The 57,671-nt window shown below is 35.6% G+C and carries 51 protein-coding genes and 5 tRNA genes (2 of these 56 cut by a window edge); 14 read left to right on the forward strand and 42 right to left on the reverse strand.

Annotated elements, in window-relative coordinates; all coding sequences use genetic code 11:
- The 8 genes in view from AB1278_RS18155 to AB1278_RS18190 are tightly spaced (at most 54 nt apart) and all read right to left on the reverse strand, a layout consistent with a single transcriptional unit that may run on beyond the window.
- Positions 1–942 carry the 5' portion of an O-antigen ligase family protein gene (locus AB1278_RS18155; RefSeq protein WP_429816207.1) on the reverse strand. 261 nt of this gene lie to the left of the window's left edge, so 942 of the gene's 1,203 nt are visible here — the first part of the coding sequence; its start codon is at positions 940–942; the stop codon falls past the left edge of the window.
- Positions 939–1,925, reverse strand: a complete 987-nt coding sequence (locus AB1278_RS18160) for a glycosyltransferase (protein WP_202839748.1) — start codon at positions 1,923–1,925, stop codon at positions 939–941. Before AB1278_RS18160 ends, AB1278_RS18155 begins: the two co-directional genes overlap by 4 nt.
- On the reverse strand, positions 1,918–2,982 hold the full coding sequence (locus AB1278_RS18165; RefSeq protein ID WP_202839749.1) for a polysaccharide pyruvyl transferase family protein: 1,065 nt from the start codon (positions 2,980–2,982) through the stop codon (positions 1,918–1,920). The genes AB1278_RS18160 and AB1278_RS18165 overlap by 8 nt, the downstream gene beginning before the upstream one ends.
- Positions 2,983–2,984: 2 nt before the next feature.
- Positions 2,985–4,505: a lipopolysaccharide biosynthesis protein gene (locus AB1278_RS18170; protein WP_262896819.1), complete on the reverse strand. Its 1,521-nt coding sequence runs from the start codon at positions 4,503–4,505 to the stop codon at positions 2,985–2,987.
- A gap of 11 nt (positions 4,506–4,516) precedes the next feature.
- Complete coding sequence (locus AB1278_RS18175; protein WP_227943880.1) at positions 4,517–5,683, reverse strand: nucleotide sugar dehydrogenase; 1,167 nt, start codon at positions 5,681–5,683, stop codon at positions 4,517–4,519.
- An 11-nt stretch (positions 5,684–5,694) separates the two neighbouring features.
- Positions 5,695–6,990 (reverse strand): nucleotide sugar dehydrogenase, encoded by a 1,296-nt coding sequence (locus AB1278_RS18180; protein ID WP_202839755.1) that lies wholly within the window; start codon positions 6,988–6,990, stop codon positions 5,695–5,697.
- Between the two features lie 54 nt (positions 6,991–7,044).
- Positions 7,045–9,387: a GumC family protein gene (locus AB1278_RS18185; RefSeq protein ID WP_202839757.1), complete on the reverse strand. Its 2,343-nt coding sequence runs from the start codon at positions 9,385–9,387 to the stop codon at positions 7,045–7,047.
- A 2-nt stretch (positions 9,388–9,389) separates the two neighbouring features.
- Complete coding sequence (locus tag AB1278_RS18190) at positions 9,390–10,181, reverse strand: polysaccharide biosynthesis/export family protein (RefSeq protein WP_202839758.1); 792 nt, start codon at positions 10,179–10,181, stop codon at positions 9,390–9,392.
- Positions 10,182–11,369: 1,188 nt separating this feature from the next.
- Here AB1278_RS18190 and AB1278_RS18195 point away from each other — a divergent pair.
- Positions 11,370–12,836, forward strand: coding sequence for a hypothetical protein (locus AB1278_RS18195; protein WP_202839760.1), 1,467 nt, complete (start codon positions 11,370–11,372; stop codon positions 12,834–12,836).
- 392 nt (positions 12,837–13,228) lie between these two features.
- On the opposite strand, the gene AB1278_RS18200 is transcribed toward AB1278_RS18195, so the two are convergent.
- The 22 genes from AB1278_RS18200 to AB1278_RS18305 form a co-directional block, all read right to left on the reverse strand.
- A tRNA-Asp gene (locus tag AB1278_RS18200) sits at positions 13,229–13,302 on the reverse strand.
- A 32-nt stretch (positions 13,303–13,334) separates the two neighbouring features.
- Positions 13,335–13,408, reverse strand: a tRNA-Asp gene (locus AB1278_RS18205).
- A gap of 32 nt (positions 13,409–13,440) precedes the next feature.
- Positions 13,441–13,514: transfer RNA gene (locus tag AB1278_RS18210), tRNA-Asp, on the reverse strand.
- 32 nt (positions 13,515–13,546) lie between these two features.
- Positions 13,547–13,620, reverse strand: a tRNA-Asp gene (locus tag AB1278_RS18215).
- 126 nt (positions 13,621–13,746) lie between these two features.
- Positions 13,747–14,064 carry a thioredoxin gene (trxA, locus tag AB1278_RS18220; RefSeq protein ID WP_027374941.1) on the reverse strand — a complete coding sequence of 106 codons (318 nt, stop codon included), beginning with the start codon at positions 14,062–14,064 and terminating at the stop codon, positions 13,747–13,749.
- Between the two features lie 81 nt (positions 14,065–14,145).
- Positions 14,146–15,321, reverse strand: coding sequence for a cysteine desulfurase family protein (locus AB1278_RS18225; protein WP_429816213.1), 1,176 nt, complete (start codon positions 15,319–15,321; stop codon positions 14,146–14,148).
- A 2-nt stretch (positions 15,322–15,323) separates the two neighbouring features.
- Complete coding sequence (locus tag AB1278_RS18230; RefSeq protein ID WP_202839763.1) at positions 15,324–15,791, reverse strand: hypothetical protein; 468 nt, start codon at positions 15,789–15,791, stop codon at positions 15,324–15,326.
- A 24-nt stretch (positions 15,792–15,815) separates the two neighbouring features.
- Entirely contained in the window at positions 15,816–16,403 is a 588-nt protein-coding gene (locus AB1278_RS18235) for an HAD family hydrolase (RefSeq protein ID WP_202839765.1), read from the reverse strand.
- Between the two features lie 3 nt (positions 16,404–16,406).
- Complete coding sequence (locus AB1278_RS18240; RefSeq protein WP_411414358.1) at positions 16,407–17,132, reverse strand: SDR family NAD(P)-dependent oxidoreductase; 726 nt, start codon at positions 17,130–17,132, stop codon at positions 16,407–16,409.
- Positions 17,132–18,451 (reverse strand): FAD-binding oxidoreductase, encoded by a 1,320-nt coding sequence (locus tag AB1278_RS18245; RefSeq protein ID WP_110010773.1) that lies wholly within the window; start codon positions 18,449–18,451, stop codon positions 17,132–17,134. The genes AB1278_RS18240 and AB1278_RS18245 overlap by 1 nt, the downstream gene beginning before the upstream one ends.
- Positions 18,448–19,335: a decaprenyl-phosphate phosphoribosyltransferase gene (locus AB1278_RS18250; protein WP_411414357.1), complete on the reverse strand. Its 888-nt coding sequence runs from the start codon at positions 19,333–19,335 to the stop codon at positions 18,448–18,450. The genes AB1278_RS18245 and AB1278_RS18250 overlap by 4 nt, the downstream gene beginning before the upstream one ends.
- A gap of 107 nt (positions 19,336–19,442) precedes the next feature.
- Positions 19,443–20,132, reverse strand: coding sequence for an OmpA family protein (locus AB1278_RS18255; RefSeq protein WP_110010775.1), 690 nt, complete (start codon positions 20,130–20,132; stop codon positions 19,443–19,445).
- Between the two features lie 26 nt (positions 20,133–20,158).
- Entirely contained in the window at positions 20,159–20,650 is a 492-nt protein-coding gene (locus AB1278_RS18260; RefSeq protein WP_076596761.1) for a lipocalin family protein, read from the reverse strand.
- Positions 20,651–20,774: 124 nt separating this feature from the next.
- A complete protein-coding gene (locus AB1278_RS18265; protein ID WP_411414356.1) occupies positions 20,775–22,457 on the reverse strand; it encodes a S8 family serine peptidase in 1,683 nt (560 codons plus the stop codon).
- A 77-nt stretch (positions 22,458–22,534) separates the two neighbouring features.
- Positions 22,535–23,158, reverse strand: a complete 624-nt coding sequence (locus tag AB1278_RS18270; RefSeq protein ID WP_411414355.1) for a WbqC family protein — start codon at positions 23,156–23,158, stop codon at positions 22,535–22,537.
- 61 nt (positions 23,159–23,219) lie between these two features.
- A complete protein-coding gene (gene lepB, locus AB1278_RS18275; RefSeq protein WP_202839777.1) occupies positions 23,220–24,866 on the reverse strand; it encodes a signal peptidase I in 1,647 nt (548 codons plus the stop codon).
- A gap of 135 nt (positions 24,867–25,001) precedes the next feature.
- The gene (dapB, locus tag AB1278_RS18280; RefSeq protein ID WP_114821411.1) at positions 25,002–25,703 is read right to left on the reverse strand and encodes a 4-hydroxy-tetrahydrodipicolinate reductase; all 702 of its coding nucleotides are present in this window, start codon (positions 25,701–25,703) and stop codon (positions 25,002–25,004) included.
- 62 nt (positions 25,704–25,765) lie between these two features.
- The gene (locus tag AB1278_RS18285; RefSeq protein ID WP_202839779.1) at positions 25,766–26,404 is read right to left on the reverse strand and encodes a DUF5683 domain-containing protein; all 639 of its coding nucleotides are present in this window, start codon (positions 26,402–26,404) and stop codon (positions 25,766–25,768) included.
- Complete coding sequence (locus tag AB1278_RS18290) at positions 26,405–27,295, reverse strand: ParB/RepB/Spo0J family partition protein (protein ID WP_202839781.1); 891 nt, start codon at positions 27,293–27,295, stop codon at positions 26,405–26,407. It lies immediately after the preceding gene.
- A 69-nt stretch (positions 27,296–27,364) separates the two neighbouring features.
- Positions 27,365–28,138, reverse strand: a complete 774-nt coding sequence (locus AB1278_RS18295; protein WP_002981269.1) for a ParA family protein — start codon at positions 28,136–28,138, stop codon at positions 27,365–27,367.
- A gap of 164 nt (positions 28,139–28,302) precedes the next feature.
- Positions 28,303–29,154, reverse strand: a complete 852-nt coding sequence (locus tag AB1278_RS18300) for an energy transducer TonB (protein ID WP_343643843.1) — start codon at positions 29,152–29,154, stop codon at positions 28,303–28,305.
- 299 nt (positions 29,155–29,453) lie between these two features.
- Positions 29,454–30,740 carry an adenylosuccinate synthase gene (locus tag AB1278_RS18305; protein WP_429816221.1) on the reverse strand — a complete coding sequence of 429 codons (1,287 nt, stop codon included), beginning with the start codon at positions 30,738–30,740 and terminating at the stop codon, positions 29,454–29,456.
- Between the two features lie 776 nt (positions 30,741–31,516).
- On the opposite strand from AB1278_RS18305, the gene AB1278_RS18310 reads away from it, so the two are divergent.
- The 3 genes from AB1278_RS18310 to AB1278_RS18320 all read left to right on the forward strand — a co-directional run bounded on the left by AB1278_RS18310 (position 31,517) and on the right by AB1278_RS18320 (position 34,512).
- A complete protein-coding gene (locus AB1278_RS18310) occupies positions 31,517–32,137 on the forward strand; it encodes a hypothetical protein (RefSeq protein ID WP_202839785.1) in 621 nt (206 codons plus the stop codon).
- A 103-nt stretch (positions 32,138–32,240) separates the two neighbouring features.
- Positions 32,241–33,170: an alpha/beta fold hydrolase gene (locus AB1278_RS18315; protein WP_343643842.1), complete on the forward strand. Its 930-nt coding sequence runs from the start codon at positions 32,241–32,243 to the stop codon at positions 33,168–33,170.
- A 277-nt stretch (positions 33,171–33,447) separates the two neighbouring features.
- The gene (locus AB1278_RS18320; RefSeq protein ID WP_227944447.1) at positions 33,448–34,512 is read left to right on the forward strand and encodes an IS110 family transposase; all 1,065 of its coding nucleotides are present in this window, start codon (positions 33,448–33,450) and stop codon (positions 34,510–34,512) included.
- Positions 34,513–34,650: 138 nt separating this feature from the next.
- Here the strand turns inward: AB1278_RS18320 and AB1278_RS18325 are convergent, their stop codons facing one another.
- Positions 34,651–36,240 (reverse strand): ABC-F family ATP-binding cassette domain-containing protein, encoded by a 1,590-nt coding sequence (locus tag AB1278_RS18325; protein ID WP_343643841.1) that lies wholly within the window; start codon positions 36,238–36,240, stop codon positions 34,651–34,653.
- Positions 36,241–36,633: 393 nt separating this feature from the next.
- On the opposite strand from AB1278_RS18325, the gene AB1278_RS18330 reads away from it, so the two are divergent.
- The 6 genes from AB1278_RS18330 (at position 36,634) to AB1278_RS18355 (ending at position 41,982) form a co-directional block, all read left to right on the forward strand.
- Positions 36,634–37,188, forward strand: coding sequence for a phosphoribosyltransferase (locus AB1278_RS18330; protein ID WP_047374145.1), 555 nt, complete (start codon positions 36,634–36,636; stop codon positions 37,186–37,188).
- A gap of 151 nt (positions 37,189–37,339) precedes the next feature.
- Entirely contained in the window at positions 37,340–37,918 is a 579-nt protein-coding gene (locus AB1278_RS18335) for an adenylate kinase (RefSeq protein ID WP_202839791.1), read from the forward strand.
- Positions 37,919–37,979: 61 nt separating this feature from the next.
- Complete coding sequence (obgE, locus tag AB1278_RS18340; protein WP_110010788.1) at positions 37,980–38,963, forward strand: GTPase ObgE; 984 nt, start codon at positions 37,980–37,982, stop codon at positions 38,961–38,963.
- Positions 38,964–39,282: 319 nt separating this feature from the next.
- A complete protein-coding gene (locus tag AB1278_RS18345; RefSeq protein WP_110010789.1) occupies positions 39,283–39,774 on the forward strand; it encodes a DUF6438 domain-containing protein in 492 nt (163 codons plus the stop codon).
- 95 nt (positions 39,775–39,869) lie between these two features.
- Positions 39,870–40,499, forward strand: coding sequence for a porin family protein (locus tag AB1278_RS18350; RefSeq protein ID WP_202839797.1), 630 nt, complete (start codon positions 39,870–39,872; stop codon positions 40,497–40,499).
- A 178-nt stretch (positions 40,500–40,677) separates the two neighbouring features.
- Complete coding sequence (locus AB1278_RS18355) at positions 40,678–41,982, forward strand: DEAD/DEAH box helicase (RefSeq protein ID WP_110010791.1); 1,305 nt, start codon at positions 40,678–40,680, stop codon at positions 41,980–41,982.
- Positions 41,983–42,202: 220 nt separating this feature from the next.
- Here AB1278_RS18355 and AB1278_RS18360 read toward each other — a convergent pair whose 3' ends face one another.
- From AB1278_RS18360 to AB1278_RS18390, 7 genes are all read right to left on the reverse strand, one after another.
- A complete protein-coding gene (locus AB1278_RS18360; protein WP_411414346.1) occupies positions 42,203–42,964 on the reverse strand; it encodes a TatD family hydrolase in 762 nt (253 codons plus the stop codon).
- Between the two features lie 5 nt (positions 42,965–42,969).
- A complete protein-coding gene (locus AB1278_RS18365) occupies positions 42,970–43,491 on the reverse strand; it encodes a DUF4269 domain-containing protein (protein WP_411414345.1) in 522 nt (173 codons plus the stop codon).
- On the reverse strand, positions 43,492–44,442 hold the full coding sequence (locus tag AB1278_RS18370; RefSeq protein ID WP_343643837.1) for a GSCFA domain-containing protein: 951 nt from the start codon (positions 44,440–44,442) through the stop codon (positions 43,492–43,494). It abuts the gene before it with no gap.
- 76 nt (positions 44,443–44,518) lie between these two features.
- On the reverse strand, positions 44,519–45,490 hold the full coding sequence (locus AB1278_RS18375) for a polyprenyl synthetase family protein (protein ID WP_110010795.1): 972 nt from the start codon (positions 45,488–45,490) through the stop codon (positions 44,519–44,521).
- 102 nt (positions 45,491–45,592) lie between these two features.
- On the reverse strand, positions 45,593–46,735 hold the full coding sequence (locus tag AB1278_RS18380; protein WP_429816227.1) for an inorganic phosphate transporter: 1,143 nt from the start codon (positions 46,733–46,735) through the stop codon (positions 45,593–45,595).
- Positions 46,736–46,748: 13 nt separating this feature from the next.
- Positions 46,749–47,387, reverse strand: coding sequence for a DUF47 domain-containing protein (locus AB1278_RS18385; RefSeq protein WP_027374906.1), 639 nt, complete (start codon positions 47,385–47,387; stop codon positions 46,749–46,751).
- Between the two features lie 150 nt (positions 47,388–47,537).
- Positions 47,538–49,235 (reverse strand): DEAD/DEAH box helicase, encoded by a 1,698-nt coding sequence (locus AB1278_RS18390; RefSeq protein WP_202839809.1) that lies wholly within the window; start codon positions 49,233–49,235, stop codon positions 47,538–47,540.
- A 440-nt stretch (positions 49,236–49,675) separates the two neighbouring features.
- On the opposite strand from AB1278_RS18390, the gene AB1278_RS18395 reads away from it, so the two are divergent.
- The 3 genes from AB1278_RS18395 (at position 49,676) to AB1278_RS18405 (ending at position 52,876) form a co-directional block, all read left to right on the forward strand.
- A complete protein-coding gene (locus AB1278_RS18395) occupies positions 49,676–50,341 on the forward strand; it encodes a DUF2461 domain-containing protein (protein WP_202839811.1) in 666 nt (221 codons plus the stop codon).
- A gap of 252 nt (positions 50,342–50,593) precedes the next feature.
- Positions 50,594–51,388 carry an FkbM family methyltransferase gene (locus AB1278_RS18400; protein WP_202839813.1) on the forward strand — a complete coding sequence of 265 codons (795 nt, stop codon included), beginning with the start codon at positions 50,594–50,596 and terminating at the stop codon, positions 51,386–51,388.
- 9 nt (positions 51,389–51,397) lie between these two features.
- A complete protein-coding gene (locus AB1278_RS18405; protein WP_429816230.1) occupies positions 51,398–52,876 on the forward strand; it encodes a lipopolysaccharide biosynthesis protein in 1,479 nt (492 codons plus the stop codon).
- 19 nt (positions 52,877–52,895) lie between these two features.
- On the opposite strand, the gene AB1278_RS18410 is transcribed toward AB1278_RS18405, so the two are convergent.
- The 4 genes from AB1278_RS18410 to AB1278_RS18425 all read right to left on the reverse strand — a co-directional run bounded on the left by AB1278_RS18410 (position 52,896) and on the right by AB1278_RS18425 (position 57,502).
- On the reverse strand, positions 52,896–53,936 hold the full coding sequence (locus AB1278_RS18410) for a hypothetical protein (RefSeq protein ID WP_429816233.1): 1,041 nt from the start codon (positions 53,934–53,936) through the stop codon (positions 52,896–52,898).
- Positions 53,937–54,057: 121 nt separating this feature from the next.
- Positions 54,058–54,912: a glycosyltransferase gene (locus tag AB1278_RS18415; RefSeq protein ID WP_429816235.1), complete on the reverse strand. Its 855-nt coding sequence runs from the start codon at positions 54,910–54,912 to the stop codon at positions 54,058–54,060.
- A gap of 91 nt (positions 54,913–55,003) precedes the next feature.
- Positions 55,004–56,404, reverse strand: coding sequence for an aspartate ammonia-lyase (gene aspA, locus AB1278_RS18420; protein ID WP_429816238.1), 1,401 nt, complete (start codon positions 56,402–56,404; stop codon positions 55,004–55,006).
- A gap of 72 nt (positions 56,405–56,476) precedes the next feature.
- Positions 56,477–57,502 (reverse strand): N-acetylmuramoyl-L-alanine amidase, encoded by a 1,026-nt coding sequence (locus tag AB1278_RS18425; RefSeq protein ID WP_343644209.1) that lies wholly within the window; start codon positions 57,500–57,502, stop codon positions 56,477–56,479.
- 135 nt (positions 57,503–57,637) lie between these two features.
- On the opposite strand from AB1278_RS18425, the gene AB1278_RS18430 reads away from it, so the two are divergent.
- Positions 57,638–57,671 (forward strand) — tRNA-Ser (locus tag AB1278_RS18430); it runs 51 nt beyond the window's last position.

Below are 57,671 nucleotides of genomic sequence, written 5' to 3' on the forward strand. Positions count from 1 at the left end.
ATTATGGGGTACCAAGATAGGATTTTTCGTCATTTTACTGGCCGTTTCAGAAAAATTACCAGCTCCGACACCCAGAAATTTTGAGTTTATAAACATATCGATACCAACATTAATCATTTCCTTTCTGGAATTGTCTTCCAGACCTTTTTGTTCAATTCTTGTCTTTAAATAAGAAAATGATGCATTATTCATTACATATATATAACCTGCAAAAGATACTATTATCGAAATGAATGTATAAATAATGGTTTTGCTTATTGACTTACTGGAATAAAAAATAATATATATAATTGTAGATATTAATAAGCACAGCATCGTTCCGCGGCTTGCATTAGTCAGTACAACCCAAACGATTGCTAAAATAAAAAGGATATAAAGTATTTTAAAAAACTTGCTTGAAATAAACTTAAGTTTGGCTAAAATAAAAGGGAATGAAATTGCCAAAAGGTGATTATACAAATTATAATTTCCAAAAGTAATAGCGGCATATTTTCTGATAGTTCCCACACCTCCTAATACCGTATCATCTCCAAATTTAGAATTGGAAAAGTGCAAATTGAAATTAATTTCTATAATTGCTATCGGAATACTTAGTAATACAAATATAACCCAGCCATTGATCAGTTTATTTAAACTTAAATACTTGCTAAAATTCAGTATTTCAATGAAAATGATAAAATTTATTAATGCATAGGCAAACTCTTTTAAGGATTGGTCATTATTAAATGTTAAAAATAACATTGACAATACGCAATACATGATAAAAGAAAAGAAAAACAATAAAACCTCTTTTCCTTTTATCAGTTTTTTATTTAAATCCCTTATTAATAAGGGTAAAAATAGGATAGCAAGAATTCTCGGTGCCTGTAACATACCACCGTATAAACCAAATATTTGTGAAATGATTAATATTGGGGTTATATTTTTCTTTAGGTAATTCATCTATTAATCAAATTATCCAATCTTATCAGAAGGAAAATAAAATTCCAATTTTTATAAATAAAAACCGATTTGGAAGGAAATAGTTTTCTTTTGATATATTTCACAATAAAAGAATCATACTCTCTTGTAAAAACAAAAAAGTCTTTTTTACTGATACTATTTAAAAGATCCATAATTTCATTTTTTTTCATATTGCTTTTATGTAAAAAAATGAACAGCAAACTAAAATAATAGTGATGTCTGTTTATGATGAATTTTTCAGGAAAGAAATCTATTATATCTTTCTTATTATATAATTCTAAAATTTTTAAAACTGATTCTACATTTTTTATAGTCTGCTTTTTTTTCATGATTGACTCTCCCCTTTGTACATAGTTTACGAAGATATTGTCAATAACTTGCAGATCAGGATTTTTACTATAGACTTGTGTATTAAATAACACATCCTCATAGATAGCTCCTTTTTCAAATATGATCCTATGTTGATCCAAGAACTTTTTTGAATAGATCTGTGTCCATGCCTGAACACCATAGTTATTGTATTTTAACAGCAAATCGTGGCCACTGATCTTTTCTTCATTTTCAAATTTTTCAAATTTGACAATTTTATTTTCATAAATTTCCTGATAATTAAATAAGAAAATATCGGTCTCTTTATTGATTTTTTCAAAAAAGATATCAATACTCTCACTTTCAATATAATCATCTCCATCAACAAACCAGATATATTCACCTTTGGCTATTTTATATCCGGCATTTCTGGCATCAGAAAGCCCCCCGTTTTCTTTTTCCAGGATGACAATTCTTTTATCCGCTTCTTTATATTTTTTACAAATACTGATACTATTATCCGGAGATCCATCAATTACCAGGATCAGTTCAAAATTAGCAGAAGTATTTTGTATTATACTGGCAATACATTTTTCTATATAATTCTCAACATTATATATTGGGACGATAATTGATAAAAAAACATCATTCATTTACATTCTCTATTAATGGTAGGTAAAACTTCCTTATCTCCTGAGGATTATATTTTTCATAGTTATCATTACTCAATAACTCATCTATTGCTGTGTTTGCTTCCTCTACATTTTTAACAAACTTGATATATTTTAAATACTTAATCCAGTTGTAAGTTCCTATAACTTTCTGATTATAATTCGAAAAAACCACGCATGGTGTTCCTGTAATGATGCAAAGAACCATTCCATGTAGTCTGTCAGTGACCACTATCTTTGCCTTAGAAAATTGTAACAGCTTATTAGTCAATATTTTCTTTCTAACAGATTTTATATCTAAATCTGTTATTTTTTCACAATGCATATCAGAATTAATTATTTTGGCAAATCTTTCTTTTAAGATTTGGGTAATTTTATCTTTATCATCTGCTGTTAATATTGATTCCTGATCATTTCTGATTACTTCCAATGCATATTCCCGCTCATTTTCAAAACTATATTCAGTGTAAAGAACAATATCAGGAGTCAGAATGACTTTGTTTTTTGGAAAATATTTTTGCATTAATTCAAATGATTTTTCCTCCCTGGCTGTCAAAATCAAATTTTTATGTTTTCCAAAAATATCTTGTGTTCTTTTTAATTCAGATTCACCAATCTGATCATTTGAATAATAGATCGTTTGTGGAAACAGTATAATTTTATTTTCAGGAAAGTTTTGAATTACCATTCTCCTTAAATTTTCTTCCCTCATGTATTCATTCCCGAAATTGCCACCTCCATGAACAAATATCAAATCATCAGGCTTAATAGTATTTCTGTACTTTTCTATAAAATACTTCATCTGAGACTGATTGATCTCAAAAATATGATACCCGGGTAAGTTTTCCTGAAAAAATTTTAGCTGCCCCTCGGCAATAGCGTGATCTCCAATATTAGTATGAGTAGGAGTCTGAAATAAAAATAACCGCTCTGAACTGCAATTAGAAATTTCATCAGCAATTTTATCTACTCTGGCATTATTCTGTATATTATTGATAATTGAATTTGCTTTATTTTTTATTTTGTTAAATAAATCCATATTTATTTCTTTATTTTTTTTATGATTGTTTTCTTAAACTGTTGATACTCTTCCCGCTTAATACCAATAAGAATAATTAATACCAACAAAATAATCTCAGCACCAATGGTTGAAGATATTGCAAAAAAGTAGCTGTTGAAATCTAATTTTTTTATGACCCATACCAGAATAAAACAAGAGAAAATAACCAGGAAGGTCTGTTTTAAATAAAGTAGTACATCTGACCAATCATATTTCAATTTATGATTAACATAAAGAAAACGAAATATGAAGGTGCATAAATTTAAAATAACATTTAAGCTCATAATATATACAGGAGAAAAACCTAATTTTAAGAATATATATGCCAGCGGAAGATTTAATAATAATATCAATGAAACACCTAATTGATAATTTCTGATATTTCCAATGGCATTAGCAGACATCCAAAATGGTCCAACTATGGCATTGATAATAGAGCCTATAATAACGATCTGAGTGAAGCTTACAAGATATTGAGGTAAGTTGACACCCAGCCATAATTTTAAAATGAATTCGGTATGTAATAAAATCGGTATTGATAAAACTAAAAATAGAAATACTGAATATTTCGAAGTATTTAATACTAATCTTTTATGCGTTTCCAAATCATTCGAAGCATAACTTTGAGTAATTTGTGGATTGAATGCTACCTGCATATTGGAAACAAAACTATATAAAACACTATTTACCTGATTCGCAATACCTAAGGCAGCATTTACAGTTACACCGATGAATATATTCATAATCATATTCAATCCCTGTGTTGAACTTAAAACAGCCACTTGTCCGAATAAGCTCCAACCAGAAAAAGATAATAATTCTCTGAATAGTTTTTTGTCAGAAAAATAATGGTAAGCAGTTTCTTCCTTAAAGTTCCTATAGCAATAAATTTTATAGATTACATTAATTATAAGATTGACCAGTAATAATAAAAATGAATACACTATTAGCTGATCATATTCAACAAAAAGAGATAATAAAAATACAATAGCTAGTTTTAATATAGTCTCTACTATACCCAGATAGGCATAGAAAGACATCCTTTCATTCGCGAGTATGGTAGCATTGAAGGGTATTCTAATGATATTAATTATTGTTGTAATTATAGAAAATTGAAATACAAAATTCGCTGCATTAAGCCGGTTAACTGGAATATTTAATTTGTAATTTAAAAACCACAATCCAATAGTCTCCGACAAAACCAATACGATAATTGAGATAATTATATGAATATTTAGACTCATACAAAAAACTCTATTAACTTTTTCTTTGATTTTTGAAGCTAATTCAATATTTAAAAATCGTTGAGTAGCACTTGTCATTGCATTATTTAAAAAAGAAAATAATACAACTACCCCCGCCACTAAATTATATATTCCAAAGTCATCTACTCCTAACTTCTGTAAAATAATTCTTGAAGTATATAAGGAGATCCCCATATTGATGATCATCCTTATGTAGAGTAATATTGTATTTTTTGCGATCTTTTTTGTACTGGACAATTTATTTACTTTTAATCATTACCAAATAGATCCCTTGTGTACACTTTTTCCTGTACATCAGCAAGCTCCGGTGCATTGCGGTTAGAAATAATTACATCGCATTCTTTCTTGAAAAGTTCTAAATCTTTTACTACTCTGGAACCGAAAAAAGACTCTTCATTAAGGGCCGGCTCAAACACTTCCACTTCTACTCCCTTAGCTTTAATCCTTTTCATTACTCCCTGTATGGCAGATGCTCTGAAATTGTCGGAGCCTGCTTTCATGATCAGACGGTAAACACCTACCTTTTTTGGTTTTTTGGCAAGCACAGAATCTGCTATAAAGTCCTTACGGGTCCTGTTGGCATCTACAATTGCCTGGATAATATTATTGGGAACAGCGTTATAATTTGCCAAAAGCTGTTTGGTATCTTTAGGCAGGCAGTATCCTCCGTATCCAAAAGACGGATTATTATAATGTGAACCAATTCTTGGGTCAAGCCCAACACCTTCTACAATCTGGCGGGTATCCAGTTCATGGATCTGTGCGTAGCTGTCTAATTCGTTAAAATAAGCTACCCTCAATGCCAGATAGGTATTTGAAAACAATTTAATGGCTTCTGCTTCGGTAGGATTAGTAAACAAAACCGGAATATCCTTTTTTACCGCACCTTCTTTCAGTAATTCTGCAAAAATCCTTGCCCGCTCGCTCTGCTCCCCGACAATAATTCTCGAAGGATATAAATTATCATATAAAGCTTTGCCTTCTCTCAAAAATTCCGGAGAAAACACTACATTATCTAAATGCATTCTGCTTTTTAACTCTACAGTATATCCCACCGGAACTGTAGATTTAATAATAATTACAGCCTCAGAATTATACTCTGCAATTTCCTTAATTACATTCTCAACACTGCTTGTATCGAAATAATTGGTAGTGGGATCATAATCTGTTGGAGTGGCAACAATAATATATTCAGCCTTATCGTAAGCTTCCTTTTTATCTAAAGTGGCTTTGAAATTAAGGGGTTTAGTACTTAGAAACGTACTGATCTCTTCATCTTCAATAGGAGATTTTTTAGAATTAAGCAATTCTACTCTTTCCTGAACAATATCTAAAGCTACAACTTCATTATGTTGGGCCAATAAGACGGCATTAGACAAACCTACATACCCTGTTCCTACGACTGCTATTTTCATTCTTCTATTTTTTATAAACGATTATCGTATTTCTCTAAAATTCCTTTAACATCATATAAAACTCCTCCTTCCTTCAGATATCGGGAAAGATCAATATTCAGGAATTCATCATGAGAAACTGTGAGAACAATTGCATCAAACTGTCCTTTCACATCTTCAAGAGAATTGGTAGATTGTATACCATATTCGTGCATTACTTCTTCTGGATTTGCCCACGGATCATACGTTGTAACTTCTACAGAATAGTCTTCCAGCGCATTGATAACATCTGCAGCTTTCGTATTTCTTACATCCGGACAGTTTTCTTTAAAAGTGATTCCAAGATTCAGTACTTTGGCATCCGTAATGTTGATTCTTTTCTTAATCATTGTTTTTACCACCTCGGAAGCTACAAACTGCCCCATGGAATCATTCAGTCTTCTTGCCGTAAGGATAAGCTCAGAATAATATCCTACATCCTGCGCTTTTTGGGCAAGATAGAAAGGATCTACTCCAATACAGTGTCCTCCTACCAATCCGGGCTTGAATTTCAGGAAATTCCATTTCGTTCCCGCTGCCTCCAGAACTGCGTGTGTATCAATATCCAGGAGATTAAATATTTTGGCAAGCTCATTCACAAAAGCAATATTGATATCACGTTGTGAATTTTCAATAACTTTTGATGCTTCAGCTACTTTGATGGTAGGTGCCAAGTGGGTACCTGCTGCAATTACAGATTTATATAATTCGTCAACTTTTTTACCAATTTCCGGTGTAGAACCCGAAGTTACCTTTAAAATCTTCTCTACGGTACGTTCTTTATCTCCCGGGTTGATTCTTTCAGGAGAATATCCTGCAAAAAAATCCTCGTTAAACTTCAATCCTGAAACTCTTTCCAGCACAGGGATACATTCTTCTTCTGTAACACCGGGATAAACAGTAGATTCATAAATAACAATATCCCCTTTTTTCAATACTTTTCCTACTGTTTCAGACGCTTTATATAAAGGCGTCAGATCCGGACGATTATGTCTGTCTACCGGTGTCGGAACAGTTACGATATAGATGTTAGCCTCTTTAATATCTTCCAGATCAGATGAGCAAAGCAATCCTTTTGATGAGTTTGAAAACGGATTATCTTTCACTAAAACCGGCTGCAGTACTTCATCTTCTACTTCCAAAGTGGAATCTTTTCCGCTATTCAGTTCTGCAATTCTGGCCTGGTTGATATCAAAACCTACTACGGCATATTTTGTTGCAAATAAACGGGCCAGTGGTAATCCTACATACCCCAATCCGATTACCCCAATTTTATTCTGTATATTCATATTAAATGTGATGTTCTTACTTTATTTTAATGTTTATTTTGAAGATAATTTGATTTATTTATTAAAAAGCTTTTGCCACCAGTTTTTCTTCTTATCAGCTGTATATCCATAACCATAGCCATAGTTGTAGCCGTAGCCGTAACCACCAACATTTTTAGAAACATCATTGATCACGAAAGAAACGTTTGATATTTTTGATTCTTTAACCAGTTTATTGGCAAAATCAATTAATATTTTTCTTGACACTCCCGATCTTACCACGTATAATGAAGCGTCGGCTGTATCAGAAATACTCAATGTATCTGAAACAAGCATCAGCGGAGCAGAATCAATCACAATATATTCGTAACGGGACGACATCTCACTGATAAGCTTCTGATAACGGCCGTTGGAAAGAAGCTCCTGAGGATTTGGAGGAATAGATCCCGCATAGATTACATCACATTCAGGATTGGTATCGGAAGTATGTATAAGGTCTTCTACATCTGTAGTTTCATCATATAAATATTCCGTAAGACCGGCATTCTTAATACGTTCATCATCATATCTCTGGATCTGCGGATTTCTGACGTCCGAACCAATGAGTAATGATCTTCCGTTTTTGCTTCCCAATGTCAGAGCAAGATTTACAGAAACCAGCGTTTTTCCTTCTCCTTTCACAGAAGAAGTTACCAGTATGACTTTCGCGGAATCTTTCTTAGGAAGTAGAAATTTAAGATTGGAAACCAATATTCTGAATGCTTCAGCCAGCTCTGAGAAATCGTTTTTCTGTACAAGGTGATTCTGATTATCTTTAAGAGAAGGAATATCTGCAAGCACTCCAAGTGACGAATTTTCTGAAATATCTGTACGGTTGTAGATTTTATCATCCCACATGAAGAAAAGATAGAACACTCCCAACGGCAGCATCAATCCTAATAGAACTGCAGCCAGAAGAATGATATTTTTCTTAGGTGAAACAGGAACATCATCAGTATAAGCAGGATTTACAATTTTAGCTTTCGGAACATTAACAGATAGATTGATCGCATTTTCTTCCCTTTTTTGTAAAAGGAAAAGGAAAAGCTGCTCTTTAAGGTTCTGTTGACGCTCGATACCTCTGTAGATTTTCGACTGTCCCGGAACTTTTTCAATCATTCCTGTGCTGGCAGAAATCTGGCTGTTTACCTGCGCAATAGATGCCTGGATTGTTGCTTTCTGCTGACGGATGTTATCTCTTACGATTTCTTTTAGTGAAGAAATTTCTTTATTCATTTCTATCACTGCAGGGTTTTCATTGGTAGCCTGCTTCAAAGTTTTATTTCTGGTGATAACCAGCGTATTGTATTGTGAAATTGCCTGTTCCAAAGAAGGGTTAAGTCCTAAATTTGAAGGCATAAGCTGATTATCTCCTTTTGAAGCTTCATTTTGAAGGGAATTAAGAAGATCCAGCTGTGTTTGCTGCTGAAGAAGCTGCTTTGTGTTCTCGTTTGTATTTTGAAGCGCCAATTGAGCCTGAGCCTCTAAGTCTACGATTTTGTTACGGTTCTGGAAGTCTTCTTTCTGATTCTCAACTCCGGAAAGATCCCGTGAAATAACTTCTAATCGTTTATCGATAAACTCCTGTGTATTTTGAGCCTGTAAGTTTTTATCTCTTAGCCCATCCAGATTATATTGTTTGGTTACTTCATTAAGGATGGCTTCTGATTTTTCGGGAACAGTTCCCACGATGCTGATGTCCATAAGCATCGCTTTCTGATCCGGAAGATCCACCTGGATTTTCTTTTCTAAAGATTTTACCTTCTCTATTGGATTCCAGAAAACAATTTTATACTTATCTTTAAAGGTAAGGCCCGGAACTTTTTGAAGAACTACAGTTCCAAAATCAAGTGTCAGGTTTTTACCAAAAGTTCCCTTTACTTTTTTGTTTTCCTTATCCTCCAGAACAAATTCATTTCCATTTACTTCTTTTACTTCATATTCGGAAGAAACAAATTTCTTGACATTTTTATAAGAAATAATTTCTGCAACAATGGGTACCCGGGTAAATAATTCAGAATCCCTTATCTCACCCGAATTATAATATTGTATATTAAGATTTAGATTTTCAACAACCTTCATCAAGATGGGTCTTGAGTTTACTACAGCCACTTCACTCTTTAGCTCATCTGCATTTCCTATACCAAGCCCCAAGTTATCAAGATCAATTAATGCACCTGTTAAATCAGACTGTTTTTTATCAAATTTTAATGTAGTAGTTGATTGATACTGAGGTACAGCGTATCTTAGATATATAAAGGCCACAGTAACAAATAATAGGACAGATGCTATAAACCAAGGCCATTTGACTAAATATTTCCCAATGATCTTTCTTAAATTCAAAGATTCTTCACTTTCCTGAAATTCTATCTGCTGCATATTTATTTACGAGTTAAAGCAATAATAAGTGTACCAGCTGTCAGTAAAGCACCAATAATCTGGAATGTAAGGGCTCTGTTCGGATTCGAGTTAGCCTGAACCTGTTTATTTTTGTCCGGCTGCACATATAATATGTCATTCTGCTTCATATAATAATAGGGCGAACTGACTATATCAGATCTTGTAAGATCGATATTAACAATCTGATCTGTTCCGCTATCATCGGCACGGATAAGCTTAACATTGGTACGGTCTCCGAAATCCGTCATATCACCTGCAAGCCCAAGCGCCTGAAAAATATTGATTTTTTGAGAAACACTTTCTTTCTGCCCCGGTTCCTTTACCTCTCCTAAAACGCTTACATTAAAATTTTTAAGGGTAATGGTCACCAATGGATCTGTCAGATATCTCTTAAGACGCGATTCAAGCTCCTGTTTTAGCTGTACCTGTGTCATTCCTTTAACGTACACATTTCCTAAAACCGGAAAAGAAATATAACCTTCTTCATTGACAAGATATTGACTTGGTTCTACATATTGGTTAATTCCCCTGCTAGCGTCGCCCCCTACCTTATTTGCGGTATTAAGGTTAAAAGGCTTCACTGCTATTTCGTCAAGTGCAGATACAAGAATCAGGAGAGCATCTCCTTCCTGAATATGCAGGCCCTGAAACTTGGCTTTTGCAACCTCTTCTTCCATATTATGCTTTGACATATATACCATATTCTGCTTCGGTCTGCATGATAATAAAGTAACCGATAACAGTACTATATATGCAATAATAGTTTTATTCATATGTTATTATTCTTATCTACTTGTGTTATTATTTAGGTTTATCGAACTGATTTCAACTATATTTAAATATGTATTGTAATAAAACGACTATACTATTTAAATATTTTAAAGCGTGCTTTAAATTCTCATGCTAAAATCACTTCTTTCTCTAGCAATTTTCATTCCGTTTAAAAACAAAATGATGAAATTATTATTTTAATATCAACTTTTTTATTTATTTAATTCTTTAATTTTAATTATATGCTTCATTTTCAGATATTCTACATTGCTTGTAAATTTTTAATGACATTTCCTTTTTACAATTCATCAACTCAATTTCTTCAATTTAATCCTGAATCATAATGTTTATATCATGAGGAATTTTTCTGACACATTTATTATTAAGAAATGTAGTTACCATTTTAAATATTGTAAAAACAAAGAAAAATAAAAACAGAATAGAGGACAAATGAACGGGAGCACCGAAAACAAATCCGGATATAAAATATAATCCAGAAAATACTATCAATGCACTGGTAGAAAACCATGCAGTTTTAAAAAAGTCAAAAGAAACAAAATGTCTTATAATTTCATTTTCTGTTATAAGCAGGATAACAATCTTTATCATCAAAATTATTTTTTCATTTTGATGCCCAATCAAATTAATTTGTACCTCCAGGTTTTTTAAAAGTAAATATGAAATTAAAGCTAAAAAAAATATGAAAGAAATATCAATAATAAAAAACGACCACCCAATCACACATCTTAACTCCCTGATTTTAAAAAAATTCCCCATACACAAACAAACCTGAATGTAGATTTTCTATTAATTCAACAACCAGTGGTTTCTATTATCAAGCGAAGATAATAATTATAATTAATATTTTTAATTACACATATTAATTTTTATTTAAAACATAAGATTTATATCGATATAATCCAGAAAATAAATTCAAAAACAAATCATAAAAGTGATTGTAATTTTTTGTCGAAATTTGATATGGAAAATAATACAAAAATCAGGAAAATAGTATTTTTTTATTTCATTCATTATCAATGCCTTAAATTACATCACATAATCTATCCAAAAAAATGTCCCGCTGAAAATAAAGCAAAATAACAAATGTAGTATAAATGATGTACCCTGTTATTCTTTTTCATTTTTTTAATCTTCTAGATTTGCAGCACAATTAAGATGATTTAAAAAGGATGAAAAAAAATGTTTTATTATTAGGTAGTATTTTAATTTCTTTACAAATATTCTCCCAGGTGGGAATTAATACTACAACTCCTCAGGCCAGTTTAGATGTAACAGGAAAGCCCACTTCTACCAATGTACTGGACGGCATTATTGCACCAAGAATTACAGGAACCCAGCTTAGAGCAAAGACCTATACAGCCAGCCAGACAGGAGCAATGGTGTATGTTACAGCCGCTGATACAGCCCCGGCAGGCCAGACTGTTGATATTAAAAACTCCGGATATTATTATTTTGACGGCAGTCTGAATAAGTGGCAAAAGTTGAATGCAGGAAATATAGCTGCCGGAGACCTTACGCCGGATGCTTTTATTGACGATCCTGTTAATACAATGGTAAAATTAGGAAATACTTCTTCCGGTACAGGAAGGGTTGCCAATACTGATTTTGTGATTAAAGACGATGGTACGGTGGGAATCGGTACTTCATCACCGGACAGCGGATTGCATATAAAAGAAAATTCTACAACGGGAAGTCATCAGATGAAAGTAGAATCTGTAAGCAATTCTCCTTTGATTGCGTTAGAAAGAACCGGAAACAGTAACTTATCTACCGGAACGGAGCTTGGAAAATTATCCTTTAATGGAAAGATTTCAGGAGCTGATTTTCCATTAGCAGGGATAAAAGCCAATTATTGGGGAAATGGAACAACCAATTCTTCATCCCTTACATTCTCTACCAGTGACCGGCCAGCTGCCGTAATCAATGAGAACGGGAATATGGGAATAGGACGTTCTGATATCAATTATGCCATGTCTCCTACCCAAAAGCTTGATGTAGACGGAAATGTAAGATTCAGAGGTGTCCCGGATGAAACAGGTGTAGCCTCTACAGAAAGAATTATAGTATTGAAAAGTGACGGAACAGCAAAAAAAGTTCCTTTGGAAGCTATGTTTCCTCCTGACAAATTCAGTTTAGATGATATACTTGTCAATAAGGCAGGAGGTTCGGTACATTACGATTACAACTACCCTATTATAAGCTACGCAAATATAGATCTAGTTAATTTCAGCAGAACGATTACCATCCCTCCCAATACTGTTGGCAGAGTCATTTTGAACTATTCTATTCCTGCCGGTACTCATGACACCAATTGTGCAAATCCGGACAGGGTATCTTACATCGGGGTTACATTTTACAAAAATGGTGTAGAACAGCAGGAAGGCTCCAGAAAAGTATCCTTAAAAGGACTAACTTCGGCTGCAAGAATGGGAACTATAAATGGTAATTTTTCAGAAGACATCACCAATAACACCTCTTCTGATATGACTGTAACCTATAAGCTAGCGGGATATGCAGAAGGGAGTGGAGCAGGAACATGTATGCTTGTTTATAATATGTGGGATGGAGGAAACCAGCCGAATTACAATTGGGGCCGTGGAACTATGACCATTCAATTGTTTAAAAGAGCTTTATAGACAGTAACCGTAAATAATATATTTGATAAAAGATTACAGAATCCGGAATAGCAATATTCCGGATTTTATAATTATGATCCCTTGTCATTGAAATCAAAGCTGCTTTGGAAAAAACTTAAGAATATACTTTCTCCGGTGTGAATTCTTTAGCCTTTCATATAAAAATATTTGTTTATGCAACCGTAGAAAGCATCCTGATAAAGAATCAATTATACAACGCTATTTTAAAACTTTTGCACTTGATTCATAAAAACTGAAGATTTCACAGGGATGGTGTAAATAAGTGAAAACTGTTCTGAACTTACATCTTATTCAGGCTATCGACTCTCCTTATATCATTCCGCTTACAAATGGAAAATAAAAAAGTCTTCTATTTCTAGAAGACTTTTTTGCGATCCGGACGGGACTCGAACCCGCGACCTCCGCCGTGACAGGGCGGCATTCTAACCAGCTGAACTACCGGATCAATTTTTTTAAAGTAAATTGAGAAAACTTCCGCGATCCGGACGGGACTCGAACCCGCGACCTCCGCCGTGACAGGGCGGCATTCTAACCAGCTGAACTACCGGATCAATTTTTTTAAAGTAAATTGAGAAAACTTCCGCGATCCGGACGGGACTCGAACCCGCGACCTCCGCCGTGACAGGGCGGCATTCTAACCAGCTGAACTACCGGATCAATTTTTTTAAAGTAAATTGAGAAAACTTCTGCGATCCGGACGGGACTCGAACCCGCGACCTCCGCCGTGACAGGGCGGCATTCTAACCAGCTGAACTACCGGATCATTATTTTAAAGAACGTCGTTTCTTTTTCGTGGTTGCAAAATTACAACTTTTTTTGTTACCTGCAAATTATTTTAAAAAAAATGCCTCCCAATACTGGAAGGCGTTCATTATCAAACTTATTTTTTTTATAAGTGAGCGCTTAATTTTTCAGCGATTACCTCTTTTGGAGCTACACCTACTAATTTGTCTACTACTTCTCCATTTTTAAAAATAAGAACTGTAGGAATATTTCTGATACCGTACTGCATAGAAATCTCCTGGTTGTTGTCTACATCTACTTTCCCTACTACTGCTTTACCTTCAAAATCTGATGCTACTTCTTCGATGATTGGTCCTAAAGTTCTGCAAGGTCCGCACCATACTGCCCAGAAGTCTACTAATACCGGTTTATCTGATTTTAAAACCGTATCCTGAAATGAGCTGTCTGTAATTTCTAAAGCCATTTTTGTTTCTTTTATTTTAATTAATATTATTTTCTTTTAATCCTTTTGGATATTCAAAATTACGATTTTTAAAGCACAAGACTATCTATGCTCAACATTAGTTTTTTCTATAGTGTAATCGCTTGAGATTTCCTTTAATGCGTTGACCAGTGTGTCAATCTCCGCTTTAGTCGTCATATGGCTGAAAGAGATACGTAATGGGGTACAGTGATCCATTTCATCCTCAGAAAGCACCATCATCATCACCATTGAAGGCTTTGATGCTCCTGATGAACATGCACTTCCCTGAGAAATTGCAATTCCTTTCATATCCAGCTGAAGTCCTATCAATGGATTTTTATAAGGCAGTAATGCGCTTAAAACTGTATAAAGGCTATTTTCCTTTTCTGCACTTCTTCCATTGAATTTAATTCCTTCAATTTCGGCAGAAAGTCTTTCAATTGCATAATCCTTGATATCCTGCATATGACGGGTGTATTCCTCCATATGATTCAGAGAAAGTTCTAATGCTTTTCCTAATCCTACGATACCACAAACATTTTCAGTTCCCGCTCTAAGGCTTCTTTCCTGAGGTCCTCCGGTAATAATTCCTTTTAAACCTGTTGCTTTTCTGATAAATGCAAATCCAGCTCCTTTCGGACCATGAAACTTGTGGGCACTACACGATGCAAAGTCCACAGGGATATCAGAGAAGTCAAGGTTCATATGAGCCATTGTCTGCACGGTATCTGAGTGGAAAAGTGTCTGATACTGTTTGCAAAGCTGGGCAACCTGTTTAAGGTTAATGATATTTCCGATTTCGTTGTTGGCATGCATTAAGCTTACCAGTGTTTTTTTATCTGAAGCTTTTAAAAGTTCTTCTAATTTAGCAAGATCAATATCTCCTTTTTCATTCGGACGGATGTAGTTTACCTCTACTCCTTTTCTGTTTTTCATATCCAGAATACTTTCAGAAACGCATTTATGTTCCAGAGGAGAACTGATGATTCTTTCTACCCCAAGGTGTTCTACCGAGGACTTGATGATCATATTATTTGATTCCGTACCACAGGAAGTGAAAATGATTTCAGCAGGAGTTACATGAAGATAGTCTGCAACCTGTCTTCTTACATTTTCAATAAGGATTTTTGCTTCCTGGCCAAAGCTGTGCGTTGAAGAGGGGTTTCCGAAATTCATCTTCATTGTGCCCACCATTGCATCTATAACTTCTTCTGCAAGCGGAGTGGTTGCGGCATTATCTAAATATACTTTATCCATTGTTATTTTGAATATTTTAATTCTACGGAGTTAAACTGATAATCTGCGGGAACAGTAAAAATAAACCACGGGTTTGAAATTACCTGAATTTCCATTCCACCGGAAGGCTCTCCGGCAGGAACTTCTACATACAGAATCTTATTTTTCACAGATATATTTTTAATTTCTTCAATTTTGTGACTTCCAGATCTGAAGGTTCCCAAATTGTATACAACAACTTTTTTATTTTTCGGAAATTGTGGATATTTAATATAAGATTCTTTTCCCGGTTCTGAAATACCAAAACTTCCGCTGATAATATTACGAAAATCCTTTTCGTCTTCAATGATCTTAAAGCCGGGAGCATCGGTTCCTCCCTGATTTTCAGAAACGAGGAGCTCCGTACTTTGCTGCATAACAGAAGACTTCTGAGATGAAGTGCTGGCACAGCCCATAAAGAGTACTGCACATGCAATGATCAGGCTTTTCATTTTTTACAATTTTATCTCCCAAAATTAGTGAAAAAATTGGTAATGTCCCTCATTTGCCCATTTCAACATTGGCCGATCTCCGGAAGTATCACCAAATGCAATAATTTTATCGTACTTGGAATCGTTAATTTCCTCTTTGATTCTTATCAATTTTTCCTTTCCGTTACAATTTTTTCCTACAAAGTTTCCGGTGAAAATACCGTTTTTAAACTCTGCCCGCGTAGAAACAAGCTCCATTTTCAGTTCTTCGGCGAATGGTTTTACCCAGATGTCCAATGAAGCGGTTACTAATAAACTCTGTGTATTATTCCTATCGATATTTTTTATAAAATCCAATGCATTCTCCCTTACTATTTTAGGGTAGTGCTGTTCAAAAAACTGTTTAGACTTCTGTTCAATTTTCTCCTGGGTCTGTCCTCTTAAAATAGAACCGATAAAGCTTTTTTTCACTTTTTCCGTTTCAGCCAGTTTTAGCTTCAACAGGATAAAAAGAGGTACGTGTCTCAAAAATTGTATACGGTATTTTGTTGAATCGTAAAATTTAAGATACATAAACATGGTATCTTTATACGTAATGGTTCCGTCAAAATCAAAACAATACAATTTTTTCATTTTTTAAAGCTTTAATTTTTTGAATATAAACTCAGGAATATTCCTGATAATCATCATAATAATACTCCAAACCGGCAAAACATATGCCACATTCCTACCCTTTTTGAAGGCTTTATAAATACAGGAAGCTGCCTGTTTTGGCGTTGCTGTCAGTTTCGGATTTAAAGGCAGGCCTTCTGTCATTTTGGTTGCCATAAACCCTGGTTTTATCGTAAGAACGTGCACTTTTTTATCAAAAAGATAATTTCTCAAACCGCTCAGATAAGCCGTAAAAGCTGCTTTTGCACTTCCATAGATAAAGTTACTCTGTCTTCCCCGGTCTCCTGCCACTGATGAAAGCCCGATAATCGTGCCGGATCTTCTGCTTTCAAACTTTTGGGCAAAATAATTCATTAAAGGAACCAGTTTTGAATAATTGATATCAATGATACGTTCTGTATTTCTGTTATCATATAATCCTTCTTCTGTTCCTTCACCCAAATATCCTACGGCACAAAATAATACATTTGAATTGATATTATCAAATCTATTGTAATCAATTTCTTTTGTCAGATCCAGCTCAATAACTTCCGCCTGCTGCAGAAACTTTACATCAAGATGTCTTGCAAAACGCTCTGTAGTTTCTTTATTTGAGGTAAAAAGATAGATTTTTTCAAACTTTTCTCCTTCCTGAAGTGCTTTTTCCACAAAAGCCTGTGCTACTTCAGATGTACTTCCCAGAACTATCATTACGAATTGTTATTTATGATTCTTTTGTGCTGTAAAGACACAAATTTAGGATTTTGAATATTTTTCAGGTAGTTGGTAAGCGATGATCTGCTCATGCTGTCTTTGGTAAGATAAATTCTTCCTCCAAACTCCTGAACAATAGCATCCAACTGATCTACCAGTTTTTTCAGTTTTGAATTGACTTTAAAATCCAGCGCCAATGTATACCCTTCCACAGGGAATGAGTTGTAAGCCTGAGGATTATTTTTTCCAAAAAGTTTTAAAACTGCTAAGAATGATCCGTTTCCGCTTTTGGCGATCGTTTCAAGGATTCTTTTCATTCCTTCTTTTCCAGTTTCTTTAGGAATGACCATCTGATACTGTATAAAACCGGACTTCCCATAGATCTTATTCCAATCTGTGATCGCATCCAAAGGATAGAAAAACGTTTCATAATCGATAAAGTTTTTCACTTCTTTTTTAGACTGCTTTTTATAGTATAACCAATTGAAAATTTTTACGGTAAGGGCATTCAGTACAAATCCCGGAAAATAAAAAGGAACTGTAGGAGAAAATTTCTTCTTCAATCTCAATGGTGTTTTGGAAAAACTCTGGGGAAGTTCATGCTGAAAAGCATGTTCTCCTCTCATGAGAATACTTCTTCCGATATTTTTTCCTTTCTGAAGACAATCAATCCAGGCCACCGTGTAGGTCCAGTTTTCACTTTCATCGAACAGCTTAAAGATCTCATCCAGATTGTCTGCTTTGATACTTTCCTGACGAATGTATGCGGACTCTATATTTTTAAGTTTAAATTTTGCTGTGAGAATAATACCGGTAAGTCCCATTCCACCAATGGTAGCCCAGAACTTTTCTGTATTTTCCTCCCTGGAACAGGTAATGATCTCCCCTTTCTCATTCATGAGCTTGAATTCAAGCACATATTCTGAAAAACATCCTTCTGCATGATGATTTTTTCCATGAACATCGGATGCTATAGCACCTCCTACCGATACAAATTTTGTCCCGGGAGTAACGTATAGAAAATATCCCTGCGGAACCGCTATTTCCAGTACATCTGAAAGCAGCACTCCGGATTCACATTCTATGATCCCGTTCAGACGGTCAAAATTGATGAACTTATTTAATTTTTTTGTTGAAAATATAGCTTCTCCCAATGAAGCATCTCCATAACATCTCCCATTTCCTCTCGCTATGACTTCGTTGTGATTGAGTACAAATTCTTTTATTTTTCTGAAACTGTCCTCAGATCTCATTTCCTTCTCTACTATTGGGAAATTTCCCCAGTTGGTAACTTTCTGTATGAAATTCGGCTTCATTTCTTAAAATAAATTTGAATTAAAAATGCAACGACCCAAAGCAATAAAGTAGCCTGTATATAACGGTCTCTGTACACGATTTTTGTTGGAGATTCCGTTCTGTTGTAAACAAGGGTCTGCTGAAGATATCTTAACAATGCAAATACAACGAAAATCACGGTATAAAAAACTCTTTCATGAAATCTTTCCTGAACTTCCGGAGAGAGCGTAAACATCAGGTAGCAGACAATAGCCAGTGTGATAGAAATGGATAAAGCAATATCTGCAAACTGAACGTTATATCCATCCAGTGCTTTTCTCGTTTTTCCAGAAACCTGGGCATTGATAAGCTCGCCTCTTCTTTTTCCTATTGCCAGCACCAAAGCCAATACAAAGGTCAGCAGGATTGCCCATTGTGAAATACTGATTCCGGTAATATAACCTCCAGCCAGTACACGTAATACAAATCCTATGGCAATAATAAAAATATCAATAATAGGAACATGTTTAAGCCTGAAAGTATAGGCAAGATTCATCACCACATAAAACCCTATGATGATTGCGAACTTCCAAAGTAGTTCATGGAAATAAAGTTGTGTAAAAAATACAAGACCTATATCTGCAATGATAAGACCTATGAGAATTCCTATAGCTTTTGATTTTGAAATAGCTCCACTCGCCAAAGGTCTTCTTCTTTTCTCAGGGTGTTTTCTATCTGCTTCAATATCATTATAATCATTCAGGATATAGACCACACTTGCTGCAAGTGAAAATATGACAAATGCAAAAATGCTTTTGAGAAGCAGATCTATATTGGTAATATTACCTGAAAAGAAAAGAGGGACAAATACAAAAAAGTTTTTCACCCATTGCTCCACACGGAGCAGTTTTAAATATTTCTTCATTTATGTTATTTCAAATACAAAAATAATAAATTCAAAATTTCTAGCATAAAAATACAAAAAAAACCGCCGGGGCGGTCTTTTACGAAAATATTTATATATTAAATTAACTATTGCCCTTGTTTGGCATCGTTAATCATTTTTTCATTGGCAGTAATAGCAAACTCTACTCTTCTGTTTTTAGCTCTTCCTTCTTCAGTATCGTTGCTAGCTACTGGCATTGCTTCACCTTCACCTTTTGTAAACATTCTGTTTGATGCAATTCCTTTTCCTGATAAATAGGCTTTCACAGCATCTGCTCTTCTTTGAGAAAGTTTAAGGTTGTAAGCATCTGCACCTTTGCTGTCTGTGTGACCATAGATGTTGATGTTTGTATCCGGATTATTAGCCAGTACTTCAGCTAATTTATCAAGGTTGGTCTGTGCAACAGAAGTAAGGTTTGAAGAGTCGAAAGCAAAGTTAACAATACTTTCATTCATAGTTACCTTAATACCATCTCCTACTCTTTCTACCTGAGCACCTGGTAAAGTTTCTTTAATATCTTTTGCCTGCTTATCCATTTTGTTACCGATAACGTTACCAGCAACACCACCGATAATACCTCCCAATACTGCTCCGATAGCTCCGTTTCCTCCTTTACCTACATTATTCCCAAGGATACCTCCAAGTACTGCTCCGGAAGCTGCTCCTACGGCTGTACCTCTTTGTTGGTGATTTGAATTCTGAACCGCTTCACAGCTCGTCAATAATAATGCTGATGACAAGAAAAGGGCTCCTACGTATGTTTTTGTAAATTTCATTTTTTTTAATCTTTTATGTTGATAAATTATTTCATTCCGGTTCTCTGGAAGTTGTAAACTACTTTTACATTACCTCCTTCAAAAGGAACATCTTGCTCAAGTGAAAACTGATCTGTAGTCTGATTGATCATTGTAAGACTATAACCTGCTGTATTTTGTTTAGCTTTTGTACCTGAAGCAATTTTTTTAAACATAAACGTATTACCGCCTTTTACTTCAAATTTGATTGGCTGTGTAATTGCCGGGCAATCTCCACCACCGTTTAAAGTATACGCTCCTGTCCAGTTATTGGGAATCAATCTCCAGTGGCTTCCTACGAAGCACTGTGCGTCTGCACCTTCATCAAAAGGCTTAATTTTATAACCTTTATCATAATCTATGCTTACAATCTGCCAGTCTCCTTTCATTTTCAGGAAATCGGCTCTTTGATTTTGAGATGTAGCTGCTTTGTTAACAGAGGAACACGAAACTGCAAAAAGTGATGTTCCCAACATCCCTGCAAGTAGTAACTTTTTCATTTTGTTGTTTATTATTTTGTTACTATAAAGTTACAAAAAACCGTGCCAAAATTTAAAATAAAAAATAAAAAGTCCGAAAAAATTCGGACTCTTTATGGTTTCTCCTTAAACACAGGGAGATAAATTATTTTTTAACAGCCTTTTTTACGGATTTCGAAGGCTTGGTTGTGCCTGTAGTTTTTCCTTTATAAAAGTTGGTATAAGCATATTCTGCAGCTTTTTTCAGGTCGATAACTCCACCTGCCTGAGATTGGTCACCAAAACCATCGGCTGTACTCGGGTTGCTGCTTTTCACAAGGGCTTCGATAATCTGATAAGGTTTCAGATCCGGCATGTAAGCCAGTAAAACAGCTGCTCCTCCGGCTACAACAGGGGAAGCCATAGAGGTGCCCTGAAGGTATTTATATTCGTTTTTAGGAACGGTAGAATAGATTTCTTCTCCCGGAGCAAAAACGTTCACCATCTTTTTATTGTAATTGGAAAAATCTGCTCTCAGCGCATTATTTTTATTGGTACTTGCCCCTACCACAAGAACATTGCTTACAAATGGTTTCTCATCGGTAACATTTTTAAAGTTGGTAGGATATGCAAGATGTTCTGCGACATCTTCATTTTCGTTACCTGCAGCCTTCACTAAAAGAACGCCTTTATCTTCAGCATATTTGAAAGCATCCCAAACCACATTTTTACCTGGAGAAACAGGTTTTCCAAAGCTCATATTTAAAACTTTCGCACCATTATCTACAGCATATCTGATCGCATTGGCAACATCTTTATCTCTTTCATCACCATTAGGAACTGTTCTTACAGACATAATTTTAGCCACTTTGGAAGCCACTCCGTACTGAACTTCTTTTCCTTGCGGAAGTCCGGCAATAATACCTGCCACGTGAGTTCCATGTTCTGCATCAGGTCCTTCATAATGATTATTTCCATAGATTTTTTCAGAATAGTCATCATAGTTATCCCCTACAATTTCTTTTCTCGGATCATATGAAAGGTCATATTGTTTTGCTGCAGGAGCAAAATGATCGATGGCTTCTTTCATTTCCTCTTTCATCTTTTTTTCAAATTCAGCGGCTGATTTTCCTTTGAATTCCGGGCTTTGTGAAATCTGGCCTAAAAATTCCATTGCAATGGCATCTCTCTGATCTGTCGGAGCTTTGATCGCTGCAATAGTTTCAGCGGTTACAGGCTTACCTGCCAGCAGTTTTACCATATTAGGAATCAGCTCGTTCAGCATAGAATAAGTCTGAAAGTTTTGTTTTGCCTCGATACTCTTTTTATTGAACATATCTTTGGCTTTCATGTACATCTCAAACTCTTCCTTCATCTTAGCCTGGTTGGCTTTATTTTTTGTGGAATCATCTCCTTCGAAGACAGGTTTATATTTGGCAACTACTCTTGTCACCTCCATATTATCGATATCGATATCACCGTTTTTACCTCCTATAAAGTTCCATCCGTGTACGTCATCAATATACCCGTTTCCATCATCATCTTTACCGTTACCGGGAACCTCGTTTGGATTCGACCATAGGTTTTTTACCAATCCTGGATGATCTACCTGTACTCCACTGTCTAATACACCCACCACGACGGTTTTAGGCTTCAGACCTTTAGATTCCAGGTATTTATAAGCATTTGCTGTATTTACACCATATACTTTTGAAGTTGCAAAATCTTTGTGATACCATGTCATAAGATCTTTGTCTTCGTTTGGATCAATACTTTTAGCTTTAGATTCCTGTGCAAAAGAGAAACTAAAACCTGCAAAAAAAACTGCAGCTAATAATACCTTTTTCATATGTTGATATTTAATTTTTAAAGCGATATGCCAATCACCGTCATCATCTGTTTTATACTTTACCAACAGTGATTGTACTAATATTGTTGTTTTATATTTTTTATATATACCAATGATTCCGGGCCTTTATTACAAATAAGATCAAGAACCGACAGGTCTTCCAAAAATCCGAATTTATCAGAGAATGTCTGGTAATATTCTTCCATCTGAAATTCTGAAGGAAGTTTTGCCGAAAACTTTTCCCTGAAACTGATACTCTCCGGATTTTTGATATATTCTTTATTCAAAGAGTATGCCTTTTCTGTTTTAAGTATCTGTTGGATGACTTCTATCCCTTTAAGGTTAAAATCCAGCAGGAATTTTTCTTTAAGGTCAAATATTTTCCTGAACTTATCTTCATAATACTCAAAATAAGGAGAGCTTTGATATGCGGTCTTAATGGATTTCCAATGAAGCGTTCTCCAGTCTTCGCGGTAAGAAATTTCAACATCTTTGAATTCTCTTTTCCCGTTATGATTGATAGGAATTATTAATGATAATTTTCCGTTGGCACCATAAATATTGGCTCTGTTTCTATACGTCTGCTTCGGAAAGTTTTCAAACTGTTCAAATACAATTTCATTTTCAGGATTTAAAAACACTGAAAACCATGAGATTGGTGGCATATAAAATGCCGGTAATAATACATTCTTCATATTCATAATGCAAAAATGAAGTATTTTTCCAAATACTTCATTCTATTTTACGTTTAATTTTTTTTTATTAATTGTCTTCAGTTTTTTTCTTTCTGAATAATTTCATGAAATAATCCCATCCGAAGAACAAGATCAGGATCATTGCTGCAATCCACCAGTAAGAAGTTTTATTGGATTCTCCCGTATTGGTTGCTTTGAACATTCTTTCCCAACGGATTTTCTTAGGGGCCTGATACGTTGAGCTCGCATCCGGAAATACTCCCTGTACGCTCATCCATGTAAACATTGGTTTTCCAACAATATTTTCTTCCGGAACGAAACCAAAGAATCTTGCATCCAATGATGCATCCCTATTGTCCCCGATCATCATATAATAATCCTGCTGAATGGTATATTGATTCGCTTCTTTACCATTAATGAAGATCTTTCCATTCTTTTTCTCTAAGCTGTTGTGCTCGTATTCAGAAATGATCCACTGATACATTGGGAGTGTTTCCTGATTGATTGCCACCACATCTCCTTTTTTAGGAATTCTAACCGGGCCGTACCAATCCTGATTCCAAGGTTTGTTGATAGGGAAAATAGATTGTGTCGTATCAATTTTAGTTTTAGCTTCGTCTCTGTAATATACCGCAGCTTCTCCTTTTGGCGAAATCTCTTCCTTCATATCAATAACGTGAGGAAGCTCTTTAATTTCTTTGGCAGTTTTATCCGTTAAACCCTGGAATCCATAAAGGAAACCTCCGTTATCCTGCTGTACTTCCTGAACCGGTAAAAATCCGTACGCTTTGTATAAAGTAGGAATATCCAATTGCGCATCCGTCGTTACAATATATCTGTGCTGTACTTCCTGATCTCCTAAAACTACTTCCGGCTTCCCATTTACGAAAAGTCTTCCGGCTCTCATTTCAAAAGTATCACCTGCTGTAGCTACACATCTTTTTACGTAAGGATCTTTTCTGTCAATAGCAGTATGGACGGAATCCTGAGGATAGTTGAAAACTACCACATCATTTTTCTGTGGTTTGTTGAATTGTAAGATTCTTGTGTAAGGAAGTTTCACTGCATCTACGTAAGATTTTGGATCATCTTTCGGGTTTCCTTTCTGTCCTGTATCCATAATAGTTCCCTGAAGGAAAGGAATCGCCACAGGACGCATTGGCATTCTGTATCCGTAGCTCCATTTGTTTACAAAAAGGAAGTCACCTACCAATAATGTTCTTTCCATAGATCCTGTAGGAATCCCGAAAGGCTGTGTTACAAAAACATGGATAATAGTGGCAAAAACTACCGCAAAGGTAATGGAACCAATGAATGTATCTTTCTTTTTATCGTTTTTCTCTTCTTCTGTAAGAAACAGGTCGTTTGCATTTTCATCTTCTAACTCTACATCTTTAGAATAGTTGATTACCGCCATATAAATAAACGGCAGAATCACGGTAAGAATCTGATCTTTGAAAAGTGTTTTCCCAAACTTTTTCACTAAATAAAGGTGGAAAACCGACATCATAATGGGTCCTACTATCGGAAGATAAGACATGATTGCCCACCATTTCGGATGTTTTGTTTCTTTGAGAATAATGAAATAGTTGTAGAAAGGGATAAAAGCAAATAAAGGGCTATAGCCCATTTTTTTGAACAGTTTCCAAGATGAAATCCCCATCAGTACGGATAGTATGAGGACATATACTGTATAAGTTAAAAAATAATTCATAAATTTTTGTGCCTATTCTTAAGATATAAATAATAAAAATGATGAGTAATAAATGATAAAAGCAGTCCGCTGTTTACAATTCACTATTCATCATTTTCTGCTTATTGGTCTGCAATTTACAGAATTTGTTACAAATTAAAGCCCCAAAACGTCTTTCATTGCGAAGTTTCCTTTTTTATCTTTAATCCACTCAGCAGCTACTACCGCTCCCAGTGCAAAACCGTTTCTGTTGAAAGCGGTATGCTTGATCTCGATTTCGTCCACTTCACTTCTGTAATACACGCTGTGTGTTCCCGGAACTTCGTCTTCACGTACCGCAAAAATTCCAAGCTGCTTCCCTTCTGTTTCTTCCAGTTTCCAGGCATCGAATTTCGGATTGTTCTGAATGATTCCCTCAGCGATAGAAATTGCAGTCCCACTTGGAGCATCTTTTTTATGGATGTGATGAATTTCTTCCAGCTGGCAAGAGTATTCATCTACGTTTTTCATCAGGTCTGCCAACTTTTCGTTCAGAGCAAAGAATAAATTCACGCCTAAACTAAAGTTAGAACCATATAAGAAAGCAGTTCCATTATCTACTGCCAGTTTTTCAATTTCAGCTTTTTGATCAAGCCATCCTGTTGTTCCGCAGATCACGGGAATTTTATTTTCAAGGCAAGCTTTGATGTTTTCAAAAGCTACTTCCGGCAGTGAAAATTCAATCACAACATCCGGATTATTAAGATTCTCAGCAGTCGGGGTTTCTTTCAGACGGGCAACTACTTCATGACCTCTCTTCTGTGCGATCTCATCAATGATCTTACCCATTTTACCGTAACCAACTAATGCTATTTTCATATAATCTTATTTATTTTTAATGCTGCACTCAATCTTCAGACCTTCTGCAGATATGTTGTATTTTAAAATCTGTAACTTAAACTGAAACCAGTTTTTGGTGCGCTGTAGCCATACTGGTCCTGGATAACCGATGGTTTAAAAACCAGATCCGGATCATGACGGCTTTCATAAAGATGAGCGTCTACTACAGCATCTACAATATTCAGAATATAAATCAAACCTGTAATGGCAATGGCATAATCCCTTTGCCTCTTGGCTCTGTCCTGTGCATTACCCAACGCTCTTTTGTCCAGCCACGGATGGCTGTCCACAAACTCATTGGGAGTTCCGTTCAGCTTAGCCACATAATATTCACGGTATTTTTTGTATTGGTTATCATTCCATACAGCGATACCAACTCCGGCACCTACCGCTCCCCAGACAATAGGAATTTTCCAGTATTTTTTGTTATAAAACTGTCCTAATCCAGGTAAAACTGCAGAGTACAATCCTGCTCTGGTAGGATTAAGCTTTAAGGTTTTTGCTGTGGGACCGTTTGCTTTTTCAAGATCTTCAATGATTTTGGCTTCGGTCTTACCAGGCTTTACGACACGGGTTTCTTCTTTCGGAGGAGTCTGCATCCGAACGGTATCGATAGGTTTTACTTGTGAGTAAGCCAGTGCAGCGATACACAAGAAAAATGTGAAAAATATTTTCTTCATTTATTTAATATGGGATAAAATATATTCCAGCTCTTCTTCATTTTTGAAGTCCAGAACAATTTTACCTTTTTTACCATTTCCAGAAGCTTTGATCTCTACTTTCACGTCCAAGATATCAGCAATGGTCTTCTGGGCTTTTTTATAGTTATTGGAAAGCTCCACTTTTGCTTTTTTGGCAGCAGGAGACTTCGGGTTCTTCAATGCAGCAGCAGCCTGTTCAGCCTGACGAACGTTTAATTTTTCTTTGATAATAAGATCAAATAAAACCTGCTGATCTTCTTCACTTTCAAGACTGATAATCGCTCTTCCGTGTCCTGCAGAAATCTCACCGCTTCTGATAGCATTCTGAATATCCGGATTTAATCTTAACAGTCTGATAGAATTGGTAATTGTACTTCTGTCCTTTCCTATTCTCTGGCTCAGGTTTTCCTGAGTAAGACCTATTTCCTCCAAAAGCCTGTGATAAGTTAATGCAATTTCAATAGCATCAAGGTCTTCTCTCTGGATATTTTCAACAAGAGCCATTTCAAGAAGCTCCTGGTCATTGACTAAACGGATATAGGCAGGAATAGTCGTTAATCCGGCAATTTTAGTTGCCCTATAACGTCTTTCCCCGGAAATGATTTCAAACTTCTCCCCGTCTTTTCTCAAGGTAACCGGCTGGATTACGCCTAAGTTTTTAATAGACTGTGCAAGTTCGTTTAATGCTTTTTCATCAAAATAAGTTCTCGGCTGCGTTGGGTTCGGATAGATATCTTCAAGCGCAACTTCCACAATATTTCCCACAAACTTATCTGCTCCTTCATCAGTAGCGGAATTGATCGTTGCTTTGGATTCTGCACTTAAAATGGCGCCCAGGCCGCGTCCCATAGCTCTTTTTTTGTCCTTCATAGATATAATTGATAAATGATGTTTGAGAAGTGATGACCAGCATTCACTTATTGCCCATTTATTATTAATTTAATTCTTTATTAAGTTTTCATTCTTCAAAAGAACTTCTTCAGCCAACTGAATATACTGAACAGCTCCTTTACTTTCCGCATCATAGTTCAGGATACTTTCCCCGAAACTTGGCGCTTCACTCAATCTTACGTTTCTGCTGATAATGGTTTCAAACACCATTTCAGGGAAGTGCAGATTTACTTCTTCCACAACCTGATTGGATAGTCTCAATCTGCTGTCGTACATGGTTAAAAGAAGACCTTCAATTCCAAGATCTTTATTGTGAATTTTCTGAACATTTTTAACGGTATTCAACAATTTCCCAAGTCCTTCTAATGCAAAATACTCACACTGGATCGGAATAATTACAGAATCTGCTGCTGTAAGAGCATTTACAGTAATAAGACCTAAACTCGGTGCACAGTCGATGATAATATAATCATAATCATCCCTTACACTTGCCAATGCTTTTTTCAGCATATACTCACGGTCTTCCTTGTCTACCAATTCAATTTCCGCTGCTACCAGATCGATATGGGACGGAATAATGTCCAGGTTAGGAGTTGCCGTTCTTTTGATACAGACTCTTGTATCTGCACTATGCTCCAGAAGATTATAGGTAGAATACTGAACATCCTCAACACCCAAACCGGATGTTGCATTCGCCTGAGGGTCAGCATCAATGATTAATATTCTTTTTTCCAATACTCCTAATGCTGCTGCCAAATTTACAGCGGTGGTAGTTTTACCAACACCTCCTTTTTGATTAGCAATACCTATGATTTTTGCCATTATTAGAACTTTAAGTTTCAAAAATACACTTTTTTCTTTGCTCTCGGTGAGTGGAGAAAATCAAAATTGAGTTAAAATATTGTTAATAAGCAATTTAACGATAAAAAAAATTATCCACAAAAAAAATTCTTTGTGGATAACTATTTGAAATTTACTTTTCCGTATTAATTATCAAATTTCATAGAGATTGGAAATTTGAAATAACTTCTTACGAATTCTCCTTTTTTGTTTTTGGCCGGGATCCATTTTCCTTTGTTGGAAATTGATTTAATAGTTCTCATTGCCTCATTGTTAAAATCGGCGTTGGTTCCGTTAGCTTTTACCCCTGAGATGGTTCCGTCCATTTCTACAATAAAGGTAACTGTCGTCTTTACAACATCTTCGGATTCAAATCCTGAACTGTCGAAGCTGTTCATTACTTTATTTCTGAAGGAGTCTATTCCTCCTGCAAAATTGGCTTCTACACCAAGTTCTCCGGATTCTGCAATTTTATTTTTGTCCACCGGAGCAGAAATCACTGTTGGAGCTGTCGTTATTACAGGTCCTGTTCCTACTGTTACTGTTGGAACATTAGGTGTATTCGGAGCTACAGGATCTCCATTAAAATTGTCTTTAAAACCGGCTACAGCATCATCAGGAATGGCTTCTTTTTTCCCATCATCCTGAGCTGTACTTAATGGTGTAGGCACTGTACTGTCAAATGTCTTGGTATTAGATGGAGCTACAGGTTTTATAGTTTCTACAGGAGGTACTACTTCCGGTGTATCTACATTCTTCACATCAAACGGTCCAAAATCACAAGCAATAATCTTTTCAGTAATACTTGGTCCTTGTAACGCAGAGATCACAAATGGTGTAATGGATACTGCTGCCATTAAACTTGCTCCGATAAAGAGTGCTTTGGTTAATATTCTATCTGATTCATTTCTTAATACATAGGCACCATAGTCTTTATTGCGGTGCTCGAACAGGACTTCGTTGAACCGAAATTCCTGGTTTTGGTTATGTTGTTTCATCACTACTACTATTTAAACTGTTAAAAATTTTGATTATTAGTTTTATTATTCTTATCGATAAGTACTGTTTCAATATCAAAACATCTGCCAAAATTTTATCAAAACAACATAATATTAGAAAATTTTATGATAATGTTTAAATTTTAATATTTACAAGTAAAAAGTTTATAGAAGAAAAAGGAGTTATTTCTTCTCAAGTAAATGAGGAATAAACTTAATGACCTCTTACCCACATCAAGGTTTAAAAAAAAAGAGACCATCAATGATGATCTCTTTTTATTGTATGGTTCTAAGAAATATTAGAATAATTCTTTTCTGATGATGTTCTGACTTCTTTCAGGACCTACAGAAACTAAGTATACGTTGATTCCTAAGTATTTCTCAATAAACTCGATGTATTTTTGCGCAGTATCAGGAAGTTCATCATAGCTTCTTGCTTTGGTAATATCTTCGCTCCAGCCTGGTAAATCCTGGTAAATTGGCTCGTAGTCGTATAGCTTTTCTGTTGACGAAGTGAAATAATCGATGATTTTTCCGTCTTCAGTTTTGTAATGTGTTACTACTTTCAGGTTCTCAATTCCTGTAAGAACGTCAAGCTTAGTGATCACAAGGTTGTTGATTCCGTTGATCATACAAGCATGCTTTAAGGAAACAAGGTCTAACCAACCTGTTCTTCTTGGTCTACCTGTAGTTGCTCCGAATTCACCACCGATCTGTCTGATTTTCTCACCCAGTTCGTTATCCAATTCAGAAGGGAAAGGTCCGTTTCCTACTCTTGTACAGTAAGCTTTTGCTACTCCAATAAGGTTCTGAAGTGAAGTTGGCGGAACACCAGCTCCTGAACAAACACCTCCTGTAGATGGAGAAGATGAAGTTACGTATGGATACGTTCCAAAGTCAATGTCAAGCATTAACGCCTGTGCCCCTTCGAATAAAACGTTTTTACCGTCTCTGATCGCCTCGTTAAGCTCTAATTCAGTATCAACAATTCTGTCCTGAAGCTGCTTTCCGATTGCTAAATATTCGTTGTAGATTTCTTCAACGTCTAACGTTGGTTTTCCGTAATATTTTTCAAAAAGAGAGTTCTTAACTTTTAAGTTTTTCTCAATTTTATCTCTTAAAATCTCAGGATTTAAAAGGTCTACCATTCTGATCCCGACTCTTGCAATTTTATCTTCATAACAAGGTCCGATTCCTTTTTTGGTAGTTCCGATCTGAGTTCCTCCGTGTTCCTCTTCACGATAAGTATCCAAAAGGATGTGGTAAGGCATGATGACATGCGCTCTTCTGCTGATAAAGATATGATCTGTTCTCAAGCCTTTGCTCTCGATCTGACCAACTTCTTTAATGAAAGACTTAGGGTTTACCACTACTCCGTTCGCAATGATACATTTCCCTTTGCATTGAAGAACTCCTGAAGGAAGAAGGTGTAGAACGAATTTCTCATCACCCACATAAACCGTGTGACCAGCGTTGTCTCCACCCTGGAAACGTACTACATAATCCGATTTTGCTGATAAAACATCCGTGATTTTTCCTTTGCCTTCATCTCCGTACTGAAGACCTACAACTACATAAGTTGACATATTTTACTTTTGTTTTTAGATTCGTGCAAAATTACTTTTAAAAAATTGGGTGAGCAAATTTGAGAGGAATTTTATTTTGGGGTGGGGTGAAAATCATGAGGTTGAACGGAATAATTTTTATATTTGATTTATTTTAAAATTATCATGGAATCAAAAAATGGTGAAGACTTTTATGCCAAATTAAATAATGTAATTAATGCATATGAGATTCTCTTATCAAAACTAAAACCCATTTTCATAATAATATTCTTTTCTTTTTTATTTAATAACATAAGTAAGAAATATATTGACTATGATCAATTAAAAAACTTACGTATTAGTTATACATACCTCGAAAGGAATATGGCTATCTACAAGTATAATTTTTATTATGGGGTATAATTCTAACGATTTTCAAGCAAAAACAACAATTTTGGTATGGAATATTTGAAACAATATTTTCTGTCGTTAGCTGTTCAATAATATTACAAAACGTAAAAGAAACTTCAGAATATATATGATGGGATAAAAAGAATTTTTGGGGTAAAAATGATGTACTATTAATAAAGGAAAATTCCAAGGAACTTTCGTACACTCAAATAAAATTGAAGAACTTACTAATAGATAAGAAATTTCTTGTTAAAATATTAGATATTGTCACAAGAACAATATCTTAATTAAGCTAAATTTATATAAAAAAATAAATTAATCAGTTAACTCAAAAAAAGTGAAAACTCAAGTTAAAAAAATTTCAATCGTAAAAAACTTAAACAATCTTCACAAACACATAAAATAACATGCAAGAAAACACAAAAGATGAATATTTGAAAATAGCCAAAGAATATCTTTTAAAAGAATTTGGCGATATTGTTCAAATATTCGAAGACGATATAAGTGAAACTGATGACACATTTTGTTTCCATTATCAATCTAAAAAGTTTTTTGAAACATTAAAATTTGAACACCAATTTGTCGGACAAGGTCCTTTATTCGTTTTAAAAAGAAGTAAAAAAATAATTTCCTACGGAAGCGCAACCGGAGAAAAACGTGGCCTTATTCATATAATTAATCAATTGAATAAGGAAAGACTAATAAGAGTTTACTACAAAGATTATGATATTTGGGATGGGAAATATGATTTAATAATTAATAAAGTAGAAGATGAAGCATGTGGATTGGAAGACATAATCCTTGAAAACATAGTAAATGTTTTATTAAAGCATAAAATCTGGAAAGCTAATCAATACAACAGTGATCATCCAAACGCACATTATTACACTCAAGAAGAATTAAAAGAAACCCTACTAAAATCTCCACTAATATTAAAAAGAAATTTTTGCGAGAACTTGGAAGATCTTCTTGTGGATATCATTAATAAAGACATTTACCTTGATTGGACATTATCAGAGGCTAAGTAGCTACTATAATGAAACCTAACAGGTTTTAAAAACCTGTTAGGTTTAAAGTCTGCAAAGAAATATCTTTAATCCTCCTCCAAAACACCAAAAGACAATCCCAAACATGAATCCACTCCAAAAATCAGGTTATCTACCTGCAACCACAAACGATCAAACCCAACTCTTTTACACTTTATTTTATCCGTATGCAGCTTCTGTGAAAGCCACGCTACTTATTGTTCACGGAATGCAGGAACACAGCGGAAGATATGCAGAGATTGCAGAATATTTCGCGGCTCATGGGATTGCTGTATTGACGTATGATCATCTGGGACACGGAAAATCGGTAAAAGAAAAAAAGGATATTGGTTTCTTCCAGCTTGAAAAACCGGATGAAAGACTTATAGCCGACGCGGAAATGATGGCAGATCATCTTGCAGAACAATATCCGGATGTCCCCCATTTTATTCTGGGACATTCTATGGGATCTTTTATTACACGATGTCTTCTTCAAAAAGCAAGCAGTAAATTTTCCGGGGCTATCATTACAGGAACCGGCGGACCTTTACCGGGAATTGATGTATTAAGAGCGTATTTATCATTGGCTACGGCTATTGCTCCCCGTCATCGTACGTTTTTAAATTCTGTTTTTACAAGTGTCAATAACAAGCATTTTAAAAAAGATAAAGACTTCGGTGATACCAGCTGGCTCAGTATTAATCCTGAAAACAGAAAGGCTTTTGAACAGGATGAACTTTGTGGAATTCCGTTCACCCATAATGCTTTTTATACTTTATTTACCGTTTATAAAAAGGCGACTGCAAGAAACTGGGCTGCACCTATTTCTAAATCATTTCCTTTTTTATTTGTAAGCGGACAGAATGACCCGATTGGTGACTTTGGAAAAGGAGTCATGCATACGGTCGACAACTTAAAAACTGATGGTTTTGAAAATGTAGACGTAAAGATGTATCCGGAAATGCGTCATGAGATTTTGAACGAATCCATAAGAGAACAGGTTTTGAAGGAAATCCATAACTGGATCTTAAAATAATAAGAACAAAATAAAAATTCCAGATAGCATTGATCTGGAATTTCTGTATAAGTTTCGGCTCCTATGTTTGCAAAAGAATAAATTTACATACAAAGCAAAAGGGGTGAGAGAACAGTTTTGGCTAAATAACTCAGGAAGTATATTGTGCTTTAGAAATGTCCTCACTTCTTTATTCCTTTTAGAGTTTGAACAGAATTTAAAGAATCGAAAAAGATATCTTGGATAATAATCAGGAGACAAAACGAAGGAAGACTTGCTTTTATTTAAAGATAAAAATATGAGTGCATTAAAACAGGTTGTAGGAATAGATGTAGCCAAAGATGAACTGGTGGCAAGTTTTGGCAAATTAATGGAAGATCTAAGTACAGAAATCAAAGATTATAAAGTTTTTAGCAACAGCGAAAAAGGCTTTGAATCACTTCTTAAATGGGTGTACAGCAAAAAGACACTTAATATAGAGGTTATTTTTGTCATGGAGGCTACAGGGGTGTATCATGAAAGATTTGCTCATTTTCTTTATGCAAAGGAAGAAAAAACAGTCATTGTGCTGCCTAATAAGATCAGTAATTTCATCAGGACTCTGGATATCAAAACCATTACCGATAAAAGCTGTTCCATAGCTATTACACAGTTTGGTTTAAGCAGAAAACTAGAATTATGGCAACCCGCAAACCTTGTGTATAAAGAACTTCAGCAGCTAAGCCGCGAGAAAAACCAGGTTATTCAGGAAAGGGTAAGGTGTATGAATCAGCTGCATGCTGAAAAGACTCAAGCTCTTCCGAATTCAAGAACCATAAAACGGCTGACCGAGCGTATTTCGCTATTGAAAAAACAGGAGAAAGAAATTAATGAGGATATGCTTGCACAGGTAAAGAAAAGTCCTGAGGCTACCAGGGGAGTTAATCTGTTGAGCAGTATTCCGGGTATTGGAAAATCAACGGCAATTGCTGTTTTAGCTGAAACCAATGGTTTTGAGCTAATCAGAAATAAAAAACAACTGGTAAGTTATGCAGGATTAGATATCCGCGAGAAACAGTCCGGAACATCAATAAAAGGTAAGCCAAGAATTAGTAAGAAAGGAAATAAAAATATTCGAAAAACATTACATTTTCCTGCCATGACAGCCGTCAAAATGAATAAAAACCATCAGGATTTGTTTCAAAGAATTACAGAAAAAACAGGAATTAAAATGAAGGGATTGGTTGCTGTACAAAGAAAACTCTTGGAACTGATGTATATTTTATTTAAAAATAAAACTTTTTACCAGATAGATTTTGAAGAAAGTAGGGTAAAAATCAAAGACGTTCACCCTACGCAAGCTAACTCAAGGTCGCTTTTATAAATATAAATGTATAAAAAATATTTGGAAGTTAACACAGAATCTAAAGCCGATGGAGTTGTTTTGATGTTGAAGGCGGGCTAAAGCCCACCCCTATTGAATATCTAAAGAATTTTGTCTGATTTGCAAGAAATATAATAATTACCCCAGCATCAATTCTCTTTCAATTCCAATCTCCTGAAGAAAAACTTCATCATGGGAAATCACCAGTAGAGTTCCATGATAATCTTTTATAGAATTGGTGAGAATTTCCACATTCTGGAGATCTAAATTATTCGTAGGTTCATCAAGGATAATCATATCGGGTGCTTTATTACTGATGGAAAGCCCACAAAGAAGCAACCGTAAACGCTCTCCACCACTTAGCATTCCACATTTTTTATCCCAGGTATCTTTCCAAAATAAAAATCTGGACAGTAATGTTTTCACTTCGGATTCCTGCATGGCATTGTCATTGAAAGTCTGTACAAAATCGTAAAGCGTTGAATCATTATTAATAAGGGAATATTCCTGGTCAATATAGATACTGTTGAATTCTGTCTTATTTATTTTTCCTTCCGAAGGTTTAATATTTTCCAACAGAAGCTTTATCAGGGTAGTTTTTCCGGAACCGTTTGAGCCTTTCACTGATATTCGGTCTCCGCTTCGCACCTCCATACTGATGTTTTCTTTCCAGAGTTTTTCTTTTCCGTAAGTGAAATTAATATCTTCAACGGTAACAAGGATCTTTCCTGAATGTAGATTGGAATCATTAAAATTAACTTTCATCTGATCAGAATTCTTTAAGGAGGAACGCAGATCTCTTAAGTCACCGGAAATACCACTAATTTTCTCTGCGTGTACACTTTTAAGTTTTGAACTGTTTTTTTCCGCATTATTCCGAAGGGTATTCATCATAATCCTTGCTACTCCGGATTTTTCCTGCTTGCCTTTACCTCGTGCATCCAGCTTTTGTTTTCTTTCCAGGGTTTCCCGTTCTTTTTCTTTTGCTTTTTTTAAAGCCCGCTCTTTGGAATGGATATCATTTTGCAATGCTTCCTCCTCCACTTCTTTCTGTTCGGCATAAAAGTCATAGTTTCCACCATAAGTTGCAATTCCCTGATTACTTAACTCAAATATGGTATCCACAAGATTGAGCAAAGTACGGTCGTGGCTTACGATAACCACTGTTGCATCTGTTTTGTCAATAAGATCATACAAGAGTTTTCTTCCTTCCCTGTCCAGGTGATTGGTCGGTTCATCCAATAAGATAATATCAGGTTGGTTGATCTGAATTCCAGCAAGAAAAACTTTAGTCTTCTGTCCTCCGCTCAGGTCTTCCAGTTTTTGAGTTAATTCAAAATTTTCGAGACCCCAATGCTCCAAAGCATTCTGGCATCTTTCTTCAATATCCCAGTCGTCATTGAGCGTTTCAAAATATATTTCGTCCACCTCACCATTGGTAATTTTTTGAAGAGCATGGAGTTTCTGATCTATCCTCAGGCATTCTGCAATGGTAAGATCATTTAAATTTCCAAACATCTGCGGTACATAAAAGATATTACCCTGGATATTGGTATTGCCGTTTAGAGGCTGTATTTCTCCTGCGATTATTTTCAGCAGGGTTGATTTTCCCACTCCATTACTCCCTACCAGAGCAGATTTGGTATGATACTGTATTGTTAAATTGATATGATTAAATAGAAGATTTCCTCCCGGAAACCCAAAGGATATATTTTGCAGTAAAATCATGATTTCTTTCTTAATAAAGGTTGAACACCAGCAACATTGTTGTTACCGTTTTATTGAGTCTGAAAGAAATGATATCCTACATGTCTGTTTTTTTGGGTTTTGAAAGAACAAAGATACTCATTTTTCTGAATATTTGTTTTTATCAATAATCAGGACATTTATCATTATCCTTTTCTTCCTTATTTCAAACACCTGCTTTTAATCCCTTTCAAAATCCTTTTTTTAAGGCTATATCATTCTATCTAATTAAAAATCTTATCATTCTTACTATTTAAACATACTTCGCTGTAATATTCAATTTTGTTGTTGCAATACCTTTTAACTTTCGAACTGACAAAAACAGGAAAGTATTTTAATCAAAAATCCGTAACTTTGCCAACTACTAAAAATTTTATGGAAAGCATTAAAGTTCACGACAAAACTTTCGTTCCTTATTTAAAGGATGCCGAAATTCAGGAAATTGTAAAAGAGACAGCGTTAAGAATTTATGAAGATTACAAGGACGAAGTTCCTGTTTTCATAGGGGTTTTAAATGGGGTGGTGATGTTCTTCTCAGATCTTTTAAAATATTACCCGGGAGAATGCGAAATTGCCTTCATTCAAATGAGTTCTTATGTAGGAACTGAGTCTACAGGGATCGTTTATCAGAAAATGGAGCTTACCAAAGATGTAAGAGACCGTCATATTATTCTTGTTGAAGATATTGTAGATACAGGAAATACCGTTGAAAGTCTTTTCAAATATTTCAAAGAAACACAACGTCCTAAATCTGTAAAACTGGCTAGTTTCCTACTGAAACCGGAGATTTACAAGAAAGATTTCAAACTGGATTATATCGGAAAGGAAATTCCTAACAAGTTTGTGCTTGGATATGGACTGGATTATGACGAATTGGGTAGAAACCTTCCGAATTTATATCAGCTGGAAGACGGACAAATCAACCATTAAACGCTGTTGGCTATTAGCTGATAGCTTTTAGCTTAAAATTATATAAAGAAATAAATTTAATAATAACTTAAAAAAGCTGAAAGCAAAGAGCAAACCGCCAAAAGCCTAAAGCCAGAAGCAAAATGCCAATTGCCTAAAGCGAATCAACATTATGATAAACATTGTTCTGTTCGGCCCTCCAGGAAGTGGAAAAGGAACACAAGCTCAGAATCTGATCGAAAAATTCAATTTAAAACAGGTTTCAACAGGTGATCTTTTCAGATACAACATGAAAAATGACACTGAACTTGGAAAACTGGCTAAATCATACATCGATAAGGGAGAATTGGTTCCGGATCAGGTAACAACAGATATGCTGATCGATGAGATCAAAAAACCAACTGATACCAACGGTTTTATTTTTGACGGATATCCAAGAACAACTGCACAGACAGAAGCTTTGGAAACAATCGTTAAAGAAGTACTGAATGACGAGATTGATATCTGTCTTTCATTGGTGGTAGAGGACAAAATTTTGGTGGAAAGACTTCTGAAAAGAGGTGAAACCAGCGGAAGATCAGACGACAGCAATGTAGAGATCATCGAAAACAGAATTAAAGAATATTATACCAAAACAGCAGAAGTTGCCGAGCTTTATAAGAAGCAGGGAAAATATGTAGAGGTAAATGGTGTTGGAGAAATTGATGAGATTTCCCAAAAACTTTTCGCTGAGGTAGAGAAAATTAAATAATCGGGATATGGCAGGGATAAGAAATTTTGTCCTGTAGCCTGAAGCCCGCAACACAAACTATATGTCTAACTTTGTAGATTACGTAAAAATCCATTGTAAAAGTGGACACGGAGGTGCTGGTTCTGCCCACCTTCGCCGTGAAAAGTATATTCCTAAAGGTGGTCCTGACGGAGGCGACGGAGGTCGTGGAGGTCATATCATCATGAAAGGAAATGCCAATGAATGGACTTTGCTTCCACTCCGATACACCCGTCACGTAAAAGCAGAACGTGGTGAAAACGGAGGAAAAAACCAGCTTACCGGTGCCTACGGAGCTGATGTTTATATTGAGGTTCCGGTGGGAACTATTGCCAAAAATGAAGAAGGCGAAATTATCGGTGAAATTTTAGAAGACGGACAGGAAATCATCCTGATGCATGGTGGTAAAGGAGGGTTAGGAAACGAACACTTCAAGTCTTCTACGAATCAGACCCCAAGATATGCACAGCCAGGTCTTCCGGGAGAAGAAGGGTATATCGTTTTCGAGCTTAAAATTTTGGCAGATGTAGGTCTGGTTGGGTTTCCGAATGCCGGAAAATCTACACTTTTAGCATCTGTTTCTGCGGCAAAACCAAAAATTGCCAATTATGCCTTTACGACACTGACTCCTAACCTTGGAATTGTAGATTACAGAAATTACAAATCATTTGTAATGGCTGATATTCCGGGAATTATTGAAGGAGCAGCAGAAGGAAAAGGTTTAGGACACAGATTCCTGAGACATATCGAAAGAAATTCCATCCTTTTATTCTTAATTCCAGCTGATTCCGAAGATCATTTCAACGAGTTTAAGATACTTGAAAATGAACTGAAGGAGTACAATCCTGAACTTCTGGATAAAGACTTCATTGTTTCCATTTCAAAATCTGACCTTCTGGATGATGAACTGAAAAAGGAAATTGCAGCAGAGTTCCCGGAGAACAAGCAGCCTTTATTCTTTTCAGGTGTTACCGGAGAAGGCCTTATGGAACTTAAGGATGCTATCTGGAAACAATTGCACGGATAGAAAAATTGATTTATCAGTTGTGCTTTTTATAGTAAAACTGCATTATAAAAAAACAGCCTCAGGTTTTCCTAAGGCTGTTTTTTATAAAATTAACCCTATGTTCCCCGAAAATATTTTAAACCATTAAGAATGGATGTAAGAAATAAAGTAGATTAAGATCAATCATGCTGTTTTTTAAGTATGGAGCAAAGCTTTGTTCTTAACATTTTCATTGAATCTTAATTGTTCAATAAAAATTTAAACTGATTTAACATAAAAACAAAAGAAATTTTCTCTTTTGGAACAATTATTGGGAGATCCTCTGAAATTTAAAAAAACTATGAAATATTTGCTAGCCATTTGTGCATTTGTATTTTTAACATCCTGTACAACTTCTCAAAAAGTAAATTCAAAATATGCTGCCATTGAATATGAGGCTACTCCATGTTTTGGATTCTGTCCTGTTTTTAAAATGACGATCAATCCGGACAGAACTGCGGTTTTTGAAGCAGAACATTTTAATTTTAATGATAAACCTTCGAAAGATGAGTTTTCCAAGCCGCGTGAAGGAACTTTTAAGGGAACCATTAAAGAAGAGGATTACAATAAATTAATCACTTTACTGGACGGATTAAATGTAAAAGGTTTGAATGATAAATACGGTGAACACAATATTACCGATCTTCCAACTTCCTATTTAAGAATCAAATTTGCTGACGGAACTTCAAAAAATGTAGAAGATTATGGAAAACGCGGAAGCGAGAAACTCTCAGAAGTGTACCAGTTTTTTGAGAATCTGAGAAAAAACCAGGAATGGACTAAAGTGAAATAAGTCTTATAAAAATATTTAAACTATCTTTACCGCAATAATTCCTTCTTTTGGGAGGAATTATTATTTTACAGAACTATTAACCATTCAAAAAAAACATGAAGAAGAACATTTTTTTCGCTCTGGCATTTGTTTTATCAACAATAAGTAATGCACAAACAACTTCCGAATCCATGAGCTTTGGAGTAAAAGGAGGATATACCTTATCCAGCATGAAATTCTTTAACACACAACTCGATTCAAAATCTTATTTCTACGCCGGAATCCTGGCCGAGCAACCTTTGTCCTCTAAATTTGGCTTGCAGGCTGAAGTATTATATACACAACTGGGTGGTAAAGACGCTTATCCCTGGTATGAGCTGGTAGGCAACGAAGTGGTAAACATGGGTAACATGAACTTTAATTATAAATTCAACCAGATACAGGTTCCCATTTCAGTAAAATATTATATTGTTCCGGAGCTTTCTGCTTCTGTAGGGATGAACTTAGGATTTAATATATCATCCAAAGTAAAAATGAATACTGTTTTTGATGAGGCTGAAACGCACAATTACGAATCTTTAAAAACCTTGAATTTATTTCCTTTTCTGGGTGCAGAATATAAGATTAATCAAAAGTTTTTTGTTGACGCCAGATACAATTTCAATTTTATAGAAATGAATAAAAGCAATGCAGTTCCCATTAAAATGGGATTTCTTCAGGCTGGCGTAGGATATAGATTTAAATAAACTGCAGATATCTAACAGAAAAAAATGGCGGCTCACATTCGGGCGGCCATTTCTGTTTTTCAATAGGCAATAAGTATAAAAAAGTGGAAAAAGATACTTAAAAATATTTAGACTACCTTTGCAGAATGTAATTCTTTCAGACTGAAGGAATTTTTATTTAAATTTTAAAATAATTCATTTGAATTTTACAGACTTAAACTTAATAGAACCTATTGCAAAAGCAATCCAGGAGCAGGGATACACGACTCCGACTCCTATCCAGGAAAGATCTATTCCTGATATTTTAGAAGGCAGAGACTTTTTAGGTTGTGCGCAGACAGGAACAGGAAAAACAGCCGCTTTTTCCATCCCTATCCTACAGAATTTATCCAAAAATAAAATTCCCAATAAACATATAAAAGCCTTAATCCTTACCCCCACCAGAGAACTGGCCATTCAGATTGAGGAAAACATTAATGCTTACGGTAAATATCTTCCGCTAAAACAACTTGTTATTTTCGGAGGCGTAAAACAAGGAAATCAGGAAGCTGCTTTGAGAAAAGGGGTTGATATTCTGGTAGCAACACCAGGAAGACTTCTGGACTTTATTGCTCAGGGAATCATCAGCCTGAAAAACCTTGAAATTTTTGTTCTTGATGAAGCAGACAGAATGCTGGATATGGGATTTGTACATGATGTAAAAAGAGTTATTAAACTTTTACCTCAGAAGAGACAGACTTTATTCTTTTCGGCAACAATGCCGGCTGAAATTCAGAAACTGGCTAATTCTATCCTGAATAATCCTGTGAAAGTGGAGGTAACTCCGGTTTCTTCTACAGCAGATACCATCAAACAATCTGTATATTTTGTAGAAAAAGATAACAAACTGAATTTGCTTTCTCACATTCTTCAAAATGATATTTCAGATTCTGTACTGGTTTTTGCCAGAACGAAGCATGGCGCGGATAAGATTTCAAGAAAACTTCAGAAAGATAATATCTCTGCAGAAGCGATTCACGGTAACAAATCTCAGAATGCACGACAAAATGCGTTGAACAATTTCAAATCCGGAAAAACAAGGGTTCTTGTGGCGACAGATATTGCAGCCAGAGGAATTGATATTGATGAATTGAAGTTCGTAATCAATTTTGAACTGTCTGATGTTTCTGAAACCTATGTACACAGAATCGGAAGAACAGGAAGAGCCGGAGCTGAAGGAACCTCTATTTCTTTTGTAGACGGACTTGATCTTCTGAATTTAAAGAATACAGAAAAGCTGATCGGCAAAAAAATTCCTGTGATCAAGGATCATCCGTTCCATACAGATGATCTGGTGGCACAGAAGAGGGATTCGAATAACAAACCTGTTCCTGCCGGCGGCGGAAAGCCCAAAACAGAAAACAGTAATAATTCAAGGTCTAATAATAACCGTAAAAAGCCTTCTGCGGGAGCTTCTCTAGGTTTTAAAAAGCCTAAGAATAAGAATTTCACAAGAAAAAAATAAAAAACAAACCCCTTTTCAGTGTTGAAAAGGGGTTTATTTATCTTATTATTAAAGCTTATATTGCTTAACTTGGCTGAATTCGGGATAAGAATTGCAGGTTTTAATAGAGTCTGGAAGCTGGGAGCTGGAAGAGGGAAGTTATTGAGGTTATAACAATAACTGCCAGAAATTATAAGACTAACAGTAACCTCCAGCTTCTGTCTTCCAGCTTCCAGCCGCTTTACTTAAAAAGATTTTTTGCATTCTCTGTTGTGATACGGTCTATCTCTGTAAAGTCTTTTCCATAAATATTCACCAGTTTTCCGGCTACCAGATCAAGATAAGAACTTTCATTTCTTTTACCTCTGTGAGGAACCGGTGCGAGATAAGGAGAATCTGTTTCCAGAACAATTTTATCCAATGGAACTTCGTTCAGAAACTGATCTATTTTTCCATTTTTAAAAGTGACTACTCCACCGATTCCTAAGATAAAATTAAGATCAATGGCATGTTGTGCCTGTTCAAGATTCCCTGAAAAACAATGGAAAATCCCTCTTAATTTAGGATGTCTTTTTCTTTCCAGCACCTCAAATGTTTCATCAAAACTTTCTCTTGTATGAATCACAATCGGAAGGTCTTTTTCTATGGCCCAGTCGATCTGCTGTTCGAAAGCTTTCACCTGGATATCGAGTGTTGTTTTATCCCAGTACAGATCTATTCCGATCTCTCCTATCGCAGGAAAATGTCTTTGATCAAGATAATTTTTTACGATTTCAAGTTCTTTTTCCCAGGATTCCTGTTTTACATAACAAGGATGTAATCCCATCATAGAAAAAATCTGCCCCGGATATTCTGTTTCCAGCTGCAGCATTTTCTCATGAGACCCTGAGTCAATAGCCGGAAGGTAGAATTCTGTAATTCCTTTATCTAAAGCTCTCTGAATAGCTTCTTTTCTGTCTTCATCAAATTCTTCTGCGTATAGATGTGTATGTGTATCAATCATTTTATTTAAAATTTCAATAGATCTTCATAAGGGTTTTCAAGTCCCAGCAATAATCCGAAAGCGGGTTCTGTTTTTATTCCCTGTTTTTTAAGTTCTATTATTTTCTGTTTAAATTCTTCTCCTTTTTCCTGTAATATTTTGTATTCGGCAACCATATGAAGATAAGCGTTTTGCTCTATTGTAGGTTTATTCTGTCCGAAAATCTCGATGGGGAAACCATCAAGCATAAAATTTAATGTAATGCATTTTTCACCGTTTACGATAGGATATTCCACTTCTGCGTCTTGAGGAATGAGCTGACAAAATAGTAAATCATCCAGAAAGTCTTGCTCAAATTTTAAATCCACCTCAAAAATAAGATCCAGATCACTTCCTTTGATATCAATTTCTATAGGAACAGTTCCTGCCAGAATCGGAGAATAATCTTTCAGTTTCTCAAAGACACGATACTTTGTAAGAATTTCATAAGCTCTTTTCTGTCTTTCATTTCCATCCTTCAGATAATCAATTCTGGTAAAATCAGGCATTTAAAATATTTTATGTTTTACTTTTTTACGCTGTGCTTCAATTCTTTGATCCAGTTTTTCTCTGAATTCTATAAACTTGGGATCTTTCTTATCGCTGGTCTTATGTTCAAGAGCTTTGATAATCTTAAAATTTTCTTTGATAAAATTCTGGGTTTCTTCTGAAAAATACGACCTTCCGAATTTCTCAAAAATATAATTAACCGCCTGAGCGCTGGGATGGATCATATCTTCTTTGTAAAAACGGTAATCCCGGAGATCATCCATCAAAACCTCATAGACAGGCAGATAATGACAGTCTTCAAACATTGAAATTGATTCATGAATAGCTGTAATCAGTTTCGATTTGCTTAATTGATTTTCTACCATTCCATCCTTGGTATGTCTTACGGGAGAAACGGTAAACAGGATTTGGACTCCTTCTTTACAAATGTCTTTAAGGTCCAGAATAGTCTGGTAAATTGAACTGGTAAGCTCCTGATGGGACAGCAGTCTTTTCTCAAAAAACTTTTGCGGAATTTTATGACAGTTGGCTACCAGTTTATTTTTGGGCAGAAACTCATAAATAAATGATGATCCATAAGTAATGATGATCCAGTCGGCTTCCTGAAGAAAGGCATTTCCCGCTTCAATAGCTCCATTAATCTTATCTAAGGTCTGATGAATATAACGGGTATCAAAACTGGTATGATGATCCAGAGAGATATATTCTTCATTGTAAGTAATCAGTTCCTCTTCTTCATAAAATGCAGAATCATGTAATCTGTTGATGGCATGATTGATGGAATAAGGATTAAAAATCGTCCCGAAAGGATTATTAAGGGTCTGAAGTTGTCCGTCCTGCAATAGATCTGTCATTTCAGAGGCAAAACATGATCCTATTGAGAATATTTTATCTTCAATCTCAATCTTCTTTTCTGATGCGGGAATATCAACTTCGGTTCTGAATTTCATTGTATACGGATTAGGTTGCAGAAAACAGGCTGCAGGTAAATTGCTGCTACCTGCGACCTACCCTCTGCTACCTGTATTAGCTTTCTCTTCTCAACAAATAATTGGCCAGTTCGATAAAAGGTTTTTTCTTTTCTTCCGGAACATCTATTTTCTGAAGGTAGCTTTGTCCGATTTCATTATGTTTTTCAATCAGTCGTAATGCTTTTTCATCCACTTTTGTTCTTCTGAAAATCTTTTCAACTCCGTACACTTTATCAACGTTTTCAGTCTTCTTAGAATACCAGTAGTCCAGTTCTTTTCTTTCTTCGTCTGTAGCGTGTTCTCTTGCTAACAGATACAGAACTGTTTTTTTATTTTCATAAATATCTCCGGCGTGTTTTTTCCCAAACTGTGCCTGATCTCCAAATACATCAAGATAATCATCCATAATCTGGAAGGCAATTCCGATATGTTTTCCGAAATTGAAAATAGCTTTCGCATCTTTAAAATCTGCTTTTGCAATCAAAGCTCCGATTTCAAATGAAGAAGCACTCAACACACCGGTTTTGTAGGTAATCATTCTGATATAATCATCAAAAGTAACGTCTTTCTGGGTTTCAAAGTTGATATCATACTGCTGTCCTTCGCAAAGTAAAAGCCCTGTGTGGGTAAATATTCTGATACAAGCTTTGAAGATTTCAGGTTCAAGATCTTCAAAGAACTTGTACGCTTTCAGCATCAGTCCGTCTCCGGAAAGAATTCCTACGTTAAGACCATGTAAAGTATGAATGGTAGGCTTGTTTCTTCTCAAAGGAGCTTCGTCCATAATATCATCATGGATCAGGGTGAAGTTATGGAAAAACTCGATAGCCAACGCTGGCTTGATGGCCTGTTTAAGATCTCCACCGAACATCTCACATGCCATCAGCACCATAATGGGACGAAGACGTTTTCCGCCATGGGAAATAATATAATTCATCGGCTCGTAGAGCTCCGAAGGTTTATCTTTAAAAGTATATTTAGTGATGGCATCTGCAACAATCTGCTGGTATCTGTCTAAAAATTCCATAAAATCTTATAATTTGAACAAAAATACGATTTTTCAAGGCTTTATAAAACAAAAAACTTTGCCCAAAAGGACAAAGTTTGTATAATTATATGATTTGTTTTTTTAGAAAACGAAGGTTACCACAAGATAGGTAATTCCTGCAACAATTGCAGAGATTGGAATGGTAAGAACCCAGGCCCAAAGTAAGCTTACAGTGATTCCCCATCTTACCGCTGAAATTCTTTTTGTTAATCCTACCCCGATGATAGAACCTGTAATCGTATGGGTTGTAGATACAGGAATACCAAAGTGGTCTGTGATGAATAAAGTAATAGCACCTGCAGTTTCTGCACTTACTCCTTCTAATGAAGTTACTTTGGTAATCTTGGTACCCATTGTTTTGATGATCTTCCAACCACCGCTCATTGTACCTAAACCGATGGCAAGGAACGAAACTAAAGGAACCCAGATATAATGCTGCGCAAAATAATCAAAACGTTCTGCAGAAGGAATATTCAGATACTGAACATCCTGAAGCATATTAACGTGATAGTAAATTACCGCTGCACCAATGATCCCCATTACTTTCTGTGCATCATTCAAACCATGTCCCAAGCTGAATAAAGCGGATGAAGCCAGCTGCAATCTTTTGAAAGACTGGTCTGCTTTGTGCGGGTTTGACCTTTTATAAAGATGTACAATGATCAGGGTAATGATAATTGAAATAATCATCCCTATAATCGGAGCCATGAAAATGAACAGGAAGATAGGAATTACTTTATCAAATTTCACCACACTCTGGTGTGTTACCTGATTTAAAGCTTCTTTCACAGTACCCCACATTCCAAGATCCGGCTGGGCTGCAGCCACATCGTGATAATCCATCATGAAAGCATGCATAAGAGCTGCTCCTAGGAATCCTCCGATCAGCGTATGTGATGATGATGAAGGGATTCCGAACCACCATGTAAGCAGGTTCCAGGCAATAGCTGCCACAAGACCGGAAAATATAACTTCAAGGGTGATAAAATTCTCGTTAACTGTTTTGGCAATTGTATTACCAATTTTGAATTCTCCAATAATATAAGCAGCTATAAAGAATGCTGCGAAGTTCCAAAGCGCCGCCCAAAGTACAGCCTGGAATGGAGTTAAAACTTTTGTAGAAACTATAGTTGCAATTGAGTTGGCTGCATCATGGAAACCATTGATATAATCGAAGATCAGGGCCAGCGCAATAATAACTACAAGTAAAATCGGAAATTCCATTTTTTGCTATGTATTAGGCGTATTTAATCATGATGTTCTCAATGGTATTGGCAACATCTTCTGCTTTGTCTGTTACAATTTCAAGGTAGTTTAATACAGATGAAACTTTAATAATGTTGATGGCATCATTGGTTTCAAATAATTCTACCATTGAGTTGGAAAGCAAATCGTCAGCAATATTCTCAATAGAGTTCACCTTAATACAAGCTTCTTTCACCTGCTCCATGTTTTTGAACCCTTTAAGGTTTTTCATTGCATTCTGAATTTCAAGACATGCTTTGTGGATCAATAAAGAGAAGTCTGAATACGCCTTCATCTCAGGTGATTTGTAAAGGAAAATATATTTTGTGGATGCGTAGATATAATCAGCGATATCATCAAGCCCTGTTGCCAATGTGTGGATATCCTCACGGTCAAAAGGTGTAATGAAGTTTTTCCCTAATTCTACGAAAATTTCGTGAGTAAGTTCATCGTTCTTGTGTTCGAAGTCGCTCATTTTCTTCAACATTGAATCGTCATTAAGATCGAAATCCTTGATTCCTGTGTTGAATTCTTCTGACATTGCAACTAGATTTTCAGTTACTTTTTCGAAAAGTACAAAGAAGATTTTATCTTTTGGTTGAAAAGCGTGGAAAATATTACCAATTCCCATTTTTTAGTATTTATAATTCGTGTGCAAATTTCTTAAAAAAGGATTGTACGTGAAACTATATAACATTAAGTTTTGTTAACATTCGCTTAACTACTGATTATCAAATAAAAAAACCGGCATGAATGCCGGTTTTATATGGTATAGGAAGGATTAGTTGGCTACTTCAGCTCTCATATCTTTTCCTTTGAACTTCATCGATTGAATATTGCTCAATACATTGTCTTTGAACGATTTTTCAACTTCGAAGAAAGAGAATTTCTCTAAGATTTCGATATCACCGATTTCCGCTCTTTTCTTGCTTTTTCCGCCAGCAGTAGCTTTGTTGATAATATCTAAAACATCAAGCTTCTTCAAATGGTCTTTTTTACCAAGGTTGAAGAAGAATCTTACCATGTTTTCATCTCTTCTTCTTGGTTTTCCGCCACGATCTCTGTCTCTGTCACGTCCGCGATCTCTGTCCCTGCCTCTATCTCTGTCTCTGTCACGTCCACGGTCTCTTCTTGAGTAATCGTCATCCCTGCTGCTTAATTTCTGCTCAGCAAGGTCGTGCTTGTCTTTGTAGTATAAAGCAAGATCTTTCAACTGGAACTGTAGCAGCTGGTGCACCAGTTCTTCTTTTGTGAAGTTGCTCAGATCCGGGATTAAGCTATCATCAAATTCGAAAAGATCTTCGTGCTCTGTCAATAATTTTTCAAATACACCTCCTACCTGAGCTTTGATAATATCATCACCTGTAGGGATAAATCTTTCGTGGATTTCAATTTTAGTTGCAGATTTGATCTGTTTCAGTTTTCTGCTTTCTTCTGGCTTGATTAGAGCCATAGAAATACCGTCTTTTCCAGCTCTACCTGTTCTTCCGCTTCTGTGAACGAATACTTCAGGGTCATCCGGTAAAGAGAAGTGAATAACGTGAGTAAGAGAGTTTACATCCAGTCCTCTTGCGGCAACGTCTGTAGCCACAAGAATATCAATGTTTTTCAATCTGAATTTCTTCATTACCGTATCTCTCTGCGCCTGAGAAAGATCACCGTGAAGAGCATCAGCGGCATATCCGTTCTGCATTAAGAAATCAGCAACCTCCTGAGTTTCCATTCTCGTTCTGCAGAAGATAATGGAATACTGGTTTGGATTTGCATCGATAAGTCTCTTCAATGCTTCTTTTTTCTGACGGTACCCTACAACATAGTATTCGTGAGTAATGTTCTTCTTCACTTCGTTGATAGAACCTACTGAAATACGATGTGGTTTTGTAAGATAATTTTTGGAAATTCTTTCCACCTCTTTATTCATCGTTGCAGAGAATAAGAAAGTTTGTTTCGTTTCCGGGGTTTCGCTTAGAATGGTTTCCAATTCGTCCTTGAATCCCATAGAAAGCATTTCATCAGCTTCGTCTAATACTAACCAATGGATCGCAGAAAAATCTAATGCTTTTCTGTTGATAAGATCAATTACTCTTCCCGGAGTTCCCACGATAATCTGTGGCTTATCCTTCAAAGATCTCATCTGCTCTACAATACTACTTCCACCATAAACCGCAGTTGTCTTGATGTCTTTCATATACTTAGAGTAATTCTTTATGTCCTTCGAAATCTGAAGACATAATTCCCGTGTCGGACAAAGCACCAATAATTGGATTTTGCGACTCGTATCGTCAATCATATCCAAAATCGGAAGCGAAAACGCTGCTGTTTTGCCTGTCCCTGTCTGCGCAAGTGCGATCAAGTCGCGAATATCTGAAAGAATAAAAGGGATAGTCTGTTTTTGGATTTCTGTTGGGCTTTCGTAACCCAGTTCGCCAATTGCCTTAAGGATATCAGGACTTAAATTGGTTTCCGTAAATAAATTCATTAACTATTTTAAAATTTTTGCAAAGATACAATAAATATTTGATTTGTTTTTGAATAAATTTTTAAATATGCAAACTTAAATTCACAATCCTGTAATATTTCTTTGATTTTTGGAAAATTAAATCTAAAAAAAGAAGCCTAGATTTAAAAAGTTGTTAAACATTATTTTTTTTTATTAAATTGGATTAATTTTTTCCGTGTTATTTATGAATTTTCAAAAATAAAGCCATAAAATGCAAATTTTTGTTTTTCATATTCTTATTTATCGCTATTAAACATTGTCCCTTCATTAATAGTTTTTGTACATTTGAGCTGTGGGATTCGGGGTTCGGGTTGCGAGATCCGATATCCGAGACTTTGATTCGGGATTCTGGGTACGAAATCCAGGATTGAGAATAGATTTTGAATCTCACTTAATAACAAAAAAACACCTATTACAATATGTCTTCAAGTATTTCTTCCAAAACATTTGATTTTTTAAAAAAGTTAAATAAAAACAATAACCGCGAGTGGTTTAATGAAAATAAAAACTTATACACAGAATCGCAGCAAAACGTGGTTTCCTTTCTGGATGAGCTTACCAGAGAGATGTCCGGTTTTGATGAAGAACTTGCCAGAATAGACAGTAAAAAAGCCCTGTTCAGAATTTACAGGGATACCCGTTTTTCAAAAGATAAGTCACCTTATAAAACCAATTTCGGAGCTTCTCTGGGAATGGGAAAAGGAAATCAGAAAGGAGGTTATTATCTTCACCTTGAACCCGGAAAATCCTTTTTAGCCGGAGGAATCTATATGCCTGAATCTTCTGTCCTGAAAGAAGTCCGTAAGGAAATTTCTTTGTATGGAGATGATTTCCTGAAAATTCTCAATAATAAAGATTTTAAAAAACATTTTCCGGAGCTTGATCAGGAAGATAAACTGAAGAAAGTCCCACAAGGCTTTGAAAAGGAAGACCCTATGGCAGAATACCTCAAGCTTAAAAACTTTATTGTGATATACTCTCTGAAAGATGTGGAAGTACTGGACAAAAATGCAGTGAAAAATATGAGCAGCGTTTTCAAGCTGATGAAACCTTTCAATGATTTTCTGAATACTCCTTTACTTTAATATCTTTAATTTCTGATCACAAATCGCAGATTCAACAGAAGACTGCACGTCTTCTTAAAAGGCCATGATATTCAAAACATGTGTTGCAAAGATAAAGATGTCTCTGTGACAAATTGAGAATATCTTAAAATTCAATGGGTTACAAAAATAAATTTTAAAATTTAGTACTGAAAATCAAGCTATTACAATTAACATTTTTTAAGAAAAGTTTTACATTTTTATGTATCTTTGCTGTTCGCCAAAAAGCCAACAATGTCTTTATACCAAAAAATTGCAGAGAAACTACAATACATAAGCCCGAATTTTTACAAAAAAAGATATTTTAAAACTTTAAATAATCTTAATAAAAACAACTTTTCGGAACGTAATGTAGAACCGGAACTGGTATGGATCAAAGAATACCTTTCTAAAAATGCTGTAATCCTTGATATTGGTGCGAATGTAGGAACTTTCCTTTATCAGTTGGAAAAAACGTTAAATCATGACCATATTTATGGTTTTGAGCCTAACAAAAAGCTTTGCACACGATTGAAAAGACTGTTTCCGGGCATGCATATCTTTCCTCTTGCTCTTTCTGACGAAAACAGAATTGCTGAGTTCAAAGTACCCATTATAAACGGAAAAACGGTTGCTTCCCGCGGTACTTTAAACACGGCTTACAAAGAAAAGGGAGAAGAGAAAAGTTATACAGAGAAAGTAAAAGTGATCAAGCTGGATGAATGGGCAGCACTTGAACATTTCAACAGACTTGATTTTATCAAAATAGACGTTGAAGGAAATGAAATAAAGACCCTTTCCGGTGCGAGAGAAACTATCAGACAGTTCAAACCAACCCTTATGGTTGAGATGGAACAAAGACACCATGAAACGCCTATCTGGAATGAGATATCCGAAGTGATGAGCTGGGGATATGACGCCAAATATCTGAACAGAAACAGTTTTACGCTGGAGGATCTTACAGAAGATATTATTACACAAAATACAAACGACGAAAAAAATAAAACTCAGTACATCAACAATATTATTTTTATACCTAAAAACATTTAAAACAACTTTATGAGTGTAGTAGCGAGACAAGGCTTCAAATATTCCATTATCGGTTATATTGGTTTTTTGCTGGGCACCGTTTCCGCAATATTCATATTTCCGAATGATTTTGAATTTTACGGAAAGCTGCGCTACAGTATGCAAACCGCTGAAATGCTCGTTCCTTTTGTTGTTTTTGGTATTTCTTATGCGAATGTAAAATTTTTTAACGCTTTACAGAAAGAAGGAAAAAACCAGAATATGCTTTCACTATCTCTTGTGACTGTCCTGATCAATTTTCTCATTTTTGTTACTGTATTTTTTATCCTCCCCTATTTTTATCCGAAATTTGTACATTCAGAAGCATGGAAAATTAAAAAAATTATTTTACCCTTAATTTTAATTTTGTCACTTTGTGCTATTTTCAATAAATACACTTCAAATTATAAAAGAATTGTCGTCTCGAATATCTTTGACAATCTTTTCCCTAAAATAGCAAATCTGGGGGCTTTCTGTCTTTTCTTCTATTTTTCTTTGTCTCAGAATATTGCACTGGCTTTTTTCTTCGGAATATTTGCGCTCATGCTGTTCGGGTATATTTATTATACCAATAAGCTGGAAAAAATAAAGTTCGACATCAGCACAGATTATTTCAAAAAAAATAATTTCTGGAAGGAATTCCTGAACTACAGTTTCTTTGGATTTCTGGGAACGTTTGGAAATTATCTGGCGATCAACAGTTTTATGATTGGAGAATTTATGGGAATGGAAGAAAACGGGATATATTCCGTTCTCTATGCTTTGATTTCTCTGATCTCTATCCCCCAACTGGGACTATTCAATATTTCGGCTCCGATTATCAGTAAAAATCTGGCAGACGGAGATATGGTAGAACTGGACAGGTTCCATAAGAAAACTTCTTTAACACTTTATTTCCTTGGTGCTGTGTTGTTCTCGTGCATTATGGTTGGATTTCCATATCTGACGCAGTTTATGCCAAAGAACGGAACCATGCTCAGAGAGTACGAGCCGGTAGTATGGATCTGGGGCTCTGCTGTATTGATCGACCTTGCAACGGGATTCAATGGAAATATTATTTCACTCTCAAAATATTACAGATTCAATATTCTGGTCATGCTTTTACTGGCCGGATTAACGATCGGACTGAATTATTATTTTATTAAAAACACACCACTTAAACTGATCGGAATTGCTTTATCTACAGCTATTTCACTTACGATTTACAATGTGGTGAAGATTGTTTTCAATTATATTGTATTTAAAGTTTCGCCTTTAAGTATTGAAATGATTTTCGTGTCTATTATCTGTACTTTAGCCATTACAGTAGCCATTGTTCTTCCTAATTTCAACAGCAACCTGCTTAATCTTGTTTACAAACCTGCAGTTGTTCTGGTACTGATCTATATCGGAAATTACTTCACCAAGATTTTCCCGGTTGAAGATTATCTGAATATGAGGTTTATCAAGAGTGTATTTAAGATAAAATAAGAGAATAATCCAGACTTTTTTAGATCAAAGATGTTAAAAATTGTTCCAGTCTCTTCTGAACTTCTTTTCTGCTGTATGTTTTATAAAAATCAAATAGAGTTTCCGAAACAGTGCTTAATTGTTCAAGAACATTTTCTTTTTCAGCAATAATAAAGTCTAATTTTGAGGGATAATTTCCTGGAAAAACAGCCAGTTTCCCATAGGCTATGGCATCGCCCAGGTTTCCTGTCATTTTAGTCAGTCCATAGGTTTCTTTCATGCTGAAGAATTCTGTATCCTGCTGAATCGGACACCACAAAACGTCTGCTTTCTGCATCCATTTTTCAAAATCCCCGGGGGACACCCTTTCTGAAAAATAGGTAATTTTAATGTTTTCGGGTAATTTTCCGGACAGATTTTCAAGTTGTTTTAACTCGTGTCCGCCTGCTTTTCCAAGGAAAACAAACTGGTAAATCCTGTCTGTATGGAGATTCTGAATAGTTTTAAAAATATAGGCGTAATCTCTTCTCTTTTGCGAAACACCGCCTGGAATTACGACCATAAGATTTTCATTTTTTGTCCTGTCAAAATCTCTGGTATAAAACAGCGGCAGATACTGATATTGATCCGAAATCAATGCTTCATCCAGTACAAAAAGAGACCGGGATGTCTGATACACTTTGGTCTTGTACAGCAACCCTTCTTTCAGCCACAATTTTAACCTGAAAATAACATCTCCTTTGAAAACGCTTTTTATCAGGTCCAGCTTTGAAGATTTTATGAAATTAAGATTATGGGTAATAACTGCTGTATTGTACTTTTTTGTTACTGCAAAAAATGTATTAAAATAACGATGAACAGTTCCTATTACCACAAGGTCATATCCTTTCCCTTTTAACTGATCCAGAATCATGGAACTGTCTGATAAGAAAACAGATTCGTTATGATGGCTGATCTGATCTTTTATCCTTTTTGAAAAATAATAGTCTACGGCAAAATCCTCAGAACCTTCCATAATATCCATGAAAGCCTGAGCAATTTCTGCATGAGTGTCTATTTCTATGTACGCTATTTTTTTCACGGGTTAACGGGAGTTATATCTTAAGTTTGGCTAAAGCCAATGGATTTTTTTTTTTTTAATTAAACGGGCTAAAGCCTGTTTCTATTGATGCACATTTACAATGTATAAAATAATTTATCTTTTACATCTTCAGCCATTTCTTTTTCAACATTTTCAGACGCTGATCATTAACGGCTTTTTGTTCTTCTTTTGTAATTTTCAATTCTAATTTTTTTGATCTGCAGCTTTCATAAGACCTGATAATATCGAAGAAAAATGAAGCAGACTTACTTTTCACAGCTTCTTTTGAGGAGGCGATGTATGCCAGAAACCTGTTCAGCCCTAAGAAATAAAAATATTTTCCGTAATAATCCGCAGGGCGTATCGTGTAATCGGCTCCTTTTACTTTAATCAACTTTACATGCAGCTCCGGAAGAACAACTTCTTTCCATCCAAGATTATCCAGTAAAATGGAATCAATATTATCCCAACCCAGTGTTTCCCTTATGCCGCCCATCTGAATAAAACATTCTTTACGGTAGGCCTTCATAGGACCTCTTACATGATGTTTATTGGAATTTCCCTCATATACCCAGTTTCCGTCTTTTTCAATGTACAAAAGGCCTCCTACCAATCCAAATTCCGGATGCGTGGCAAAAGCTGTTTCTACTACTGACAGATAATTTTCCGGAAGAATGATATCGGCATCAAATTTACAGATAATATCAAATTCATCCATAGCCTGGGTCTGAAGTCCGTTTTTGAAAGCGTGAACCACTTTTGATCCCGGCTGATGTTCAGATTTCTGAAGGTTGACCGTTTCAAAACGGGAATCAGCTTCCGTATATTTTCTGATCACCTCAGCTGTTCTGTCTGTAGAACCGTCATTCACTACCACTACTTTAAAATCTTTGCTGCTTTGCTGTTGTAAAGAATCAAGAGTAAATGGAAGGTTGTTTTCTTCGTTATGGGCAGGAATTATGATTAAAAACCTCACGAATTATAGTATAAATGATGAATAATAAATGATCAATGATGAGAAGCTTTTGAGGGCATCAATTACCATTGATCATTTATCGTTGATGAATTTATTTGTTATGCGGTTTCAGCATGTTCTTCGGATCAAGAATTTCGTCCAGCTTTTCCTGAGAGAGAATTCCTTTTTCCAGAACAAGATTGTAAACGCTTTTCCCGGTTTCCAAAGCTTCTTTTGCAATCTGTGTAGACTGTTTATACCCGATGTAAGGATTCAATGCCGTTACAATTCCGATGCTGTGTTTCACCATATTCAGGCAGACTTCCTTATTGGCCGTAATTCCAACCACACACTTGTCGCGAAGTGTATCCAAAGCATTGCAAAGGAAGTTGATATTTTCCATGATGGCATGAGAAAGTACCGGTTCCATTACATTCAATTGTAACTGTCCTGCTTCTGCTGCAAAAGTGACTGTAAGATCGTTTCCGATTACTTTGAAACATACTTGGTTAACCACTTCCGGAATTACAGGATTTACTTTCCCCGGCATAATAGAAGAACCCGGCTGCATTGGCGGAAGATTAATTTCAAAAAGGCCTGCTCTTGGACCTGATGAAAGTAATCTTAAATCGTTACAAATCTTTGACAGTTTCACAGCAAGGCGTTTCATTGCTGATGAGTAGATCACATAAGATCCCGTATCAGGGGTAGCTTCCACAAGGTCTGGTGCTAAAACAATCGGAAATCCTGTTATCTGAGCTAAGTTTTTAGCACAAAGGGCTGCATAGCCTACAGGAGCATTTATTCCTGTTCCGATGGCAGTAGCTCCCATATTTACTTCTACAAAAAGACTGGCATTGTTATTCAGTTTGGAGATGTCCTCTTCCAAAGTGGCTGCATACGCTTCAAATTCCTGTCCTAAAGTCATTGGGACTGCATCCTGAAGTTGTGTACGTCCCATTTTGATTACATCCTGAAATTCCTGTCCTTTTGCACGGAAAGCAGTGATAATTCTTTCTAATTTTTCTACCAGCCCAATGTTCATCTGAAGCAATCCCATTTTGATAGCTGTAGGATAAGCGTCATTGGTAGACTGAGAAAGGTTGATATGATCATTAGGCGAACAGAATTCGTATTCTCCTTTATTTTTCCCTAATTTTTCCAATACGATGTTCGCGATCACTTCATTCGCATTCATGTTGATGGAAGTTCCTGCTCCCCCCTGAATCATATCTACCGGAAACTGCTCATGATATTTCCCTTCTACAATTTCATCACACGCTTCTGCTATTTTAAAATACAGGTTTTCGTCCAGAAGTCCTAATTCATAATTGGTTTTTGCGGCTGCTTTTTTAACAAAAGCCAACCCTTTTATGAAATCCGGATACGAAGACAAAAGCTGTCCTGAGATTTTAAAATTGTTGATAGCTCTTTGCGTCTGAACCCCATAATAAGCATCTAAAGGCACATTCAGTTCGCCTAATAGATCACTTTCTTTTCTGAAATTTTCCATTACAGATATTTTACTGTTTTTGATCGTTTAAAGATAGCAAAAACGCATCTAACCGATGCGTTTTAATTTGAATTATTTTACTGGATATTTTTGATTTAAAGCCTGGAGTATTGCCCATGTTTCAGCATCCATGATTCCGTCATAATTCTGTGGACGGAAGTGGTACTGGAATGCCTCAATTGTTTTCTTGGTAGCATCATCCCATTGTCCGCTAGGATCAATTGCATATCCGAATTTCTGCAATGAAGTCTGAATAAGGAAAATAAAGCTGGACTCATTATATCTTGCTGCCAGGTCGGCTTGTGCAGGTTCAAGATAAGTCTGTTTAGCAGCTTCATCATACCACATTCCAACCTGATATTCGTCATAGAGCTTTTTCCATGGGAACATCGGTCCCGGATCCTGTTTTCTTGTAGGAGCAATATCTGAATGCCCCAATACGTTTGTTGGCTGGATCTGATATCTTGTTACAATATCTTTAACCAGAGCAGCCACTTTTTTCACCTGCTCATCACTAAAAGGGGCAAAAGTTCTTTTACCCGTACTATCTGTAGTATATCCTGTATTTACAATTTCAATACCGATAGAATTATCATTAAGATTTTTGTCATTTCTCCATGCACTTATCCCTGCATGGTATGCTCTTTTATTTTCATCTACCAATTGATAGATCTCGTTATCTCCTGTATTATTTACCAGATAATGGGCACTTACCGACTGTTGGGTAAGAACACTGATTGATTTATCATCTGCAAGAGCGGTATAATGCAATATCAGATAACGCTGTCTGAAATTCTGCCCCACTGCAGGAAAATAAGTTTTTACCACTTTATACCCGCCCGGTTTGGCAGATACAATAGAACCGTAACTTGCCGTATTATCATTTTTTGTTGGATCTGCTATATTGGTCGTAAAAAATTCTACTCCATGATCAGATATAACTTTGGGTTTTGGAGCAACCGGAGGTTTTGTCTGAATCGTTGGTTTCGCCTGTGTTATTGGGGTTTTCGGTTTGTAAGTATTTTTTTTCACATTTTGCTGAGAAGTACATGAAAAAACAAATGTGCTTAATCCGATGATATATAATGTTTTACGCATCAGTTTGGTTTTTGGATGATTTATTAGTTCAAAAATACACAAAATTTTCTTGAATTTTATTTGGTAAATAAAGAAATCTGTTCTATATTTGCACTCGCAATAACGGAACAACGATCATTAAAAAATAAACAAAAAGGAGGGTTGCCGGAGTGGTTAACGGAGCAGTTTG

It is taken from the genome of Chryseobacterium sp. NRRL B-14798 (genome assembly GCF_050470705.1).
In the GTDB taxonomy this organism is placed as follows: Bacteria; Bacteroidota; Bacteroidia; order Flavobacteriales; family Weeksellaceae; genus Chryseobacterium; species Chryseobacterium cupriresistens.

Excerpts from the sequence above, each read along its gene's own strand:
- obgE (WP_110010788.1), top strand. The coding sequence starts at position 37,980 with ATGTCTAACTTTGTAGATTACGTAAAAATCCATTGTAAAAGTGGACAC.
- AB1278_RS18330 (WP_047374145.1), top strand. The coding sequence starts at position 36,634 with ATGGAAAGCATTAAAGTTCACGACAAAACTTTCGTTCCTTATTTAAAG.
- AB1278_RS18365 (WP_411414345.1), bottom strand. The coding sequence starts at position 43,491 with ATGCCTGATTTTACCAGAATTGATTATCTGAAGGATGGAAATGAAAGA.
- AB1278_RS18235 (WP_202839765.1), bottom strand. The coding sequence starts at position 16,403 with ATGAAAAAATTGTATTGTTTTGATTTTGACGGAACCATTACGTATAAA.
- AB1278_RS18360 (WP_411414346.1), bottom strand. The coding sequence starts at position 42,964 with ATGATTGATACACATACACATCTATACGCAGAAGAATTTGATGAAGAC.
- AB1278_RS18255 (WP_110010775.1), bottom strand. The coding sequence starts at position 20,132 with ATGAAATTTACAAAAACATACGTAGGAGCCCTTTTCTTGTCATCAGCA.
- dapB (WP_114821411.1), bottom strand. The coding sequence starts at position 25,703 with ATGAAAATAGCATTAGTTGGTTACGGTAAAATGGGTAAGATCATTGAT.
- AB1278_RS18195 (WP_202839760.1), top strand. The coding sequence starts at position 11,370 with ATGAAAAAAAATGTTTTATTATTAGGTAGTATTTTAATTTCTTTACAA.
- AB1278_RS18380 (WP_429816227.1), bottom strand. The coding sequence starts at position 46,735 with ATGGAATTTCCGATTTTACTTGTAGTTATTATTGCGCTGGCCCTGATC.
- AB1278_RS18315 (WP_343643842.1), top strand. The coding sequence starts at position 32,241 with ATGAATCCACTCCAAAAATCAGGTTATCTACCTGCAACCACAAACGAT.
- aspA (WP_429816238.1), bottom strand. The coding sequence starts at position 56,404 with ATGGAAAATTTCAGAAAAGAAAGTGATCTATTAGGCGAACTGAATGTG.
- AB1278_RS18165 (WP_202839749.1), bottom strand. The coding sequence starts at position 2,982 with ATGGATTTATTTAACAAAATAAAAAATAAAGCAAATTCAATTATCAAT.
- AB1278_RS18295 (WP_002981269.1), bottom strand. The coding sequence starts at position 28,138 with ATGGCAAAAATCATAGGTATTGCTAATCAAAAAGGAGGTGTTGGTAAA.
- AB1278_RS18180 (WP_202839755.1), bottom strand. The coding sequence starts at position 6,990 with ATGAATATACAGAATAAAATTGGGGTAATCGGATTGGGGTATGTAGGA.
- AB1278_RS18350 (WP_202839797.1), top strand. The coding sequence starts at position 39,870 with ATGAAGAAGAACATTTTTTTCGCTCTGGCATTTGTTTTATCAACAATA.
- AB1278_RS18335 (WP_202839791.1), top strand. The coding sequence starts at position 37,340 with ATGATAAACATTGTTCTGTTCGGCCCTCCAGGAAGTGGAAAAGGAACA.
- AB1278_RS18405 (WP_429816230.1), top strand. The coding sequence starts at position 51,398 with ATGAGTGTAGTAGCGAGACAAGGCTTCAAATATTCCATTATCGGTTAT.
- AB1278_RS18300 (WP_343643843.1), bottom strand. The coding sequence starts at position 29,154 with ATGAAACAACATAACCAAAACCAGGAATTTCGGTTCAACGAAGTCCTG.
- AB1278_RS18370 (WP_343643837.1), bottom strand. The coding sequence starts at position 44,442 with ATGAAATTCAGAACCGAAGTTGATATTCCCGCATCAGAAAAGAAGATT.
- AB1278_RS18160 (WP_202839748.1), bottom strand. The coding sequence starts at position 1,925 with ATGAATGATGTTTTTTTATCAATTATCGTCCCAATATATAATGTTGAG.
- AB1278_RS18250 (WP_411414357.1), bottom strand. The coding sequence starts at position 19,335 with ATGAAGAAATATTTAAAACTGCTCCGTGTGGAGCAATGGGTGAAAAAC.
- AB1278_RS18175 (WP_227943880.1), bottom strand. The coding sequence starts at position 5,683 with ATGAAAATAGCAGTCGTAGGAACAGGGTATGTAGGTTTGTCTAATGCC.
- AB1278_RS18425 (WP_343644209.1), bottom strand. The coding sequence starts at position 57,502 with ATGCGTAAAACATTATATATCATCGGATTAAGCACATTTGTTTTTTCA.
- AB1278_RS18345 (WP_110010789.1), top strand. The coding sequence starts at position 39,283 with ATGAAATATTTGCTAGCCATTTGTGCATTTGTATTTTTAACATCCTGT.
- AB1278_RS18185 (WP_202839757.1), bottom strand. The coding sequence starts at position 9,387 with ATGCAGCAGATAGAATTTCAGGAAAGTGAAGAATCTTTGAATTTAAGA.
- AB1278_RS18190 (WP_202839758.1), bottom strand. The coding sequence starts at position 10,181 with ATGAATAAAACTATTATTGCATATATAGTACTGTTATCGGTTACTTTA.
- AB1278_RS18395 (WP_202839811.1), top strand. The coding sequence starts at position 49,676 with ATGTCTTCAAGTATTTCTTCCAAAACATTTGATTTTTTAAAAAAGTTA.
- AB1278_RS18385 (WP_027374906.1), bottom strand. The coding sequence starts at position 47,387 with ATGGGAATTGGTAATATTTTCCACGCTTTTCAACCAAAAGATAAAATC.
- AB1278_RS18310 (WP_202839785.1), top strand. The coding sequence starts at position 31,517 with ATGCAAGAAAACACAAAAGATGAATATTTGAAAATAGCCAAAGAATAT.
- AB1278_RS18245 (WP_110010773.1), bottom strand. The coding sequence starts at position 18,451 with ATGAAGCCGAATTTCATACAGAAAGTTACCAACTGGGGAAATTTCCCA.
- lepB (WP_202839777.1), bottom strand. The coding sequence starts at position 24,866 with ATGAATTATTTTTTAACTTATACAGTATATGTCCTCATACTATCCGTA.
- AB1278_RS18285 (WP_202839779.1), bottom strand. The coding sequence starts at position 26,404 with ATGAAGAAAATATTTTTCACATTTTTCTTGTGTATCGCTGCACTGGCT.
- AB1278_RS18230 (WP_202839763.1), bottom strand. The coding sequence starts at position 15,791 with ATGAAAAGCCTGATCATTGCATGTGCAGTACTCTTTATGGGCTGTGCC.
- AB1278_RS18260 (WP_076596761.1), bottom strand. The coding sequence starts at position 20,650 with ATGAAAAAGTTACTACTTGCAGGGATGTTGGGAACATCACTTTTTGCA.
- AB1278_RS18240 (WP_411414358.1), bottom strand. The coding sequence starts at position 17,132 with ATGATAGTTCTGGGAAGTACATCTGAAGTAGCACAGGCTTTTGTGGAA.
- AB1278_RS18390 (WP_202839809.1), bottom strand. The coding sequence starts at position 49,235 with ATGAATTTATTTACGGAAACCAATTTAAGTCCTGATATCCTTAAGGCA.
- AB1278_RS18320 (WP_227944447.1), top strand. The coding sequence starts at position 33,448 with ATGAGTGCATTAAAACAGGTTGTAGGAATAGATGTAGCCAAAGATGAA.
- AB1278_RS18375 (WP_110010795.1), bottom strand. The coding sequence starts at position 45,490 with ATGGAATTTTTAGACAGATACCAGCAGATTGTTGCAGATGCCATCACT.
- AB1278_RS18270 (WP_411414355.1), bottom strand. The coding sequence starts at position 23,158 with ATGAATATGAAGAATGTATTATTACCGGCATTTTATATGCCACCAATC.
- AB1278_RS18325 (WP_343643841.1), bottom strand. The coding sequence starts at position 36,240 with ATGATTTTACTGCAAAATATATCCTTTGGGTTTCCGGGAGGAAATCTT.
- AB1278_RS18225 (WP_429816213.1), bottom strand. The coding sequence starts at position 15,321 with ATGGATAAAGTATATTTAGATAATGCCGCAACCACTCCGCTTGCAGAA.
- AB1278_RS18265 (WP_411414356.1), bottom strand. The coding sequence starts at position 22,457 with ATGAAAAAGGTATTATTAGCTGCAGTTTTTTTTGCAGGTTTTAGTTTC.
- trxA (WP_027374941.1), bottom strand. The coding sequence starts at position 14,064 with ATGGCTTTAGAAATTACAGACAGCTCATTTCAGGATACGGTTTTAAAA.
- AB1278_RS18305 (WP_429816221.1), bottom strand. The coding sequence starts at position 30,740 with ATGTCAACTTATGTAGTTGTAGGTCTTCAGTACGGAGATGAAGGCAAA.
- AB1278_RS18400 (WP_202839813.1), top strand. The coding sequence starts at position 50,594 with ATGTCTTTATACCAAAAAATTGCAGAGAAACTACAATACATAAGCCCG.
- AB1278_RS18290 (WP_202839781.1), bottom strand. The coding sequence starts at position 27,295 with ATGAAGGACAAAAAAAGAGCTATGGGACGCGGCCTGGGCGCCATTTTA.